Source organism: Pseudomonas hunanensis, from assembly GCF_013393325.1.
Lineage (GTDB): Bacteria > Pseudomonadota > Gammaproteobacteria > Pseudomonadales > Pseudomonadaceae > Aquipseudomonas > Aquipseudomonas putida_P.
The window spans coordinates 225,286-280,483 of the sequence record NZ_QJRC01000094.1; the positions used below are offsets into that span (position 1 = coordinate 225,286).

At 61.7% G+C, this 55,198-nt stretch carries 44 protein-coding genes, 4 tRNA genes, 2 rRNA genes and 3 pseudogenes (1 of these 53 cut by a window edge); 20 read left to right on the forward strand and 33 right to left on the reverse strand.

All coding sequences use genetic code 11. The features are described 5' to 3' along the window. Positions 1 to 199, reverse strand: the 5' portion of a protein-coding gene (locus tag DM807_RS16435; protein WP_003250254.1) for a lipoprotein. It extends 80 nt beyond the left edge of the window; only the first 199 of its 279 coding nucleotides appear in the window; its start codon is at positions 197 to 199; its stop codon lies off the left edge, out of view. Positions 200 to 377: 178 nt separating this feature from the next. On the opposite strand from DM807_RS16435, the gene DM807_RS16440 reads away from it, so the two are divergent. Further along, on the forward strand, positions 378 to 1,418 hold the full coding sequence (locus tag DM807_RS16440; RefSeq protein WP_012271567.1) for a patatin-like phospholipase family protein: 1,041 nt from the start codon (positions 378 to 380) through the stop codon (positions 1,416 to 1,418). 82 nt (positions 1,419 to 1,500) lie between these two features. On the opposite strand, the gene DM807_RS16445 is transcribed toward DM807_RS16440, so the two are convergent. The 11 genes from DM807_RS16445 to DM807_RS16495 all read right to left on the reverse strand — a co-directional run bounded on the left by DM807_RS16445 (position 1,501) and on the right by DM807_RS16495 (position 11,221). Beyond that, the gene (locus DM807_RS16445; RefSeq protein WP_012271566.1) at positions 1,501 to 3,372 is read right to left on the reverse strand and encodes a SurA N-terminal domain-containing protein; all 1,872 of its coding nucleotides are present in this window, start codon (positions 3,370 to 3,372) and stop codon (positions 1,501 to 1,503) included. A 181-nt stretch (positions 3,373 to 3,553) separates the two neighbouring features. Next, positions 3,554 to 3,826 (reverse strand): HU family DNA-binding protein, encoded by a 273-nt coding sequence (locus DM807_RS16450; RefSeq protein ID WP_012271565.1) that lies wholly within the window; start codon positions 3,824 to 3,826, stop codon positions 3,554 to 3,556. 152 nt (positions 3,827 to 3,978) lie between these two features. Next, positions 3,979 to 6,375 carry an endopeptidase La gene (gene lon / locus DM807_RS16455; protein ID WP_012271564.1) on the reverse strand — a complete coding sequence of 799 codons (2,397 nt, stop codon included), beginning with the start codon at positions 6,373 to 6,375 and terminating at the stop codon, positions 3,979 to 3,981. A 164-nt stretch (positions 6,376 to 6,539) separates the two neighbouring features. Further along, positions 6,540 to 7,823, reverse strand: coding sequence for an ATP-dependent Clp protease ATP-binding subunit ClpX (gene clpX, locus DM807_RS16460; protein WP_012271563.1), 1,284 nt, complete (start codon positions 7,821 to 7,823; stop codon positions 6,540 to 6,542). Between the two features lie 108 nt (positions 7,824 to 7,931). Beyond that, positions 7,932 to 8,573 carry an ATP-dependent Clp endopeptidase proteolytic subunit ClpP gene (clpP, locus tag DM807_RS16465; protein WP_012271562.1) on the reverse strand — a complete coding sequence of 214 codons (642 nt, stop codon included), beginning with the start codon at positions 8,571 to 8,573 and terminating at the stop codon, positions 7,932 to 7,934. 91 nt (positions 8,574 to 8,664) lie between these two features. Then, entirely contained in the window at positions 8,665 to 9,978 is a 1,314-nt protein-coding gene (gene tig, locus DM807_RS16470; RefSeq protein ID WP_012271561.1) for a trigger factor, read from the reverse strand. A gap of 248 nt (positions 9,979 to 10,226) precedes the next feature. Next, complete coding sequence (locus tag DM807_RS16475) at positions 10,227 to 10,526, reverse strand: DUF6388 family protein (protein ID WP_012271560.1); 300 nt, start codon at positions 10,524 to 10,526, stop codon at positions 10,227 to 10,229. Between the two features lie 244 nt (positions 10,527 to 10,770). Then, positions 10,771 to 10,846, reverse strand: a tRNA-His gene (locus DM807_RS16480). Positions 10,847 to 10,890: 44 nt separating this feature from the next. Next, a tRNA-Leu gene (locus DM807_RS16485) sits at positions 10,891 to 10,975 on the reverse strand. Positions 10,976 to 11,027: 52 nt separating this feature from the next. After that, positions 11,028 to 11,103 (reverse strand) — tRNA-His (locus tag DM807_RS16490). Positions 11,104 to 11,144: 41 nt separating this feature from the next. Next, positions 11,145 to 11,221 (reverse strand) — tRNA-Arg (locus DM807_RS16495). A gap of 270 nt (positions 11,222 to 11,491) precedes the next feature. Here DM807_RS16495 and folD point away from each other — a divergent pair. Further along, complete coding sequence (folD, locus tag DM807_RS16500; protein ID WP_003250234.1) at positions 11,492 to 12,346, forward strand: bifunctional methylenetetrahydrofolate dehydrogenase/methenyltetrahydrofolate cyclohydrolase FolD; 855 nt, start codon at positions 11,492 to 11,494, stop codon at positions 12,344 to 12,346. Between the two features lie 96 nt (positions 12,347 to 12,442). Here folD and DM807_RS16505 read toward each other — a convergent pair whose 3' ends face one another. From DM807_RS16505 to DM807_RS16530, 6 genes are read right to left on the reverse strand one after another with little or no spacing between them, the layout of a single operon-like run. Next, positions 12,443 to 14,182, reverse strand: a complete 1,740-nt coding sequence (locus tag DM807_RS16505) for an ABC transporter substrate-binding protein (RefSeq protein ID WP_012271558.1) — start codon at positions 14,180 to 14,182, stop codon at positions 12,443 to 12,445. Between the two features lie 39 nt (positions 14,183 to 14,221). Continuing rightward, a complete protein-coding gene (locus tag DM807_RS16510) occupies positions 14,222 to 14,494 on the reverse strand; it encodes a DUF2160 domain-containing protein (RefSeq protein WP_012271557.1) in 273 nt (90 codons plus the stop codon). A gap of 12 nt (positions 14,495 to 14,506) precedes the next feature. Then, positions 14,507 to 15,307, reverse strand: a complete 801-nt coding sequence (locus DM807_RS16515) for a carbohydrate ABC transporter permease (RefSeq protein WP_012271556.1) — start codon at positions 15,305 to 15,307, stop codon at positions 14,507 to 14,509. Between the two features lie 3 nt (positions 15,308 to 15,310). Continuing rightward, complete coding sequence (locus DM807_RS16520) at positions 15,311 to 16,174, reverse strand: carbohydrate ABC transporter permease (protein ID WP_041166682.1); 864 nt, start codon at positions 16,172 to 16,174, stop codon at positions 15,311 to 15,313. Beyond that, positions 16,174 to 17,271 carry an ABC transporter ATP-binding protein gene (locus DM807_RS16525; protein WP_179027564.1) on the reverse strand — a complete coding sequence of 366 codons (1,098 nt, stop codon included), beginning with the start codon at positions 17,269 to 17,271 and terminating at the stop codon, positions 16,174 to 16,176. The genes DM807_RS16520 and DM807_RS16525 overlap by 1 nt, the downstream gene beginning before the upstream one ends. Beyond that, the gene (locus DM807_RS16530) at positions 17,271 to 18,365 is read right to left on the reverse strand and encodes an ABC transporter ATP-binding protein (RefSeq protein WP_060514160.1); all 1,095 of its coding nucleotides are present in this window, start codon (positions 18,363 to 18,365) and stop codon (positions 17,271 to 17,273) included. Before DM807_RS16530 ends, DM807_RS16525 begins: the two co-directional genes overlap by 1 nt. Before the next feature lie 223 nt (positions 18,366 to 18,588). Between DM807_RS16530 and DM807_RS16535 the strand changes: the two genes are divergently transcribed. The 3 genes from DM807_RS16535 (at position 18,589) to DM807_RS16545 (ending at position 22,117) form a co-directional block, all read left to right on the forward strand. Then, the gene (locus DM807_RS16535) at positions 18,589 to 20,337 is read left to right on the forward strand and encodes a sigma-54-dependent Fis family transcriptional regulator (protein ID WP_060493066.1); all 1,749 of its coding nucleotides are present in this window, start codon (positions 18,589 to 18,591) and stop codon (positions 20,335 to 20,337) included. Positions 20,338 to 20,502: 165 nt separating this feature from the next. Beyond that, the gene (locus tag DM807_RS16540) at positions 20,503 to 21,567 is read left to right on the forward strand and encodes an ornithine cyclodeaminase (protein ID WP_179027565.1); all 1,065 of its coding nucleotides are present in this window, start codon (positions 20,503 to 20,505) and stop codon (positions 21,565 to 21,567) included. A 79-nt stretch (positions 21,568 to 21,646) separates the two neighbouring features. Next, a complete protein-coding gene (locus DM807_RS16545) occupies positions 21,647 to 22,117 on the forward strand; it encodes an Lrp/AsnC family transcriptional regulator (protein ID WP_060493067.1) in 471 nt (156 codons plus the stop codon). A 7-nt stretch (positions 22,118 to 22,124) separates the two neighbouring features. On the opposite strand, the gene DM807_RS16550 is transcribed toward DM807_RS16545, so the two are convergent. From DM807_RS16550 to DM807_RS28140, 3 genes and pseudogenes are all read right to left on the reverse strand, one after another. Further along, positions 22,125 to 23,813 carry a putative bifunctional diguanylate cyclase/phosphodiesterase gene (locus DM807_RS16550; protein WP_179027566.1) on the reverse strand — a complete coding sequence of 563 codons (1,689 nt, stop codon included), beginning with the start codon at positions 23,811 to 23,813 and terminating at the stop codon, positions 22,125 to 22,127. A 13-nt stretch (positions 23,814 to 23,826) separates the two neighbouring features. Next, a complete protein-coding gene (locus DM807_RS28135; protein WP_370739333.1) occupies positions 23,827 to 24,702 on the reverse strand; it encodes a methyl-accepting chemotaxis protein in 876 nt (291 codons plus the stop codon). Between the two features lie 408 nt (positions 24,703 to 25,110). Further along, a pseudogene (locus DM807_RS28140) lies at positions 25,111 to 25,392 on the reverse strand (PAS domain-containing protein); the annotation flags it as partial. Between the two features lie 266 nt (positions 25,393 to 25,658). Between DM807_RS28140 and DM807_RS16560 the strand changes: the two are divergent. From DM807_RS16560 to DM807_RS16580, 5 genes are all read left to right on the forward strand, one after another. After that, positions 25,659 to 25,973, forward strand: coding sequence for a helix-turn-helix domain-containing protein (locus tag DM807_RS16560; protein ID WP_012271547.1), 315 nt, complete (start codon positions 25,659 to 25,661; stop codon positions 25,971 to 25,973). Positions 25,974 to 26,200: 227 nt separating this feature from the next. Next, positions 26,201 to 27,514: a C4-dicarboxylate transporter DctA gene (locus DM807_RS16565; protein WP_012271546.1), complete on the forward strand. Its 1,314-nt coding sequence runs from the start codon at positions 26,201 to 26,203 to the stop codon at positions 27,512 to 27,514. 44 nt (positions 27,515 to 27,558) lie between these two features. Beyond that, the gene (locus tag DM807_RS16570) at positions 27,559 to 28,263 is read left to right on the forward strand and encodes an FCD domain-containing protein (protein ID WP_179027567.1); all 705 of its coding nucleotides are present in this window, start codon (positions 27,559 to 27,561) and stop codon (positions 28,261 to 28,263) included. Positions 28,264 to 28,279: 16 nt separating this feature from the next. Next, positions 28,280 to 28,948 carry a GntR family transcriptional regulator gene (locus tag DM807_RS16575; RefSeq protein WP_012271544.1) on the forward strand — a complete coding sequence of 223 codons (669 nt, stop codon included), beginning with the start codon at positions 28,280 to 28,282 and terminating at the stop codon, positions 28,946 to 28,948. A 120-nt stretch (positions 28,949 to 29,068) separates the two neighbouring features. Then, a complete protein-coding gene (locus DM807_RS16580; RefSeq protein ID WP_179027568.1) occupies positions 29,069 to 30,127 on the forward strand; it encodes a hypothetical protein in 1,059 nt (352 codons plus the stop codon). Positions 30,128 to 30,163: 36 nt separating this feature from the next. On the opposite strand, the gene DM807_RS16585 is transcribed toward DM807_RS16580, so the two are convergent. Next, entirely contained in the window at positions 30,164 to 30,592 is a 429-nt protein-coding gene (locus DM807_RS16585; RefSeq protein WP_012271542.1) for a PACE efflux transporter, read from the reverse strand. Positions 30,593 to 30,693: 101 nt separating this feature from the next. On the opposite strand from DM807_RS16585, the gene DM807_RS16590 reads away from it, so the two are divergent. The 3 genes and pseudogenes from DM807_RS16590 to mcpA (DM807_RS28150) form a co-directional block, all read left to right on the forward strand. Next, a complete protein-coding gene (locus DM807_RS16590; RefSeq protein WP_012271541.1) occupies positions 30,694 to 31,572 on the forward strand; it encodes a LysR family transcriptional regulator in 879 nt (292 codons plus the stop codon). A 142-nt stretch (positions 31,573 to 31,714) separates the two neighbouring features. After that, positions 31,715 to 32,746: pseudogene (mcpA, locus tag DM807_RS28145) on the forward strand (methyl-accepting chemotaxis protein McpA); the annotation flags it as partial. A 258-nt stretch (positions 32,747 to 33,004) separates the two neighbouring features. Next, positions 33,005 to 33,601 (forward strand): annotated as a pseudogene (mcpA, locus tag DM807_RS28150) (methyl-accepting chemotaxis protein McpA); the annotation flags it as partial. Between the two features lie 152 nt (positions 33,602 to 33,753). Here the strand turns inward: mcpA (DM807_RS28150) and DM807_RS16600 are convergent. The 3 genes from DM807_RS16600 to DM807_RS16610 form a co-directional block, all read right to left on the reverse strand. Further along, positions 33,754 to 34,827: a YkvI family membrane protein gene (locus DM807_RS16600; RefSeq protein ID WP_012271539.1), complete on the reverse strand. Its 1,074-nt coding sequence runs from the start codon at positions 34,825 to 34,827 to the stop codon at positions 33,754 to 33,756. Positions 34,828 to 34,921: 94 nt separating this feature from the next. Next, positions 34,922 to 35,299: a RidA family protein gene (locus DM807_RS16605; RefSeq protein WP_012271538.1), complete on the reverse strand. Its 378-nt coding sequence runs from the start codon at positions 35,297 to 35,299 to the stop codon at positions 34,922 to 34,924. An 11-nt stretch (positions 35,300 to 35,310) separates the two neighbouring features. Beyond that, positions 35,311 to 36,447: an NAD(P)/FAD-dependent oxidoreductase gene (locus DM807_RS16610; protein ID WP_012271537.1), complete on the reverse strand. Its 1,137-nt coding sequence runs from the start codon at positions 36,445 to 36,447 to the stop codon at positions 35,311 to 35,313. A 115-nt stretch (positions 36,448 to 36,562) separates the two neighbouring features. On the opposite strand from DM807_RS16610, the gene DM807_RS16615 reads away from it, so the two are divergent. Both DM807_RS16615 and DM807_RS16620 read left to right on the forward strand, forming a co-directional pair. Beyond that, entirely contained in the window at positions 36,563 to 37,156 is a 594-nt protein-coding gene (locus tag DM807_RS16615; RefSeq protein WP_012271536.1) for a helix-turn-helix domain-containing protein, read from the forward strand. A gap of 110 nt (positions 37,157 to 37,266) precedes the next feature. Beyond that, positions 37,267 to 38,052 carry a sulfite exporter TauE/SafE family protein gene (locus DM807_RS16620; RefSeq protein WP_012271535.1) on the forward strand — a complete coding sequence of 262 codons (786 nt, stop codon included), beginning with the start codon at positions 37,267 to 37,269 and terminating at the stop codon, positions 38,050 to 38,052. 3 nt (positions 38,053 to 38,055) lie between these two features. Here the strand turns inward: DM807_RS16620 and DM807_RS16625 are convergent, their stop codons facing one another. From DM807_RS16625 to DM807_RS16645, 5 genes are all read right to left on the reverse strand, one after another. After that, on the reverse strand, positions 38,056 to 38,595 hold the full coding sequence (locus DM807_RS16625) for a histidine phosphatase family protein (protein WP_012271534.1): 540 nt from the start codon (positions 38,593 to 38,595) through the stop codon (positions 38,056 to 38,058). A gap of 111 nt (positions 38,596 to 38,706) precedes the next feature. After that, a complete protein-coding gene (locus tag DM807_RS16630; protein WP_041166449.1) occupies positions 38,707 to 39,045 on the reverse strand; it encodes a DUF3325 domain-containing protein in 339 nt (112 codons plus the stop codon). Further along, entirely contained in the window at positions 39,042 to 40,562 is a 1,521-nt protein-coding gene (locus DM807_RS16635; protein ID WP_060514162.1) for a PepSY-associated TM helix domain-containing protein, read from the reverse strand. The genes DM807_RS16630 and DM807_RS16635 overlap by 4 nt, the downstream gene beginning before the upstream one ends. Continuing rightward, positions 40,559 to 40,846 carry a hypothetical protein gene (locus DM807_RS16640; RefSeq protein WP_012271531.1) on the reverse strand — a complete coding sequence of 96 codons (288 nt, stop codon included), beginning with the start codon at positions 40,844 to 40,846 and terminating at the stop codon, positions 40,559 to 40,561. Before DM807_RS16640 ends, DM807_RS16635 begins: the two co-directional genes overlap by 4 nt. 55 nt (positions 40,847 to 40,901) lie before the next feature. Beyond that, positions 40,902 to 43,136, reverse strand: coding sequence for a TonB-dependent siderophore receptor (locus DM807_RS16645; protein WP_012271530.1), 2,235 nt, complete (start codon positions 43,134 to 43,136; stop codon positions 40,902 to 40,904). A gap of 399 nt (positions 43,137 to 43,535) precedes the next feature. Here DM807_RS16645 and DM807_RS16650 point away from each other — a divergent pair, with 399 nt between their 5' ends. From DM807_RS16650 to DM807_RS16670, 5 genes are all read left to right on the forward strand, one after another. Beyond that, positions 43,536 to 45,026: an aldehyde dehydrogenase gene (locus tag DM807_RS16650; protein ID WP_179027569.1), complete on the forward strand. Its 1,491-nt coding sequence runs from the start codon at positions 43,536 to 43,538 to the stop codon at positions 45,024 to 45,026. A gap of 12 nt (positions 45,027 to 45,038) precedes the next feature. Continuing rightward, positions 45,039 to 46,223, forward strand: coding sequence for an iron-containing alcohol dehydrogenase (locus DM807_RS16655; RefSeq protein ID WP_012271528.1), 1,185 nt, complete (start codon positions 45,039 to 45,041; stop codon positions 46,221 to 46,223). 58 nt (positions 46,224 to 46,281) lie between these two features. After that, entirely contained in the window at positions 46,282 to 47,724 is a 1,443-nt protein-coding gene (locus DM807_RS16660; protein ID WP_060493078.1) for a purine-cytosine permease family protein, read from the forward strand. Between the two features lie 111 nt (positions 47,725 to 47,835). After that, positions 47,836 to 48,474 carry a transcriptional regulator BetI gene (gene betI, locus DM807_RS16665; protein ID WP_012271526.1) on the forward strand — a complete coding sequence of 213 codons (639 nt, stop codon included), beginning with the start codon at positions 47,836 to 47,838 and terminating at the stop codon, positions 48,472 to 48,474. A gap of 114 nt (positions 48,475 to 48,588) precedes the next feature. Further along, positions 48,589 to 49,803, forward strand: coding sequence for an MFS transporter (locus tag DM807_RS16670; protein ID WP_069942824.1), 1,215 nt, complete (start codon positions 48,589 to 48,591; stop codon positions 49,801 to 49,803). A 76-nt stretch (positions 49,804 to 49,879) separates the two neighbouring features. Here the strand turns inward: DM807_RS16670 and DM807_RS16675 are convergent, their stop codons facing one another. The 3 genes from DM807_RS16675 to DM807_RS16685 form a co-directional block, all read right to left on the reverse strand. Further along, on the reverse strand, positions 49,880 to 51,688 hold the full coding sequence (locus tag DM807_RS16675) for an ABC transporter ATP-binding protein/permease (protein WP_071984324.1): 1,809 nt from the start codon (positions 51,686 to 51,688) through the stop codon (positions 49,880 to 49,882). A gap of 173 nt (positions 51,689 to 51,861) precedes the next feature. Continuing rightward, positions 51,862 to 51,977, reverse strand: a 5S ribosomal RNA gene (rrf, locus tag DM807_RS16680). Positions 51,978 to 52,113: 136 nt separating this feature from the next. Continuing rightward, positions 52,114 to 55,006: ribosomal RNA gene (locus tag DM807_RS16685) — 23S ribosomal RNA — on the reverse strand. Positions 55,007 to 55,198: the final 192 nt, after the last annotated feature.

A 55,198-nucleotide genomic window follows, 5' to 3' on the forward strand; every position in this document is an offset into this window, starting at 1 on the left:
GCTGCTGGGTCTTGGCCCCGGTGAGCAGCGACAAAGCCTTGGAATAGCTCACGGCACCGGCAAAGCCTTCTGCCTTGGCCAGGTCCAGTTCCTTCCAGGCGGCATCCAGCTGGGTCGCGCAGCTGTCACGGTAGGCCGTCTTGCCCGCACAGCCGGCAAGGGCCAAGGCAATCAGTGGAAGGCAGATCCAGGCTTTCATCAGTAATACCTCAATGGAAAATTCGGTGGCTGTTCGACGCCCCGGCAGCTGAAAAGTGCCCTGCCCGGCCAGCGGGCTCCGGCCGGTTTTAATACAGTAGCTCAGCGCGATCTACATTGAAGCACAGGCAGCGATGGGTGCATTGTAGGACCATGGTGGCAATGGCCGGGGAATGTTCATGAGTAAACGCGTAGCGCTGGTACTGGGATCGGGCGGAGCCCGGGGGTATGCACACATCGGCGTCATCGAGGAAATCGAGCGCCGCGGCTACGACATCGCCTGTATCGCCGGCTGCTCCATGGGCGCGGTGATTGGCGGCATCTACTCCGCCGGCAAATTGGACGACTACCGCAACTGGATCGAAAGCCTGGATTATCTGGATGTATTGCGCCTAGTCGACGTCAGCTTTCGACTGGGTGCCATTCGCGGCGACAAGGTGTTTGGGCAGATCCGCAAGATCGTCGGCGAAATCAACATCGAGCAACTGCGTATTCCTTACACAGCAGTGGCCACCGACCTCACCAACCAGCAGGAAATCTGGTTCCAGGAGGGCTGCCTGCATCAGGCCATGCGCGCCTCGGCAGCCATCCCCAGCCTGTTCACACCGGTGATGCAAGGCAACCGCATGCTGGTCGACGGAGGCATCCTCAACCCCTTGCCAATCGTCCCGGTGGTGTCCAGCCATTGCGACCTGATCATCGCGGTCAACCTCAACGCCACCAACCAGAAGCACTATCAGTTGCCGGTGATCGAACGCCCGGCGGCATTCAAGATGCGTTTTGATGCTTTGTTGAGTTCACTGGGTTCACGCTTGCCGTTTCGGCGCAAGCCGGCCGAGGAGCTGATACGCATCGAGCAGGAGATCGTCGCCGAAGGGCTGGCTCCACCCAGCCCATGGCTGAACGATGCCGCCGACCCGGAAAGCCAGCAACCGGCGGCGGCACCGGAGCGCGAGGGTGCACCGAAGTCGGCTACCGGTTCGTTCATCATCGATAACGTGGGGCCTGCTTCGCTGCTGGACCTGATCAACCAGAGCTTCGAGGTCATGCAGACCTCGTTGGCACAGTACAAAATCGCCGGCTATCCGCCAGACGTGCTGATCAACGTGCCTAAACGGGTCTGCCGGTTTTTCGAGTTCTACAAGGCGCCGGAGCTGATTGCTCTAGGGCGGGAGATTGCGCGGGATACGCTGGATAACTATGAAGGGGTGAAGCGCTAACACGATGACCGTGCATGCCTTCACGTGAACCGAAATGAAACAGGCCGCACGAGGCGGCCTGTTTGTTCATGCAGCGATCACCTTAGTAACGGGTGATATCCGCATTGGCTTCCAGCTGCTTGCGGTAGGCCGCGAAGTCCTGCTGGCCAGCACGCGACGCAAGGTAGCGGCGGATCTGCTGCTTCTCTTCGTCGGTGGCAGTTGCGCCTTCGTTGACGCCCTTGAGCTGCAGTACTACCAGGCTACCGTCGCGCAGCACTACGCTGCCATAAACCGGCTTGTCCTTGGCTTGCGGCTTGCCCAGGCGGAACAGCGCCTGCAGCTCGGCCGGGTCAATGCCGTCCTCACCACGGGTAACTGCTTCATAAGCTTTCCAGCCTTGCCCTTCATGCACGCTACCTGCTGCGATGGAACCATCACGCAGGCCGGCAATCAGCTTGTCCGCCTTGGCCTTGAGCTCGGCAGTCGCCTTCTCTTTGGCCAGGTGTTCGCTGATGTTCTTGGCCACAGCTTCCAGCGGCAATTGCTCTGGCTTGCGGTGCTCCTTGACACGCAGCACTACAGTGGTTTCCGGGTCGAGTTCGATGGCGGTGCTGTTGGCACCCTCATCCAGCACTTCTTCGGAGAACGCGGCCTGCACCACTGAACGGTTGGCCGTGATGCCCTCACCGCCTTCGCGGCCAAACGCTGCAGAGGTGTGCACCTTGAGGTTCAGGTCCTGGGCCGGCTGGGCCAGGTCGGAAGCCTCGTAGGCTGCATCCTGCAGTTGCTTGCTGGCGTCGACATAACGCTGCTCGACCAACGGAATCTTCAGGTCGCGGGTCAGCTTGTCCTTCAGGCTGGCGAAGCTTGGTACTTCTGGCGCCTGCACGCCCAGCAGCTTGATCAGGTGGTAGCCAAACTCGGTACGCACCGGCGTCGATACCTGGCCATCCTGCAGCTTGTAGAGCGCGTCTTCGAAGGCTGGGTCGTATACACCCGGGCCGGCAAAGCCGAGGTCGCCGCCGTTGTTGGCCGAGCCTGGGTCCTGGGAGAACTCCTTGGCCAGCGCGGCGAAGTCTTCACCCTTGGCCAGGCGCTGCTCGATCTCTTCGGCGCGGGCCTTGGCCTGGGCTTCGGTGACCTTGTCGTTGACCTCGATGAGGATGTGCGCCGCATGGCGCTGCTCGGCGAGGTTGGCGATTTCCTTCTCGTACTGGGCCTTGAGTTCTTCGTCGGTGACCTTGACCTGGTCGAAGAACACCGACTTCTTCAGCTCGATGTAGTCGATCACTACTTGGTCAGGCGACATGAACTCCTTGGCGTGCTGGTCGTAGTGCGCCTTCACCTCTTCTTCGCTGACCTTGACCGCGGCCGGGTCGGCCTTGAAGGTCAGGGAGGCGAAGTCGCGCGTCTGCTTCTCGAGGCGAGCAAAGGCGTCAACCTGCTGATCGGTCACGAAGCTGCTGCCAGCCAGGCCGGTGCGCAGCTGGCCGATGAGCATTTCCTCGGCGAGCATCTCGCGGAACTGCATGCGACCGTAGCCCATCTGGCGGATGACCTGGTCGAAACGGTCGGCACTGAACTTGCCGTCCACCTGAAACTCCGGCGTCTGCAGGATCACCTGATCAAGCGCGGCCTCGGAGAAGGCGAACTTGGCATCTTCGGCGCCTTGCAGCAGCAGCTTGCGGCTGATCAAGCCCTTGAGGGCCTCTTCACGCAGCAATTTGTCATCCAGCAGCGCTGGGTCGAAATCCTTGCCCAACTGTTGCATCAGCTGACGGCGCTGCATGTCGGCCGCCTGGCTCAGCTCGTTCTGGCTGATGGTCTGGCCGTTCACCTTGGCGGCGTCCTGGCTATGGGTGGCGGCCTGAAAAATGGCTTCGAAGCCGGTCAACGCCATCAACACGACGATAAGGCCGATGATGGTCTTGGCAATCCAACCTTGTGAATTGTCCCTGATATTTTGCAGCATGCGTCCCCCAGAAACGGCTGTACCACTGCGTCGACAACCGCGGAGCGTGGGTAGAATCCTGATAAAAGAAAGGCGCATCCGAGGATGCGCCTTTTCTTAGCAAACGTGTCAGGCGGGAACGTTTGCGCCCCGCCGTCACCGTGCTCGGACCAGGCCAGGCCGGGTCCGGCTGAAAGACGACTTAGTTGACGGCGTCTTTCAGGCCTTTGCCTGCCTTGAAACCTGGAACCTTGGCGGCTTCGATCTTGATCGCCTTGCCGGTTTGCGGGTTGCGGCCGGTACGCTCGGCGCGATCCTTGACCGAGAAGGTACCGAAGCCAACCAGTACTACATCGTCACCTTGCTTCAGGGCGCCGGTGACGGATTCGATGACTGCATCCAGCGCACGGCCGGCTACAGCTTTCGGGATGTCTGCAGATGCGGCGATAGCGTCAATCAGTTCCGACTTGTTCACTCTAAGTCCCCTTATTTCTCTATTGAGTTTGTTTCTAAGTATGTAATGAAAAGCTTATGAAACGTGCGCTGGGTGGCCTGTTGACAATAGCGTGCCGCTTTATAGCAAGGCCCCGAAAAAACTGTCAAGGAAAGCCCCCCAGCCAAAAACTACTAATGCGTGCTGATTCTTTCCTTAGCATCGCCGTCGCGCTTTTCATCTTTCGCGACAATCTCAGGAGCCACATCTGGCAAGGGCTCCGGGGCGTATTGCAGCGCAATTTGCAGGACTTCGTCAATCCATTTGACCGGTTTGATCTGAAGATCCTGTTTGATATTTTCCGGAATCTCCTTCAGATCGCGAACATTTTCCTCTGGAATGATCACCGTCTTGATCCCGCCACGGTGTGCCGCCAGCAGTTTTTCCTTCAGCCCGCCAATGGCCAACACCTGGCCACGCAGGGTGATTTCGCCGGTCATGGCCACGTCGGCACGTACCGGAATCTGCGTCAGCGCCGACACCAGCGCGGTGCACATGCCGATACCGGCACTTGGGCCGTCCTTCGGCGTGGCGCCTTCAGGCATGTGGATGTGCACGTCGTGCTTCTCGTGGAAGTCGGCTGCAATCCCCAGGCTGCGGGCGCGGCTGCGAACCACGGTCTGCGCGGCGGTGATCGACTCGACCATGACATCGCCCAGCGAGCCGGTCTTGATCAGTTGGCCTTTGCCGGGGATGACCACGGCCTCGATGGTCAGCAGTTCGCCGCCAACCTGAGTCCAGGCCAGGCCGGTCACCTGGCCGATCTGGTCCTGCTGCTCGGCCAGGCCGTAGCGGAACTTGCGCACGCCCAGCAGATGCTCCAGCTGCTCGCTGGCCACCTTGACCTTGACCTGCTTCTGCCCGGTATGTTCCTTGACCACCTTGCGGCAGACCTTGGCGATTTGCCGCTCGAGGCCCCGCACACCGGCTTCGCGGGTGTAGTAGCGGATGATGTCGCGGATCGCCGAGACGTCGACTTCCAGCTCTTCCTTCTTCAAGCCGTTGGCCTTGACCTGCTTGGGTACCAGGTACTTGACCGCGATGTTGATCTTCTCGTCCTCGGTGTAACCCGGCAGGCGGATGACTTCCATCCGGTCGAGCAGCGCCGGCGGGATGTTCATCGAGTTCGAGGTGCACAGGAACATCACGTCCGAAAGGTCGTAGTCGACCTCCAGGTAGTGGTCGTTGAAGTTGTGGTTCTGCTCCGGGTCGAGCACTTCAAGCAGCGCCGAGGCCGGGTCGCCGCGCATGTCGCTGCCCATCTTGTCGATTTCATCGAGCAGGAACAGCGGGTTGCGCACCCCCACCTTGGTCATCTTCTGGATCAGACGGCCCGGCATGGAGCCGATGTAGGTACGGCGGTGGCCGCGAATTTCGGCCTCGTCACGCACACCACCCAGGGCCATACGCACGAACTTGCGGTTGGTGGCGGCAGCGATCGACTCGGCCAACGAGGTCTTGCCGACGCCGGGTGGGCCGACCAGGCACAGCACCGGGCCGCGGATTTTCTTGACGCGTTTCTGTACGGCAAGGTACTCGAGGATACGTTCCTTGACCTCTTCCAGACCATAATGGTCGGCGTCGAGGATTTCCTCGGCCTTGGTCAGGTCCAGGCGCACCTTGCTCTGCGCCTTCCACGGCACCTGCACCAGCCAGTCGAGGTACGAACGTACCACGGTGGCCTCGGCCGACATCGGCGACATCTGCTTGAGCTTGTTCAGCTCTGCCTGGGCCTTGGCCAGGGCATCTTTGGGCAGGCCAGCGGCTTCGATACGCTTTTTCAGCTCTTCGACTTCGTTGTGGCCTTCGTCGCCATCGCCCAGCTCTTTCTGAATGGCCTTCATCTGCTCATTCAGGTAGTACTCGCGCTGGCTGCGCTCCATCTGCTTCTTGACCCGGCCGCGAATGCGCTTTTCGACCTGCAGCAGGTCGATTTCGGCGTCCAACAGCGCAAGCACGTGTTCGACACGGGTAGTCAGGTCGACGATTTCGAGAATTTCCTGCTTCTGCTCGATCTTCAGGGCCATGTGCGCGGCCATGGTGTCGACCAGGCGCCCAGGCTCTTCGATGCTGTTCAGCGAAGACAGCACTTCGGCAGGGACTTTCTTGCCCAACTGAACGTACTGCTCGAACTGCGACAGCAGCGTGCGCACGAACACTTCCGACTCGCGCTCGGCGGCATCGGTTTCGTCGATCAGGGAGACTTCGGCACGGATGTGCCCTTCTACTTCGGTGAAACGCTCGACGGCGCCACGCTGCTCGCCTTCGACCAACACCTTCACGGTGCCATCAGGCAACTTCAGCAGTTGCAGCACGGTGGCAACGGTACCGACGCGGTACAGGGCGTCCTCACCCGGGTCGTCGTCGGCTGGATTCTTCTGGGCCAGCAGGAGGATCTGCTTTTCGCCCGTCATCGCTGCCTCGAGGGCTTCGATGGACTTTTCACGCCCCACGAACAGCGGGATAACCATGTGCGGGTAAACAACGACATCGCGCAATGGCAAAAGAGGCAAGTCGAGGGTGGTCTTCATGATTTCGCCTCTACAGCGGCCTTATGGCCGGAAACCGGTGGAAATGATGCTTGGACCTAATGTGGGGGCACGCCTGGGAAATTACAAGCGCTTGCGCAGGAAAAGCAGAAAGGGGCCCGTAGGCCCCCTTCTTGCTTGCAACCGAGAACCGGCCATTACCTGAATCAGGCGTCTGGCGCGGCCTTGGCTTGCGGCTCGCTGTTCTCGTAGATCATCAGCGGCTGCGAGGTGCCCTCGATGACGCTCTCGTCAATCACCACCTTGCTGACCTCCTTCTTCGAAGGAATCTCGTACATGGTGTCGAGCAGCACGCCTTCGAGGATCGAACGCAGGCCACGGGCGCCGGTTTTACGCTCCAGGGCTTTGCGCGCTACGGCCTTGAGCGCATCACTGCGGAACTCGAGGTCGACGCTTTCCATCTCGAACAACTTGGCATACTGCTTGGTCAGGGCGTTCTTCGGCTCGGTGAGGATCTGCATCAACGCAGCCTCGTCCAGCTCGTCGAGTGTAGCCAATACCGGCAGACGGCCGACAAACTCCGGGATCAGGCCAAACTTGACCAGATCGTCCGGCTCGACCTCACGCAGGGATTCGCCAACCTTCTTGCCCTCTTCCTTGCTACGCACTTCGGCGCCAAAACCGATGCCACCCTTGGTGGAACGGTTCTGGATGACCTTTTCCAGGCCCGAGAACGCACCACCGCAAATGAACAGGATGTTGCGGGTATCAACCTGCAGGAATTCCTGTTGCGGGTGTTTGCGGCCACCTTGCGGCGGAACCGAGGCCACGGTGCCCTCGATCAATTTCAGCAACGCCTGCTGCACACCCTCGCCCGAAACGTCACGGGTGATGGATGGGTTGTCCGACTTACGCGAGATCTTGTCGATTTCGTCGATGTAGACAATGCCCATCTGGGCCTTTTCCACGTCGTAGTCGCACTTCTGCAACAGCTTCTGGATGATGTTCTCGACGTCCTCACCCACATAACCGGCCTCGGTCAGGGTGGTGGCGTCAGCAATGGTGAACGGTACGTTCAACAGGCGTGCCAGGGTTTCGGCGAGCAGGGTCTTGCCCGAGCCAGTCGGCCCGATGAGCAGGATGTTGCTCTTGCCCAGTTCGACTTCGTCACCCTTCTTGTCACGCTGGTTCAGGCGCTTGTAGTGGTTGTACACCGCTACGGCCAGCACCTTCTTCGCGCGCTCCTGACCAATGACGTACTGGTCCAGGATGCCGCTGATTTCTTTCGGCGAAGGCAATTTGTGCGCGCTGCTTTCGGCCTGGGCTTCCTGCACCTCCTCACGGATGATGTCATTGCACAGGTCGACGCACTCGTCGCAGATAAATACCGAGGGCCCGGCAATCAATTTGCGCACTTCGTGCTGGCTTTTGCCGCAGAAGGAGCAATAGAGCAATTTGCCGCTGTCCTCGCCGTTACGGGTGTCAGTCATTCGATCGATCCAATCCGGTAGGCTTGCAACACAAGATGAAGGCAATTGCGGGCTTTTTCAAGTCCGCAGGTAGGCGCTTTCGGCGCCTACCTGCTCTGGCACCCCGGTTCAGGAGGCCAGTTGCCGCTTGTCGTAGACCGAGTCGATCAGGCCGTACTCGGCCGCGCGCGAGGCGCTCATGAAGTTGTCACGCTCAGTATCGCGCTGAATGGTCTCGAGGTCCTGGCCGGTGTGGTAGGCCAGCAGCTCGTTGAGACGCGCCTTGATGCTGAGGATTTCCTGGGCGTGGATCTGGATGTCGGTAGCCTGGCCCTGGAAGCCGCCCAGCGGCTGGTGAATCATCACCCGCGAGTTAGGCAGGCAGTGACGCTTGCCCTTGGCGCCAGCGGTCAACAGGAAGGCACCCATGCTGCAGGCTTGGCCGATGCAGATGGTCGAGACATCCGGCTTGATGAACTGCATGGTGTCGTAGATCGACATGCCAGCCGTCACCGAACCGCCTGGGGAGTTGATGTAAAGATGGATATCCTTGTCCGGGTTTTCCGCCTCAAGGAACAGCATCTGCGCCACTACCAGGTTGGCCATGTAGTCTTCTACAGGGCCCACCAGGAAGATCACTCGCTCCTTCAACAGGCGCGAGTAGATGTCGTAGGCGCGTTCGCCACGGGCGGACTGCTCGATAACCATCGGGACCAGACCGCCTGCGGCCTGGATGTCAGAGCTCTGCTGAATATAAGAATTGCGGGACATGTCCTGCGCTCACTCCCAAATAGTCATGGCTTGAATACGCACAAGCCAGCTCGAAGGCTGGCTTGTGGGGGTTTCCTACGAGAGAAGCCCGTTACTCAGCAGCGGCAGGAGCCTCAGCTGGCTTAACGGCATCTTCGTACGAGACCGACTTGTCGGTCACAGTCGCTTTCTGCAGAACAGTATCTACAACTTGCTCTTCCAGCACAACCGAACGCACTTCGTTCAGTTGCTGATCGTTCTTGTAGTACCAGGCGATGACCTGCTCAGGCTCTTGGTAAGCCGAAGCCATTTCTTCGATCATCTCGCGAACCTTGGCGTCATCTGGCTTCAGCTCGAACTGCTTGACCACTTCGGCCACGATCAGGCCCAGCACTACGCGGCGCTTGGCTTGCTCTTCGAACAGCTCGACTGGCAGCTGCTCAGGCTTGATGTTGCCACCGAACTGCTGAACAGCCTGCACGCGCAGACGATTGACTTCGTTTTCCAGCAGGGCTTTCGGCACTTCGATCGGGTTGGCAGCCAGCAGACCGTCCATGACCTGGTTTTTCACCTTGGTCTTGATCGCCTGACGCAGCTCACGCTCCATGTTCTTGCGAACTTCGGCGCGGAAGCCTTCCAGGGTCGATTCCTTGATGCCGAACTGGGCGAAGAACTCTTCGTTCAGCTCTGGCAGCACAGGTGCCGAAACGCTGTTGACGGTGATGGTGAACTCGGCGGCTTTGCCAGCCAGGTCCAGGTTCTGGTAATCCTCTGGGAAGGTCACGTTCACAACGCGCTCTTCACCCGCCTTGGCGCCAACCAGACCATCTTCGAAGCCTGGGATCATGCGGCCGGAGCCCAGTACCAGCTGGGTGCCCTTGGCCGAACCACCGGCGAATACTTCACCGTCGACCTTGCCGACGAAGTCGATGTTGACCTGGTCGTCGTTCTGCGCAGCGCGCTCGACGGCCTCGAAACGGGTGTTCTGCTTGCGCAGCACTTCCAGCATGTTGTCCAGGTCGGCGTCAGCCACTTCGGCGCTCAGGCGCTCGACGTTGATCGACTCGAGGCCGGAAACAGTGAACTCTGGGAACACTTCGAAGATGGCGACGAATTCCAGGTCCTTGCCCTTTTCGAAGGACTTCGGCTCTACAGCCGGGGCACCAGCCGGGTTCAGCTTCTGCTCGACGATGGCTTCGTAGAAGGAAGCCTGGACCAGGTCACCGAAAGCCTCTTGACGGGCGTCAGCTTCGAAACGCTGACGGATCACGTTCATCGGCACTTTACCAGGACGGAAGCCCGCAATCTTGGCGCGCTTGGCAGTCTGCTGCAGACGCTTGTTGACTTCGTTCTCGACGCGCTCGGCCGGAACGGCGATGGTCATGCGGCGCTCGAGAGCGGAAGTGTTTTCAACAGAAACTTGCATGGATATTCCTCGTTGCACAGACGTTAGCCGGCGTTAGCCCGACTCCAAGAATCAAGGGCAAGCATTCTAGTGAGTCACGCAGCAGAAGTCACCCCACTCGGGACGACGGGAAACAACGCCGGTCGATTAACTTTCAAGGCCCGCACGGCACACCGCCGGGCCTGCTTCAATAAGGGCTGCACGACACCCGAGGCGACGTGCAGCCGAAATACCTTGTCAAACAACTGCCTGTGGCGAATTCGCTTCCTTTATTCAGGATCGATTTCGTTGAACTGGCAGTACTCTTCCCATTCCAGCCCCAGCGCCTCGGCCACCTCACGGTGCGTCTCCAGACGCATGGCGTTCAGCTGCTCCGGGGTTTCGGCAATCAATTGCAGCGCCAGCTCCCAGGGCTGAATACCCTGCTCGTCGGCTGCATCCTCGAACGCCCACTCGATCTGCTGAGCCTGCTCACGCGCGTCCAGCTCACGGATCTCCTCGAGCAACTGCGGATTGGCTTCGGCAAAGCGCTGCAGCGCCAGGGCCTGACGGGCTTCTTTTGCAATCATCGTGGTGTCCTCTGCCAGCCAAACGGGCCGGTGTTTCAACCGGCTGAAATCTAACAGCTTTTATTGGGGTGTCACCAGTGGATTGCAAGGGCGAGGAATGCGATTTGGCGGGAAGGGGCTCGCCACGACATTTTCGGCGCCTCTGAGATCGAGCGCCGACGCACCCAAGGCATACAACCACAGCCACGCAGAACCCAAAACAAAAAGGCGCCCGATCTCACGATCAAGGCGCCTTTCAAGAATATGGGGTGGACGATGGGAATCGAACCCACGACAACTGGAATCACAATCCAGCGCTCTACCAACTGAGCTACGCCCACCATATTGCGGTCTTGCGATGTTGCGGTACAACCTTACAGAAGCATGGTGCGGACGAAGAGACTCGAACTCTTACAGCTTGCGCCGCTGGAACCTAAATCCAGTGTGTCTACCAATTTCACCACGTCCGCGTAACGCTTAAAACAAAGGCGCCAGATGCTATCGAGGCGCCCTTGAAGAATATGGGGTGGACGATGGGAATCGAACCCACGACAACTGGAATCACAATCCAGCGCTCTACCAACTGAGCTACGCCCACCATATTGCATTACTGCCTACTTGCTTGCCAAAGCTGCCTAATGGCGCACCCGGCAGGACTCGAACCTGCGACCATCCGCTTAGAAGGCGGATGCTCTATCCAGCTGAGCTACGGGCGCTTAAGCTTGAAGCCTAACCGAACAAGACGTTAACAAGTAATTGTTAAACCACTCATTCTGCCCGACTTAGCCAACCAGTGCTAGGCTGTGCCCGACAAGTGCGGCGAATCTTATAGGCGACCCCGAAAGTCGTCAACACCTTTTTAAAAAAAATTTAAATTATTTAAGGGGTTAGGGGATTTGCCCGACCACCCGCCTTTGCCCTTGGCCCATGTCGTGCGAGAATGCGCGTTCTTAATTGTTTCCTTCTCGATGGTTAATCACGCGTCTATGACTGCACACCTAATCGATGGCAAGGCGATCGCCGCCAGCCTGCGCCAGCAGATCGCTCAACGTGTCGTGGAGCGTCGCCAGCAAGGCCTGCGTACGCCGGGCCTGGCGGTGATCCTGGTCGGCACCGACCCCGCCTCCCAAGTCTATGTTTCGCACAAGCGCAAGGACTGCGAAGAGGTCGGCTTCATTTCGCAGGCATTCGACCTGCCCAGCGAGACCACGCAACAAGCCCTGACCGAGCTGATCGACCGCCTCAATGATGACCCGGCCGTCGATGGCATCCTGCTGCAGCTGCCACTTCCGGCGCACCTGGACGCCTCGCTGCTGCTCGAGCGCATTCGCCCGGACAAGGATGTGGACGGCTTCCATCCGTACAACATTGGCCGCCTGGCCCAGCGTATTCCGCTGCTGCGCCCGTGCACGCCAAAAGGCATCATGACCCTGCTGGAAAGCACCGGTCAGGACCTGTACGGCATGAACGCCGTGATCGTCGGCGCGTCCAACATCGTTGGCCGCCCGATGGCCATGGAATTGCTGCTGGCCGGCTGCACCGTGACTGTCTGCCACCGCTTCACCAAGGACCTGGCCGGCCATGTAGGCCGTGCCGACCTGGTGGTGGTGGCTGCCGGCAAGCCGGGCCTGGTCAAGGGTGAGTGGGTCAAGGAAGGCGCCATCGTCATCGACGTGGGCATCAACCGCCAGGAAGACGGCAAACTGGTTGGCGACGTGGTCTACGAGACCGCCCTGCCGCGCGCCGGCTGGATCACGCCGGTGCCGGGTGGCGTCGGGCCGATGACCCGGGCGTGCCTACTGGAAAACACGCTGTATGCGGCAGAAGAGCTGCATAAGTAATACCGCGTGATGTGAAAACGGCACCTCTGGCAGGTGCCGTTTTTTTTGCCTGTGATTTTTCGGTGGCTGCACCGCCTCTTCGCGATGTTCAGCCAATCACTTCCTGGCCGCCTCCCACGACTTCAACAGTTCGTTGTAGCTGACCGTCTCGCCTTTGGGCTTTTCGTTGGCCAGCTTGGGCTTCGGTGCACCCGGCTGGTCGAACCAGTACTGTGCGTCCTTCTCTGGGTTCAGCTTCGGTGCACAGGTCGCCTGGGCATTGGAGCGTTGCAAGCGTTCCATCATGCGATCCTGGTCGCGGGCCAGTCCATCCAGCGCCTCCTGCGGGGTCTTCTCGCCACTGGCCACTTCGGCAATATGGCTCCACCACAACTGCGCCAAGCGCGGATAGTCCGGCACGTTGGTGCCGGTTGGCGTCCACTGCACCCGCGCCGGGCTGCGATAGAACTCGACCAGCCCACCGAGCTTGGGCGCCAGCTCGGTCATGGCCTGGGAGTTGATGTCCGACTCACGAATCGGCGTCAGGCCGACGATGGTCTTTTTCAGCGACACGGTCTTGGAGGTGACGAATTGGGCATACAACCATGCCGCCAGCCGTTGCTTCTCGGGGGTGGACTTGAAGAACGTCCACGAGCCGGTGTCCTGGTAGCCCAGTTTCATCCCCTCCTCCCAATACGGCCCCTTCGGCGAGGGCGCCATGCGCCACTTCGGTGTGCCGTCGGCATTCACCACCGGCAAGCCGGGCTTGGTCATGTCGGCGGTGAACGCGGTGTACCAGAAGATCTGCTGGGCGATGTTGCCCTGCGCCGGCACCGGGCCGGCTTCGGAGAAGGTCATGCCCTGGGCTTCCTTGGGCGCGTAGGCGCGCATCCAGTCCACATACTTCTGCGTGGCATAGACGGCGGCCGGCCCATTGGTGTCGCCGCCACGGGTCACGCTGGAGCCCACCGGGTGGCAGTCCTCCACACGAATGCCCCATTCATCCACCGGCAAACCGTTGGGAAGCCCCTTGTCGCCGCCGCCGGCCATGGAGAACCACGCATCGGTAAAGCGCCAGCCCAGCGATGGGTCTTTCTTGCCGTAGTCCATATGGCCATAGACGCGCTTGCCGTCGATCTCCTTGACGTCTTCGGTGAAGAACTTGGCAATGTCCTCGTAGGCCGACCAGTTCACCGGCACACCCAGCTCGTAGCCGTACTTCTCCTTGAACTTGGCTTTCAGCTCAGGCCGTTCGAACCAGTCGGCACGGAACCAGTACAGGTTGGCGAACTGCTGATCGGGCAACTGATAGACCTTGCCATCAGGCGCGGTGGTGAACGAAATACCGATGAAGTCCTTCAGGTCGAGGGTCGGCGAGGTGTAGTCCTTGCCCTCGTTAGCCATCAGGTCGGTGATCGATTCGACCTTGCCGTAGCGAAAGTGCGTACCGATCAGGTCGGAGTCATTGACCCAGCCGTCGTAGATGTTCTTGTCCGACTGCATCTGTGTCTGCAGCTTTTCCACCACGTCGCCTTCCTGCAGCAGGTCGTGGGTCAGCTGGATGCCGGTGATCTCGCTGAAAGCCTTGGCCAGCACCTTGGACTCGTATTCATGGGTGGTGATGGTTTCCGACACCACATTGATCTTCATCCCACGGAACGGCTCGGCGGCCTTGATAAACCACTGCAGTTCAGCCAACTGCTGCTCTGGGGTAAGGGTCGAAGGCTTGAACTCGCTGCCGATCCATTTTTTGGCCGCATCTTCGTACTGGTCGGCCCAGGCTGAGCCTTGCACGCTGGCCAGCACCAGCAATGCGGCCAGGGTCAAATGTCGCCTGTTGTGCTTGTTATCGAACATTGTGATCTCCCGTTTCAGTTATCCCACAGGGCCGCTCGCTCAGCCCCAGCGCAGTACCACCACCAGCCACGCCAGCGACAGCAGCGAGGCCACCCACAATGGCCAGTCGCTGACGCCGACCACCAGCAGGTGCAGGTAGGCGCTGGCCAGCAGGCCGATGAACAAGCGGTCACCACGGCTGGTGACCAGCGGCAAGAAGCCCCGTCGCTCCACGCACGGGCGACGCAGTTCAAGCAGGGTCATGCTCAGCAGCAGCATGCCTATGGCGACGAAAAACAGCGCCGTCGGCAAGGTCCAGGCCATCCACTCCATGCGTCGCCCTCCTCACACCCGGCCCAGGGCAAAGCCCTTGGCCACATGGTTGCGCACGAACCAGATCACCAGCATGCCCGGCAAGATGGTCAGTACCCCCGCCGCCGCCAGCACGCCCCAGTCGATACCTGATGCCGACACGGTGCGGGTCATCACTGCGGCAATCGGCTTGGCATTCACCGACGTCAGGGTGCGCGCCAACAGCAGTTCGACCCAGGAGAACATGAAGCAGAAAAACGCCGTGACGCCGATACCGGAGCCAATCAGCGGAATGAAAATCTTCACGAAAAAGCGCGCAAAGCTGTAGCCGTCGATGTAGGCCGTTTCGTCGATCTCCTTCGGCACCCCCGACATGAACCCCTCCAGAATCCACACCGCCAGCGGTACGTTGAACAGGCAATGGGCCAGGGCCACGGCGATATGGGTATCGAACAGGCCAATTGACGAGTACAGCTGGAAGAACGGCAGCAGGAACACCGCAGGTGGCGCCATGCGGTTGGTCAGCAGCCAGAAGAACAGGTGCCGGTCGCCAAGGAAGCGGTAGCGCGAGAAGGCATAGGCCGCCGGCAACGCCACCAGCAAGGAAATCAGCGTGTTCAGGCACACGTAGTACAGCGAGTTGATGTAGCCGCTGTACCAGCTGGCATCGGTGAAGATCACCCGGTAGTTGTCGAGGGTGAACGCCTGCGGCCACAGGGTCAGGCCACCCAGGATCTCGGTGTTGCTCTTGAACGACATGTTCAGCAGCCAGTAGATCGGCACCAGCAGAAAGAAGAAGTACAGCAGCAGGGCCAGCGATTTGCGCGTGCTCATGGCCTAGTCCTTGTCGGCATGGGTCATGGCTGTGTAGAACAGCCACGACACCAGCAGGATGATCAGGAAGTACACCAGCGAGAACGCCGCTGCCGGGCCCAGGTCGAACTGCCCCACGGCCATGCGTGTGAGGGTCTGGCTGAGGAACGTGGTCGCGTTGCCAGGCCCACCACCGGTCAGCACGAATGGCTCGGTGTAGATCATGAAGCTGTCCATGAAGCGCAGCATCACCGCGATCAGCAGCACGTTCTTCAGCTTGGGCAGTTGGATATGGCGGAACACGGCCCAGCCCGAGGCACGGTCGATGCGCGCGGCCTGGTAGTACACGTCGGGGATGGCACGCAGCCCCGAATAGCACAGCAACGCCACCAACGAGGTCCAGTGCCACACATCCATCACCAGCACGGTGAGCCAGGCGTCGAACGGGTCGCCGGCGTAGTTGTAGCTGACCCCAAGCTTGGCCAGGGTGGCGCCGAGCAGGCCGATGTCGGCACGGCCGAAAATCTGCCAGATAGTGCCAACCACGTTCCACGGAATCAGCAACGGAATAGCCATGATGATCAGGCACACCGAGGCCATACGGCCTTTGGTTGGCATGGTCAGGGCAATGCCGATACCCAGCGGGATCTCGATCAGCAGCACGCAGGCGGAGTAGATGAACTGGCGCAGCAACGCATCGTGCAGCGCCGGGTCGCGCAGCACCTGGCGGTACCAGTCGGCGCCGACGAAGTAGCGGTTGGACTGGTCGAAGATGTCCTGCACCGAATAGTTGACCACCGTCATCATCGGCACCACCGCACTGAATGCCACCAGCAGAAACACCGGCAGCACCAGCCACCACGCCTTGTTGTTCGGCACCTTGTTGATCATGGCCCGGCCTCCAGCAGCACATCGTCGACGTACAGCATCAGCCACTGTGCGGGCAGGCTGACCCAGGCCAGCTCCACGGGCAACGGGCGATCCTCGCTCAGCCGCGCCTTGAGCGCGACACCGCCCAGTTCGAGGGTGACGATGCGGTAGGTACCCAGGTCTTCGACATCCAGCACCCGCGCCGGGTGGGCATCATCGAACGGGCCGTCCCACAGCTGCACGAACTCCGGGCGAATACCCACTTGCAATCGCCCACCCGCCATCGCCGCCAGGCGCTCGCGCAGGCCATCGGGCAGCGCCAGGCGGACATCACCGAACACCACTGCATCTGTCTCGGCGCGCACGTCAATCAGGTTCATCCCGGGGCTGCCGATGAAGTAGCCGACAAACGTATGTCGCGGTCGCTCGAACAGCTCGCGCGGGGTGCCGAACTGGACGATGCGCCCACCGTGCATCACTGCGATCTTGTCGGCGAAGGTAGAGGCCTCCAGCTGGTCATGGGTGACGTAGATCATGGTGATGTTGAACTGCTCATGGATCTGCTTCAGCTTGCGCCGCAGCTTCCATTTCAGGTGCGGGTCGATCACCGTCAGCGGCTCGTCGAACAGGATTGCCGATACGTCATCGCGCACCAGGCCACGCCCCATCGAGACCTTTTGCTTTTCGTCGGCACTGAGGTTGCGTGCCTTCTTGCGCAGCACGCCAGCCAGGTCGAGCACCTCGGCAATTTCTTCCACCCGGGCACGCACACGCGCTTCGTCCAGCCCCTGGTTGCGCAGGGGAAAAGCCAGGTTGTCGAACACCGTCATGGTGTCGTACACCACCGGAAACTGGAACACCTGAGCGATGTTGCGCGCCTGCGGTGACAACTGGTTGACCGGTTTGCCGTCGAACAGCACCTCGCCATGGGACGGTGTCAGCAGCCCGGAAATGATATTGAGCAACGTCGACTTGCCGCAGCCCGATGGCCCGAGCAAGGCATAAGCACCGCCCTGCTCCCACACATGTTCCAGCGCGTGCAGGGCATAGTCTGCCTCGCTGGCGGGCTGGCGACTGTAACTGTGCGCCAGTTGGCGCAGGCGAATTTCGGCCATTACCCTCTCCTTGCCTGGCGCAGCCCCGGGGCCTGCACCAACACCCCGGCGCTGTCGAAGACGAACAGCTTGTGCGTGGGGATGAACACACGGATCGGCGTATCCACCTGGTATTCGTGCACCCCAGGCAGGTGCAGGACCATGCGCCAGAATTCGTTGCGCACATGCAGAAAGGTTTCTGAACCACTGATCTCTGCCAGTTCCACCAGCACCGCCAATTCCAGGTCATCGTCATGGGCCGGCACCAGGGTGATATGGCTGGGGCGCACGCCAAAGCGGTAGTCGCCCTCGGCCAACGGCTGCAAATCGGCATTGCGGGCAAAGTGCACGGCCTGGGCCAGGCTCACCTCGTTGCCACTGATACGGCCGGGCACCAGGTTGATCGGCGGCTCGGAAAACAACTCGGCAGCCAGCACGCTGCACGGGCGCTGGTACACCTCGGCGGTGGGCCCGCTTTGCACGATGCGGCCTTCGTGCACCAGGGTAGTGGTGCCGCCCAGCGCCAGCGCCTCGTTGGGCTCGGTGGTAGCGTACACAGCAATGCAATGGCGGGCCGCGAACAGCTCACGCAGCTCTTGGCGCAGGCCCTCGCGCAACTTGTAGTCGAGGTTGACCAATGGCTCGTCGAACAGGATCAACGAGGCGTCCTTGACCAACGCCCTGGCCATCGCCGTGCGCTGCTGCTGGCCACCGGAAAGCTCAAGCGGCAGGCGCTGCAGGTAGGTTTCGATGCGCAGCATCTCGGCGGTTTCCTGCACCCGGCGGCGGATCTGGTCCTCGGCCATGCGCGCCTGGCGCAGCGGCGAGGCGATGTTCTCGTACACGCTCAAGGTCGGGTAATTGATGAACTGCTGATACACCATCGACACATTGCGCTGGCGCACCGGCACGCCGGTGACGTCCTGGCCGTCCATCAGCACCCGCCCCCGGTCCGGGCGGTCGAGCCCGGCCATCAGGCGCATCAGGCTGGTCTTGCCCGCCAGGGTACGGCCCAACAGCACGTTGAACGAACCGGGCTCGAAACGCAGTGAGGCATCGACGACCCAGGGCTGGTTGTCGACACTGCGGCTGACCTGCTCCAGCACCAGGGACATGGCGTGGCCTTTTTGTGAGGGTTGTCCGCCGAGCACAGCCAGTTTCGTGCCAGTCATTCCCCGGCGCTCTGGTCCGGGGCCTGGATGGCAGAACGGGCAAATCGCGGGTTCACAAGTGAACACAATCACTGAACAACTGAACACTTGCCGGTTTGACAATGAACAGCGGTGAACAACACTGAACAGCGGTCCGCCCATAACAACAACCACCCAGGACAGGCCCATGGCCGCATCCGCGTCGACCCACACCCAACTGATCCAGGCGTCCTGGGCCCGCTGCCGCGATCACGGCCTGCAACCACAGCACGCACCGGACTTCGACTGCCTGACCCGTACCGAGCTAAGCGCCCTGCTGGAGCGGCGCCAGGCGCTGCTACGCCTGACCCGCGAGGAAGTGCTGCCGCAATACGCGCACCTGCTGGGCAATGCCAGCTACCTGGTGATGCTGGCCGATGCCGGTGGCTGCCTGCTCGACAGCTGGGGCTCGCGACGCTTCATCGAACCGCACCAACAGCACGGCTTCAGCGCAGGCGCCCATTGGCACGAGCGTGGCGTGGGCACCAATGCCCTGGGCACCGCACTGATTTGCGCCGAGGCGATTCACGTCGGCCAGGACGAGCACTTCCTGCGGCAGAACCGCTACATGTCCAGCGCCGCCGCCCCCCTGTTCGACGCCGCACGACAACTGGTCGGGGTGCTCGACGTAGCGAGCGACGGCTACTTGCCGGCCAGCCAGACGCTTGGCTTGGTACGCATGATGGGCCAAAGCCTGGAAAACCGCCTGATCCTCGCCGAACATGCCGACCAGCATGCACAGCTGATCTTCAACAGCGCCTCTGACAACCTCGACAGCCCCTGGGCCGGCCTGCTGGTATTCGATGAGCGCGGACAGGTCATGGCTGCCAATCACCGGGCCGACAGCCTGCTCGGCGGCAACCCGCTGCAACAGAACATCGAGCAACTGTTCCAGTTGCCCCTGCAGCAGCTGCTCAGCCATCCCCAGCAACAGCCCTTCGCCCTGCAGGCCACGGGGCGCAACCGCTTCCATTGCCAGTGGCACCCTGCGCGCGAAGCCACACGCCGCCGCGAGGCTGGCAGTGGCGAGGCGCGCCTGGATAAAGCGTTGCAACAGGCCGGCCTGTTGCTGGAAAAGGACATCCCGGTGTTGGTGCAGGGTGAAACCGGCGTAGGCAAGGAAGTGTTCGTCGAAACCTTGCACCGGGCCAGCAGCCGCGCCAATCAGCCGCTGATTGCCGTCAACTGTGCGGCGATCCCAGCCGAACTGGTGGAGTCGGAACTGTTCGGCTACGACAAAGGCGCGTTCACCGGCGCCCACCACAAGGGCAACCTGGGGCTGATCCGCAAAGCCGACCACGGCATCCTGTTTCTCGACGAAATAGGCGACATGCCACTGCCCACTCAAGCCCGCCTGCTGCGTGTGCTGCAGTCACGCACTATCCAGCCACTGGGTAGCGGCGAGCCGGTAGCGGTAGATATCCGCGTGGTGTCGGCGAGCAACCGCGACCTGGCCGAAGAAGTGCGCGCCGGGCGCTTTCGCCAGGACCTGTACTACCGCATCGCCGGGCTGGCCGTGGTATTGCCTGCGCTGCGCGAGCGCAGTGACCGGCGTCAGTTGATTGAGCAGCTACATGCCCGCTACCGCGACCCCGGGCAACCTGCGCGGCTGCCCCCGGCCATTATCGACCTGCTCGATCAACACCCATGGCCAGGCAACCTGCGCGAGCTGGTGAGCGTGCTGCAGGTGGCACTGGCGCTGGCGGGCAACGGACCGGTCGGCATCGAGCACCTGCCTGCGGGCTTTCTGGCCGAGTCGCAGCTACCGGTACGGGTGACGACCGAAGAGACGGACCTGCAGACCCTGGTCGAGCAAGCCAATGGCAACCTGTCGGCGGTGGCGCGGGGGCTGGGTATCAGCCGCACTACGCTGTACAAGCGTTTGCGGGCGCACTGAATCCATTGGCAGGTTTAGGCTCCCCACAGCCGTTTCGGCTGTCAGTGTCTCCAAATCAGCCGTAGCCGCTGCCGCCAGGGCCCATTACAGCCAGCTTTACCTCCCTGCACACCGCACAATGAACCCAGTGCCCACTCTGGAAGCGTCGCCGCAGGGAGACCCCTCATGACCCGCTTTATCGATGTGCAAGACCTGGCCCGCCTGGTCAACCGCAAAGGCCTGCCTACCTGCCTGCTGGAAATGGCCGAATACATCCGCCAGGACTACCTGCGCTGGCCCGCCTTCGAGAAATGCGCCCGGGTTGCCAACCATTGCGCGGACGGGGTGATCGAGCTGATGCCGGTTGCCGATGCCAGTCGCTACGCCTTCAAGTACGTCAACGGCCACCCGAAGAACACCCGCCACGGCCTGCCCACGGTGATGGCCTTCGGCGCACTGGCCAGCATCGATACCGGCGCACCGTTGCTGCTCAGCGAGATGACCCTGATCACGGCCATTCGCACGGCGGCCACCTCGGCCCTGGCCGCCCGCTACCTGGCGCGAGAGGACAGCCGCAGCATGGCGCTGATCGGCAATGGCTCGCAAAGCGAGTTTCAGGCCATCGCCTTCAATACCCTGCTGGGCATTGACGAAATACGCCTGTTCGACATCGACCCCGCCGCCTCGGCCAAGCTGGTCGCCAACCTGGCCAACCGCCCCGGCCTCAAGCTGACCATCGCACGCTCCGTGGCCGATGCGGTGCGCGGTGCCGATATCGTCACCACGGTGACCGCCGACAAAGCCTACGCCACCATCCTCACCCCCGAGATGATCGAGCCGGGCATGCACCTGAACGCCGTGGGCGGTGACTGCCCAGGCAAGACCGAACTGCACCGGGCAATAGTCGAGCGGGCTCGGGTGATTGTCGAGTACGAGCCGCAAAGCCGGGTTGAAGGCGAGATTCAGCAGATGCCGGCGGATTCGCCGGTGACCGAGTTCTGGCGGGTGGTGGCGGGTGAGGCCAAGGGCCGCGAGCACGCCGAGCAGGTGACGCTGTTCGACTCGGTCGGGTTTGCCTTGGAGGATTTTTCGGCGCTGCGTTATGTGCTGGATACGGCGCAGGCGCTGGGTATCGGCAAGGACATCGGGCTGGTGCCGGTGCTGGAGGATCCGAAGGATCTGTATGCGCTTTTACAGCCGCGCAAGGTTGAGTTGCGAGCGGTGCCCAAGGCTGATTCCGTATGCGCCTGACAGACCTTGGGGCTGCTGTGCAGCAGCGCCCTTTACCGCCTAACCTGTCCATGCCCACTTCTGAAAGAAGCCCACGCGCATGGACACCAATGCCCACCCCCTCGACCGCATCGACGAAGCGATCATCGACATCCTGCGCCACGACGGTCGTATCACGTTCGAAAAACTCTCCACCCTCGTCCACCTCACCCCGCGCCCCTGCCTGGAGCGCGTGCGCAAGCTGGAGCGACGTGGCGTGATTCGTGGCTATGGGGCAATCATCGACCAGCACAAGGTGGCGCCCGGGGTGTCACTGCTGGTGCTGGCGGCCCTGTCCAACCAAAGCGGGCGCGCGGCACAGAAGGCCTTCGAAGCCACCTTGCACAACTGCCCGGAGGTGCATGAATGCCAGCTGATCAGTGGCCACTTCGACTACAGCCTGCGCCTGCACTGCCGCGACATGGAACACTACCGACTGCTCAGCGAACGCTGGATGAACGACGACACCTTGCACATCGACAAGCTGGTGGCGCACCCCGTGCTGGCCGAGGTCAAGACCATGGCCCGCTAATGGGCGTTCACGTGGCCCGCCATTGCTCCGGCTGCCGGTAGGCCTGTGCCCAGGCTTGCACCTCATTGACCGGCATCGGCCGAGCAATGCAGTAACCCTGCGCCAGCTCACAGCCCAGGCCCATCAGCACCCGGCCGTGCTCGACACTCTCCAGCCCCTCGGCAATCACCTCGCGGCCAAACGCCCGGGCCAGGCCGATCACCGCCGCCGTCAGCGCCAGGTCATCCTGGTCGTGAAGGATGTCACGCACGAACGACTGGTCGATCTTGATCGTCTGGGTCGGCAAGCGTTTCAGGTAACTCAACGACGAATAACCGGTGCCGAAATCGTCCAGCGAGAAACGCACGCCCAGTGCACGGCAGGCGTCCAGGCAGCGGCTGACGTGCTGCAGGTTGTCGATGGCAACCGACTCGACGATTTCCAGGTCCAGCCGCGCCGGGTCCACCTCCGGGTACGTTGCCAGTAGCTGCTGCAGGCGCTCGGCGAAGTCATTGCGCTGCAAATGCCGTGCGGCGATATTCACACTCAACGACCAGGGCTGCCCTTGGCGCTGCCAGGCCTGCAGCTGGCTCAGCGCCTGGCCGACCACCCACTCGCCGATTTCGACGATCAGGTCGGTCTGCTCTACCCAAGGCAGGAAGTCGCCGGGCGGCACCACGCCACGGCCTGGCCGTTGCCAGCGCAACAACCCTTCGAAGCCCAGCACCTGGCCGCTGCGCAGGTTGACCTTGGGTTGGTAGTAAAGGCACAGCTCACCGTTGTGCAGTGCCCGGCGCACGCGCGCTACAGTCTGGTGAGTGGCCTTGAGCTCCTGCTCCTGCGACACGTCGAACAGGTGATAGCGGTTGCGCCCGCGCTGCTTGGCCACATACATGGCCTGGTCGGCGTGGCGCACCAAGGTGTCGGCATCTTCGTCATCCTGCGGGTACAGGGTCACGCCGATACTGGCGCTGAGCGAAAGCCTGTGTTCACGTACCACACAGGGCGCCGCCAATGCCCGCAACACCCGCCGCAGAGCTGTATGCAACTGCTGCTCATCATCGACATCGCGCAGGATCAGCACGAATTCGTCGCCCGAAAGCCGGGCCACGGCATCGCCACCGCGCAGGATGCTCTTCAAGCGCTGCGCCACTTCCACCAGCAGCAAGTCGCCCACGGCATGCCCATAGCCGTCATTGACCGCCTTGAACCCATCCAGGTCGAGCATGCACACCGCCAGCGGAATGTCTTCGCGGCGCGAGTAGGCCAGGGCCTGATTCAGCAGGTCGGACAGGTAGGCGCGGTTGGGCAGGCCGGTGAGCACATCGTGGCCCACCCGCCACTGCAGGGTATGCAGCAGCTGGCGTTTCTCGGTGACGTCAAAGCGGATCGACACATACTTGCGCACCTGGCCGGTCAGCGGGTCGATCAATGGCACCATGGTGCTGTCGACCCAATACAGCGAACCGTCCTTGGCCCGGTTGCAGATCTCGCCCTTCCATACCCGCCCGGCAGCCAGGGCACGCCACATGCCAACGAAGAACGCCGGCTCGTGCAGGCCCGAGTTGAGGATGCGGTGGTTGGCGCCCAGCAGCTCCTCACGGCTGTAGCCCGAGATGCTGCAGAACTGCTGGTTGACGTAAGTGATGTTCCCACGCAGGTCGGTTTCGGAAAAGATCGCGGCCGCGTCCACGGCCGCGCGATAGTTGTCATCCATAAAGCATCCTGCCTTAGCGGTTGAAGCGCTCCACCAGGGCGCGCAATCCGGCGCACACCTGTTCCAGTTCGGCGCCGCGCGAGGCGGCGGCGTTGGCGCTGTGGGCGCTGTGCTGGGCAATACCGGCTACGCCGTTGATCTGCCGCGAAACGTCCTCGGCCACCGCCGACTGCTGCTGCGAGGCGGTGGCCATCTGTTGGCTCATGTCACTGATGCGCTGCACCGCGTCACGAATGCCGTGCAGCGCCTGCCGGGCTTCCTGTACCTGGGCAACGCCCTGCTCGGCGCCATCGATGCCTTGGCTGGCGATCGCCACGGCCTCCTCGGCGCCACTGCGCAGGGCATCGATGATCGCCTGAATGTGCAGGGTCGACTGGCGAGTCTTGTCGGCCAATGCCCGCACCTCATCGGCGACCACGGCAAAACCGCGGCCCTGCTCGCCTGCACGCGCCGCCTCGATGGCGGCGTTGAGGGCCAGCAGGTTGGTCTGCTCAGCAATGCCGCGAATCATCCCAGCAGCCTCGGCGATGGCACCGGTCTGACCAGCGAGGTGGCTGACCGCCTGGTTGATCTGCGTCACGGTGCTGGCCAGGGTCCGAATGGCCGCGCCGCTGGCATCGGCCACCTGGCTACCCTGCTCGGCCAGCAGGTGTGCGGTGTGTGCCTCGGCGGCGGTCAACTGGACGTGATTGGCCACTTCGCCGATAGAGGCGGCCATCTGATTCATTGCCGTGGCGCTCAGGTCAGTTTCGGCACGCTGCTTGAGCAAGGCCGCCTCGGTGCTGCGCGACAACTGCCCGGCATCGTGGGCGGCTACCGCCATTTGCCCGGCCAGGTCACTTAGCCGCGTCAATGCGGTTTTCAGGCGTGCCTCTTCGCTGATCAGCATCAGTTGCAACTGCCCGGCGGCACCCGGCAGGTCGCTGTAGGTCAAGGCGGCGACCGGGTCGGCAAACGTGCCTTGCGCGCCCTGCACAACCTGCTGAAGCTGTCGCCCAAGGGCGTTGCGCACCCACAAGCCATAGGCCACGAACAGCCCCACCGTCAGCCCCTGCCCCACCAGGCCAGGCCACAGCTGATGGGCGCCAACTGCCAGCACTCCCCCGGCCAGTGGCAAGGCCAGGGCCTGCGCCAGCAAGCTCAACCGGCGCGGCGCCGACAATGCCGCTTGACCGTTACGCAGCCGCGCATACAAAGCCTCGGCACGGGCCACCTGCTCGCGGGTGGGGCACACCCGCACCGACTCGTAGCCCACTACCCGCCCGCCTTCGAGGATGGGCGTGACGTAGGCGTTGACCCAGTAGTAGTCGCCGTTACGGCAGCGGTTCTTGACGATACCCATCCAGCTCTTGCCGGCTTTCAGGTAGCGCCACATCAGCTCGTACACCGCCGGCGGCATGTCCGGGTGGCGCACCAGGTTGTGCGGGCTGCCGATCAGTTCGGCCTCGCTATAGCCGCTGATGGCAGCGAATTCAGGGTTGCAGTAGGTGATCAGGCTGGCGGTATCGGTAGCAGAAATCAGCCGCTGATCTGAGGGGAAACGTTGCTCGACCGGGGTTACCGGCAAGTTGAGGCGCACGATGAGACTCCATTCACTGACGAACCGGTACCCAGCTCATCGACAGCCGCCGGAACCGATCCATGGCGATCCGCTCCAATTGGCAAATGCGCTTCCCGCCGTTGGGGCACGAGGCCGACCGAAGCAAGGAAGTTGACGATGACTGGCCAGTCAAGCCGTGAATTCTACGAAATTCATCACATAAATAAAACAAAGGTGATCAATCATGGCGTTGCGCCATGCCGATAGATATCGTTAAGTTCTTGATTCTAAATGGGAATTAAGTGATGACGAGATCAGCTTTGGGTTTCGCCCTGCGCCGCTACCGCAAGCTGGCGGGCCTGACCCAGGCACAACTGGCCGAACGGACCGGCTTCGACCCCAAGACCATCAGCCGCTTCGAAACCAGCACCTATACCCCCAGCATTGATGCACTGATGGAGTTCGCTCAGGTGCTGGGTGTAAAACCCAAGGACTTCTTCGCCGAACCGGACGACGAAGAGGAGCAGCGCGCCTACCTGTTCGGTGTCATTCACAACGCCCCGCCCAAGGATCTTGGCAAGCTGATTGCAGCAGTGGAGCAGGCACTGGCCAAGCCCTGACCTGTTCACGCGCCCCCCCTCTACGGTACGCACCGAACTAGAGCCTGGCAGGCCGGATTGCCCCATAACTGGTCAGACCGGTAAGGCCAAAAAACCTTGCACTCAGGGTTTTTTCGCGCTTTTATGGCTTCGCGCTGAACAAACCGGTAAGACCACAATAATTAAGTCCTGCGCTCTTTCGCCCCGTGCGGCTACCGAAGCAAGGACACCGATCAGAGACTCCTCCCATGCTCAAATGGTGCTCGCGTTCGATTTTCCTGCAAGTCGTACTCGGCCTTGCCCTCGGCATCGCCTGCGGTCTGAGCTTCCCCGACCTCTCCCTGCAACTCAAACCTCTTGGCGACGGCTTCATCAAGCTGATCAAGATGCTCATCGGCCTGATCGTGTTCTGCGTGGTGGTCAGCGGCATCTCGGGGGCGGGCGACCTGAAAAAGGTCGGGCGCATCGGCCTGAAATCGGTGATCTACTTCGAAGTGCTGACCACCCTGGCGCTGGTGATCGGCCTGGTGTTCGCCTTCAGCAGTGGCATTGGTAGCGGTGCCAACATTCACCTGGACCAGCTGTCCACCGCTGATGCCAACGGCTTGGCCGAGCGCGGCCAGCACATTCACGGCGCCACGGCGTTCTTCATGGACCTGATCCCCACTTCGGTGATCGGCGCCTTCGCCGACAACAACATTCTCCAGGTGCTGTTGTTCTCGGTACTGTTCGGCAGCGCGCTGAACCTGGTGGGTGACTCGGCCGCCGGCATTTCGCGGCTGATCAACGAACTGAGCCATGTAATCTTCCGCATCATGGGCATGATCGTGCGCCTGGCGCCGATCGGCGTGTTCGGCGCCATTGCCTTCACCACCAGCAAATACGGCCTGGAATCGCTGCAGCACCTGGGCGGCCTGGTCGCGCTGTTCTACCTGACCTGCGCCGGCTTCGTACTGATCGTGCTGGGCACCGTCATGCGCCTGTCGGGCCTCAAACTGCTGCCGTTGATCAAGTACCTGCGTGAGGAGCTGACCATCGTTCTCGGCACCGCTTCTTCCGACGCCGTACTGCCACAAATCATGCGCAAGCTGGAGCACCTGGGCATTGGCAGTTCCACGGTCGGCCTGGTGATTCCGACCGGCTACTCGTTCAACCTCGATGGTTTCTCCATCTACCTGACCCTGGCCATCGTGTTCATCGCCAACGCCACCGGCACACCGCTGGAAATGACCGACCTGCTGACCATCCTGCTGGTGTCGCTGGTGACTTCCAAAGGCGCTCACGGCATCCCAGGCTCGGCGTTGGTGATTCTCGCTGCCACCCTGACCGCCGTACCGGCCATTCCGGTGGTCGGGCTGGTATTGGTACTGGCGGTGGACTGGTTCATGGGTATTGGCCGGGCGCTGACCAACCTGATCGGCAACTGCGTGGCTACTGTGGCCATCGCCCGCTGGGAAAAAGACATTGACCTGGAACGCGCGCAGAACGTGCTCGATGGCAAACTTGGTTTTAACCCCACGCAGCGCAAACAGCCCAACACACACCATCAACAGGAATTTTGACCGAAAGTGGCCGGCGAAGACGCCGGCCCTAGCAGGAGCGAACCGTGATCAGCTCATCGACCGTCGTCAACTCAGTGGTGGAAAAACTGCGCCAGGCCCTGGCCCGCGGCCAATGGCGCACCGGCGACATGCTGCCAGGCCAGCGCGAGCTGGCCGAACAACTGGGTATCAGCCGCCCGAGCCTGCGCGAAGCGGTGACCGTGCTGGAAACCCTGGGCCTTGTGCGCTCAATGCCGGGCAAAGGTGTGCTGGTGCTGGATGCCGATGCCATTAGCCATGAAGCAGGCGTGGACACCAGCGCCGCGGCCAGCCTGGCCGACGTGCTGGAACTGCGCTACACCCTCGAACCCTTCATCGTCGGCCTGGTGGCGCAATCGGCCAACAGCCAGGACATTGGCCAACTGCGGCTGACCCTGATGGACATGCGTGAAGCGCTGGAGGCCGATGACAGCGAAGCCGGGGTCAAGGCCTACATCGCCTTCCATGAGGCGCTGTTCGCCCTGACCACCAACCCGATCTTCCAGAGTGTGGTGCAGCAAACCGGCAATGCCCTGAAGCAGAGCGCCGACATGCTGCGCAACTCGCCAGAGCACCTGGCCGCGCGGCTGAAGGAGAACGAAGCGGTGGTACGCGCCATTCGCGAGCGCAGCAGTGCAAAGGCCAGTGCCCAGATGCGTCAGCATATCGTGGCCGAAGGGCTGCGCATGGGTATTGCGCTGAATATCCCGGACGAACATCCGCGTCCATGACTTCAGGAGAGCGACCATGAACGCCGCCCACCACTTGCCTGCCCTGCTCGCGGCCGGTGAAACCCGCCTGTCGGCCGAGCAGATCTACCCGCGCCTGTTCGATGCCATTCTGGAACAGCGCCTGCCACCCGGCAGCCTGCTGCCCGAGGAGGCCCTGGGCCATGCCTTTGGTGTCAGCCGCACGGTGATCCGCCGCGTGCTCGGGCGCCTGTCCGACCAGCAAGTGGTGGTGCAGCGCCCCAGCCACACCGCACACCTGGCCGCGCCCGACCCAGACCAGGCACGCCAGGTACTCAGCGCCCGGCGCCTGGCCGAGACCACGCTGATTACCCTGGCCGCGCAACGCGCCCGGCCGGCGCAGGTTCGCCAGCTGCGGCAACTGGTGGAGCGCGAGCGCCAGCACCATGAAAGTGGCGAACGCTGTTCGGCGATCCGCCTGGGCGGCGAGTTCCACCTGAAACTGGCGCAAGTGGCGGCCAACGCACCACTGGCACGCTTTCTCAATGGGCTGGTGCCGATGACCTCACTGATCATCGCCCGCTACGAGTCGCCGTGCTGTGACCACTGCGCGTGGCAAGAACATGCAGCAATCATCGATGCCGTCGAGCAAGGTGATGCCGAGGCGGCCTTGGGGCTGATGCACAAACACCTCGACCGCCTGGAAGAAAAGCTCGTCCTGAAGTGATTACGCGGGTTCCTTTGGGAGCGCGTTGGGCAGGCGATTGGCGATGGGCTGCACGGCAGCAGCTCGCACCCCACCCTATACTGCGAGAACCACCCCAGCCTCTACCAGGGAGGCGGTCGCGTGAGCTCTCGAATGCTTTTGTTGCTGTGCCTTCTGCTGGCCCTCGGCGGTTGTGCCAGCAAGCGCCCACCTACCCCGCCGCCACCTGCAGTACTCACCCCCGCTGCCTGGCAACGCATCGACCAGGAGTTGATCGATGCCTCGGTGGGCGCCGCCGGCTCGGCTAATGACTATGCCCGGCGCTCCATGCGGGTGTGGAAAGAACAGGTACAGCAACGTACCGAAAGCGACTTCATCCCCTGGTTCACTGGCTACTGGACCCAGCAGTGGCTCACCCTCAAGGTGGCCTGGTACAAGCTCGACAGTGGTGAGGGCCGGGAACCGGCAGAAAAGCGCCTGGCGCTGTACCTGCAGGAGCAGTATCACGCACGGGTGATCGAGCCGGTGGCCGAGCAGATCAACCCCGAGGGCATTCGCGACCGGGCCTGCGAGCTGTACCTGCAACTGCTCGGCCAGCAACTGCCGGCCATCATCAGCCGCTACAACGCGCCGCCCGAGCAGTTCAGCCAGCGCCTGAACCGTATTCCCGTCATCGCCCTGGGGCCACCGGATGCGCGCAATGCCAGCCTTTATCAGCTGCTGCGGGCCAAGTCGCTGGACCAGCAACCGGCATGGCAAGCCATGCGCCAGCACTTGCATCAGCAAGCCAGCAAAGGCCCCGGCAAGACCGATGTCGGGCTGAACTCGGTGGCCACCCAGGCAAGCGAAAAACTCGGCGCCACCCTGGCCCCACGCGGTATTGCCAGTGCCGTGGCATCGGCAGTGGGCAAGGTGGCAGGGGCGATGATTTCGATTGCAGCGGCCGGTTACGGGATGATGACCCATGACCGTGAACAACCACAGATGGTCGAGCAGCTGCGGGTGATCCTCAACGTAGCTTTGAACCAGGAGTGGCAGGAGTTGATGGAGAACCGCCAGAGCGGGGCCATGGCGGGGGTGTACTACCTGTCGGGGCAGGTTGAGGACAGCTTGCTGGCCAGTGCGCCGCGACCGGTGGAACAACCGGTGCAGCAGGTGAAACAACAGCAGGCGCCATTGATCATTCGCCTGCCGCCGTAGCAGCCTTGTGCCGCGTAGAGGCCAGTACCCGCTAGATCAAGCTGTAGCCATGGCCGAGTTGGGCAACCCAAACACCCGATCAAACGCCCAGTTATAGGCAAAGGTGTAGCACGGCACCAGAATGATGAACGCCATGTCCACCAGCAGCGCTTCCAGCAACGTCATGTCCAGCCACCAGGCAATCAGCGGGATCAGGTACACCACCAGGGTCAACTGGAAGCCGATGGCGTGCGCCACCCGCCGCGCCACGCTGCGACCACGCTTGGCCTGGCGGCTCTCCCAATACTCGAACAGGCTGTTGTAGACCAGGTTCCAGAGCATGGCGATGGTGGTGATCATCACCGCCAGCGGCCCGGTGTGCGACGCCTGCGTGTCCGACAGGTAAGCCAGCCCTAGGGTCGACATGCACAGCCCGATGAGTTCATAGAACGTCACGTAGACCAGTTTGCGTTTCAGTCCCTGCACGCGGGATTACCTCCAATGAGAAAAGCGATGGGGGCGATCATGCTTCAATGCACTTGACAGCAAAAGTAAGCAGCTGTCAGATCTACTGACAGGAGGCTGCCATGAATTTTTCCAGCGACAACATCCAGCTGTTTCTTGCCGTGCTCGACCGCGGTTCCTTTTCCGCCGCTGCGCGCGCGCTCAAACGCGTGCCGTCGGCCGTGAGCATGGCCATCGGCAACCTTGAGGCGGAACTTGGCTACAACCTATTCGAACGCGGTCCGCGTGAAGTTCGTCCAACTGCACAAGCTTTGGCCCTGGAGCCACACGCCAGGCTGATTGCCGAGCAATTGGGGCTGCTTCAGGTGCATGCCCTGGAGCTTTCCCAGGGGCTGGAGAGTAGCCTGACGCTGGCGGTGGCACCCGACATCGATCACCGCCCGTTGCTGGCGGCCATCGCCAACCTCGGCGAGCGCCACCCTCTGCTGGACATCGCCCTGCTGAGCGCCCCGCAGGAGGAAGCCCTGCAGTTGCTGGACAGCGGCCGCGCCGACCTCTGCGTGGCCTTTGCCGGCCTGCAGGTCGATGCCCGGCGCGGCTTCCAGCACATCGGCATGGAGACGCTGGTGGCTACGCTGTCACCGGCCCACCCGGCCTTGCGTGAGGGGCGTATCCACTACCTTGAGGACCTGACCCAAGTGCGTCAGATTCTGGTGCGCAGCCGCGACCTGCCACTGGCTGACCCTCGCCCGCTGATCGGCGCCACCCACTGGTTCACCGACAGCTTCGACCTGGCTTTGCAGATGGTGGAAACCGGCCTGGGCTGGGGCGACTTGCCGCTGTCGCGGGTCGCGCCGCTGCTGGCCAGCGGGCGCCTGGTACGCCTGGATTTTCGCAATACCCGCAACGAATTGCAGTTGCCGGTGCATATCCTGTGGCGCAAACAACAGCCGCTGCAGCAGGCCGCACGGCTGCTGATCGAGCAGTTGGCTGAGCAGTGACTGCCGTCTGTCGAAACGACCGTAAGAAATTTCTGTAAGCGCTTCAATCTTTTACCCCTTGAGCCGATATCTCGGTCGATAGGCCCCGCAGTGCGTCATGAGCGCGCTGCGCCCTCCCCTCATTGGCTCAAGGTCTCGAAACATGAACCTGAAATTTCGCCACAAGATCCTGCTCAGCGCCTGCGGCGTCGTGGTCCTGGCATTTGCCCTGTTCACGCTTTACAACGACTACCTGCAACGCAACACCATCCGCCAGAACATCGAAGCCTCGGTACAGCAGTCCGGTGCACTGACTGCCAGCAGCGTGCAGAACTGGATGAGCGGGCGCATCCTGGTGCTGGAAAACCTGGCCCAGGACATCGGCCAGCAAGGCGCCGGCGACACCCTGGCCGGGCTGATCGAGCAGCCGTCCTACACGCGTAATTTCCTGTTCACCTACCTGGGCCAGGCCAACGGCGTATTCACCCAGCGCCCGGATACCCAGATGCCCGCCGGTTACGACCCGCGCCAGCGCCCCTGGTATGGCGCCGCCGCCAGCGCCGGGCAAACCGTGCTGACCGCCCCATACCAGGGTGCGGTCGGTGGCCTGATGGTAACCATCGCCACCCCGGTGAAGAGCAAGAGCAATGGCGAACTGATCGGCGTGGTCGGCGGTGACGTGACCCTCGATACCCTGGTAGAAATCATCAACTCGGTCGACTTCGGTGGCATCGGTCACGCCTTCCTGGCCGACGCCAACGGCCAGGTGATCGTCAGCCCCAACAAAGACCAGGTGATGAAGAACCTCAAGGACATCTACCCAGGCAGCAACCTGCGGGTTGCCGCCGGCATGCAGGATGTCACCCTCAACGGCCAGGACCGCATCATTTCGTTCGCCCCGGTGAACGGCCTGCCGTCGGCGCAGTGGTACATCGGCCTGTCCATCGACAAGGACAAAGCCTACGCCGCGCTCAGCCAGTTCCGCACCTCGGCGATCATTGCCATGCTGATTGCCGTGGCCGCCATTGCCGGCCTGCTCGGCCTGCTGATCCCTGTGCTGATGAGCCCGCTGACCACCATGGGCCGCGCCATGCGTGACATCGCCGAAGGCGAAGGTGACCTTACCCGCCGCCTGGCCGTGCAGAACAAGGATGAGTTCGGCGAACTGGCCACCTCGTTCAACCGCTTTGTCGAGCGTATCCATGCCTCGATCAGCGAAGTGTCCTCGGCCACCCGCCTGGTGCATGACCTGTCGGAGAAAGTGGTCAGTGCGTCCAATGCGTCTATCAGCGGCTCTGAAGAACAGAGCATGCGCACCAACAGTGTGGCTGCGGCCATCAACGAACTGGGCGCAGCCACCCAGGAAATCGCCCGCAATGCCGCCGATGCTTCGCAACATGCCAGCGGTGCCAGCGAACAGGCGCACGGTGGCCGTGAAGTGGTTGAAGAAGCCATCAGCGCCATGACGGCCCTGTCGCAGCGCATCAGCGAGTCGTGCGCGCAGATCGAAACGCTCAACGCCAGCACCGACGAAATCGGCAAGATACTCGACGTGATCAAGGGCATCTCGCAGCAGACCAACCTGCTGGCGCTGAACGCCGCCATCGAAGCGGCCCGTGCCGGTGAAGCCGGCCGTGGTTTTGCCGTGGTGGCCGACGAAGTGCGTAACCTGGCGCACCGGACCCAGGAATCGGCGGAAGAAATCCACCGCATGATCACCAGCCTGCAGGTGGGCTCGCGCGAAGCGGTGCACACCATGAACACCAGCCAGGTTTCCAGCGAGCAGACCGTGCAGGTGGCCAACCAGGCCGGCGAACGCCTGGCCAGCGTGACCCAGCGTATTGGCGAAATCGATGGCATGAACCAGTCGGTGGCCACGGCTACTGAAGAGCAGACCGCCGTGGTCGAGAGCCTTAACCTGGACATTACCCAGATCAACGCCCTGAACCAGCAAGGGGTGGAGAACCTCAACGACACCCTGCGCCATTGCGATCAGCTGGCCCAGCAGGCCGGGCGCTTGAAACAGCTGGTAGGCAGCTTCAGGATCTAAATCGGAACACACCCTGTAGGAGCGGCCTTGTGTCGCGAAAGGGCCGCAGAGCGGCCCCGGCAATTTCTGCGGCTTAGCTGAAAGTCCGGGGCCGCAACGCGCCCCTTTCGCGACACAAGGCTGCTCCTACAGGGGATCGCGTCAGCAGCAAATCATGCGTCAGCAGTGAGCGCCGCTTTAACGGCCCTACCCCGCCGCACCCACGCCAGCAACACCGCTGCCATCAGTACAAAGCCCAAATAACCGAAAAGCGGGTACACCTGGCCCACCAGGCTGATGAACCCCACCAGGCTGCAGCCGAACGCCACCACCCCGGTCACTACCGAGCCCCAACGGAACTTCGCCGTGCCTGCCGGCAACAGCCGCGAGAGGAACGAAAACAGCGTGCCCACTGCAGTGTTGACGATCATGCCGAAGATGATCAGGCACATCACCAGCCCCAGCAGCGGTGACACTTCGTTGGCAATCGACAGCATCGGCATGGGCAGGTCGGCCACACTGTCCAGCCGCGACAACAGCCCGGCACTCATCACCAGCATCAGGCCACCCAGTGCCGCACCACCCAGCAGGCCACCCCATATTGCAGTTTTCTCGCCCTTGGCCGAACCGCCCAGAATGGCCAGGATCGGCGCACCGGCCACGATGTTGTACGACACATACAGGAACGCACCCAGCAGCCAGTGGCGGGTGCCGGCCTGTTGCTGGCTGGCCAGCTGGTCGAGCGCCGCGAAGCTCTGTTCACGGGTGAACACGGCGTACAAGGCAATTGCCGAGGCCACCAGAATCAGCAGCGGGGTAATGGCGCCAATCGCCAGGATCACCTTGCGCACGTCCAGGCACACGATGGCCACCACCACCAGCGTCACCAGTACACTGCCGGTCAGCGCCGGAATACCGAACTGCTGCTCCAGCAACGCACCACCGCCGGCCAGCATGACCACGGTGACCGCGAACATGAAAAAGGTGATCAGCCAGTCGACGAACAGGCCCAGGTGACGGCCACAGATGGCCTGGATTACGTCCTTGTGCGAAGTGGCCTGCTGGCGGTTGCCCAAGCCGGCCAAGGCCATGCCAAGGAAGGTGAACAAGGCGGCGCTGACCAACGCGCCAACCAGCCCCCACACGCCGAAATCGACAAAGAACAACAACAGTTCCCGCCCCGAAGCGAACCCCGCCCCCACGATCACGCCGACAAATGCGCCGGCAATCTTCAGCTGCTCTTGCATGTGAACCTCTGGATTTATTGTTGTTGTGTCATTGGCGCCGCCTATCTCTTGTTGGCGCAGCCTTGCGCTGCGCCTACAAAAGCGCTTTGTTCGGTCACAGGTCGCCGACGAACGCCTGCACTTCAATCTCTACATCCACCCCAAGCGCCAACGCCGAGGCTACGGTAGAACGCACCGGCAGCGCCGCGCCGAAGAACTCCTTGTACACCTCGTTGAAACCGGCGAAATGGCTCATGTCCGACAGCCACACCGTGGCCTTGACCACCTGGTCGAAACGCGCCCCGCAAGCGGCCAGGCTTTCGGCAATGCGCTCGCAGGCTGCGCGGGTCTGGGCCTGGATATCACCGCGTACCACTTCACCGCTGGCGCTCATCGGCACCTGGCCAGAGAGGAACAGAAAGCCACCGGCCTTTACCGCGCGGGAGAAAGGGAACGGCAGGCTGCTGGGGAAACGCTGGATGTCATTGCTCATGGGGTACTCCTTCAAGGGTGTTGGAAACGGGCCGGGGACAGGCGCTCGGGCGCCACGCCCTGGCTGACAAGGCTAGGACACAAGGGCTGGCCAAGCAGCAGGTCGGCGGCCAGGCGCGAAGCGCCCGCTGCCGACTGGATGCCATAGCCACCTTGCGCCGCCAGCCAGAAAAACGCGGGAGCGTGTGCATCGAAACCGATCACCAGGTCGCCATCGGCAACGAACGAGCGCAACCCGGCCCAGGTGTGGCTGGGGCGGCGGATCGCCAAGGTGGTCATGGCTTCGATGTTGTAGATACCCAAGGCCACGTCGAGCTCCTCGGGCGCGGCGTCCTGCGGTTCGACCGGGTCGGCATTGGCAGGCGACCCAAGCAACTGGCCGGCATCAGGCTTGAAGTAGAAGCTTTCGTCGACGCCGATCACCGCTGGCCAGCGGGCGAAGTCCTGGTCCGCAGGGCCTGGGAAGGTAAAGGCGCTACGTCGGCACGGTTGCAGGCCGATGCGCGCCACACCGCACTGCTCGGCCACGCGGTCGGCCCAGGCACCTGCGGCATTGACCAGTTGGCGTGCCTGCACGCGGCTGCCATCAGCCAGTTCCACCTGCCACAGGCCGTCCAGGTACCAGGCCTGGATCAGCTCGGCGTTGCAGCGCAGCTCACCGCCGGCCGCGCGATAACCGCGCAAGAAGCCCTGGTGCAGGGCGTGCACATCCAGGTCCATCGCGCCCGGCTCAAGTACTGCGCCGGCCAGGGTTTCGCCACGCAGGCTGGGCACCAGGGCCAGGGCGGCGTCACGGTCCAGCAGGCTGACTTCGGTGCCATTGGCCAGGTTCTGCGCGTGGGTCTGCTCCAGCAGCGCGTGCTGCTCCAGGCTGGCCACATACAGGCAGCCACGCGGTTCCAGCAGCGGGTGCTCGCAGAAGCCCTGCGGCGGCGCTTCGTAAAAGGCCCGGCTGGCGCGGGTCAACGCCTGTATCTGTGGCGTGCCGTAGGCTTCCATGAACATGGCCGCCGAACGCCCGGTGGAATGGTAGCCAGGCTGCGACTCGCGTTCGAGCAACAGCACATGCTGCTGGCCGGCCAAGCGATAGCCCAGCGAGGCGCCGGCAATGCCGGCACCGATGATCAGGGTGTCGTAGGTCGGGGTCATGCACGCTCCTGTCAGGCAAATTATCATTTATGAGAATTCTAATATATGAGAATTTAGAAATGCGCAAGGGTCCAAGGTAAGATGCCCGACCAACGCCGTATACCGAGAACCCTGAATGCCCGCTGCCCTACCCCTGCTCGACCGCGCCGTAGTCGGCCAGCGCCTGCGCCAGGTGCGCAAGGCGCGCCAGATGACCCTCAAGCAATTGTCCGAAGCCAGTGGCGTGCCGGTATCCACCTTGTCGAAGATGGAACTGGCGCAGGTGTCGGTCAGCTATGAAAAGCTCGCCGCCGCAGCGCGGGCGTTGAATGTCGACATCGCCCAGTTGTTTCGCGCCAGCGGCACGGTCAGCGCCCCGGTGCCGGTGACCGTAGTGGTCGATTCATTGCCGGCGGCGGCGGGCTATTCGACCGGTACCTATGACTATCACCCGATTGCCGGTGACTTCCCCGAACGGCGCATGACACCGGCCTATGCCCGCATCATTGCCCGCGAACGCGGCCAGTTCGACGATTTTATCCGCCACCCAGGGCAAGAGTTCGCCCTGGTACTGAGCGGGCGTGTGCGCATCGAGTTCGAAACCGGAGAAGCGGTGAGCATCGGGCCGCAGGAGACCGCTTATTTTGACAGCCAGGTAGGGCACATCTACCTGTCGGAAAGCGATGACGGGGGTGATGCGCATGTCATGGTGGTGATGACCGATCGGTGATTGGGTGCACCCAGTTATAACCTAATAACGAACAAGTCTATTTGGCTATAAAAAAATCTATATGCTGGCTTGCATCCGATAACGGGCAAAGTTGGGCAGTCGAGTAGCGTATGGATGTAGGTTCTTTCGGTTTCACCATTGCTGGCCTGGTCGTGGGTTTCATCGTCGGTATGACCGGCGTCGGTGGCGGCTCGCTGATGACCCCGATCCTGTTGTGGTTTGGCATCAACCCGGCGACAGCAGTCGGCACCGACCTACTCTATGCGGCCATCACCAAGGCCAGTGGCGTCTGGGTGCATGCGCGCCAAAAGAACATCGACTGGAAGATCACCGGCCTGCTCAGCCTGGGCAGCGTGCCCGCTGCGGCGCTGACCTTGTGGTTCCTCAGCACCCTGCACACCGACACCTCGGCGCTAAATGCGATCATCAAGCAAGGCCTGGCGGTGGTGCTGATCCTCACTGCGCTGGCCATCCTGTTCAAATCGCGCCTGCAGGCCTTCGCCAGCCGCCATGCCGGTGACCACTACCACCTCAGTGACCGCAGCCTCAATATCCTCACTGTGCTGACCGGTGTGGTGCTGGGCGTGATGGTTACCCTCACGTCCATCGGTGCTGGCGCATTGGGCACCGTGGCGCTGTTCCTGCTTTACCCGTTCCTGGTCACCCGCCGGCTGGTCGGCACCGAAATTGCCCACGCCGTACCGTTGACACTGGTAGCAGGCCTGGGCCACGCGGGCATGGGCAACATGGACTGGTCGTTGCTGGGCTACCTGCTGTTGGGCTCGCTGCCGGGTATCTACCTGGGCAGCCACCTCACCGGACGCATCTCCGACCGCGTGCTGCGCCCGTGCCTGGCCGCCATGCTGTTACTGATCGGTTACAAGCTCGCGTTCTGAGCCTTAGCCCAGGCGCAGTCGCCACTGCCCGGTGAAACTCAACACCAGGCGTGACAGTGGCAGCACATCGATACGCTGACCAGCAGTCAACGGGCACCCTAGCAACTGCACCAGTACCGCGCGCATGACCATCGGGTGGGTCACCGCCAACCATTCACCCGGCCTGTCGAAGGCCGCCAGCCAGGCGGCCAGGCGCTGGCACAGCGCAGCGAACGACTCCCCACCATGCACCGCACTGGCCGGGTCGTGCAGCCATTCGGCCAACGCCTGCGGTTGCTCGGCTTGCAACTGTTTCAACGACAACCCTTGCCAGCGCCCCAGGTCGCAATCGGCCAATGCCGGCTCGATTTGCACCTGCCCCGACAACCACGCCGCCGTCTCGCAGGCTCGCCGTTCTGGCGCAGTCAGCACGCGCATGCCGGGCAGAAGAACGTCGGCTTTCTGGGTCAACGGCAAGATGCCATCATCTGCACAGTGCAGGCTTCCGGTTTTCTGAGCCTGGGTCAGGGCATGGCAGATAAAGGTAAGGCGAATGGCTTTCACCGGGGCTCTCTCGCAGCAGGCTGGGGCCAATGGTTTAGCATGCTGCGAGGCTTTTGGCTGCAACAATGTCGTCGACTGAACAAACGCGTACCCCTTGCAGGAGCGTTCAGTTCACAGCGAAGAAACCCCTTGCACCAATCCCCATACCGGCAGCGCCCCCACCAGCCCCACTGCCAGCCGCGGCCAGTACGGCAGTAGCATCACCAGCAACAAGCCCGCCAGCGACAGCACGCCGAACCAGGCCACCGGCCCCATGGCCCAGCCCCAGGCCTGGGCGCACAGCGTCAGGCTAGCCAGCAACGCCAACCAACCTGCACTGCGCAGACCGATACGCAACACGCGTGGGCAGGTGCGATTCCACACCTGCTTGTAGTGCCGCTCCAGCCCTTGGCACAGCCCGAGCATGCCGGCGTAGGCGAACAGCACGCCGCCTATGACCCACATCGTCATGCCTCGGCCTCCATGCGCCGCCCCGCCCTGGCCTTCTGTGGCACCGGTTGCGCCTGCCGCACCCGCCAGGCCGCCAGCCCAAGCATTACCCCCAGCACCAGCGCACATGTCGCAACCCCCTGGCGCATCGAGTCTTCAAAGCCGCCAAACGCACCCAGGCCAATGCACAGCGTTGCCGCCAGCAGTAGTTGCTCGGCCCAGGCCCGGCGTGCCGGCCTGACGCCGGCATGCAACAGCGCCAGTAGCCAGATGCCAAAGAACGCACGCACCTCCCAGCTTTCCCGCTGTATCAGGTCAACCGGCAGCAACCGGCTGGCCCACAGCAGCCCTACGCACGCCAGCAACAGGCCGCTGATGAAGCCGACGTTGCACACCTCGGCCACCCGGTACCATCGTCGCGCCGAAGCATCGGCCGTGGTGCTGGTGTACTTGCGCCCGCGCTTCACGCAGAACAGCACCAGACCACTGGCGATCATCAGGCAGCTGACCAGCCCGCAAACGAAGTACAACCAACGCATCGGGTAACCGCCGAACTGGGCGAAGTGCAGGCCGACCATGACTCGCTGGGTCAAAGGCACCGCGCGCCACTGCGGCACGTCGCTGAGCAACTGCCCGCTGACGCCATCGAAGACCATCGCCTGCCCCTTGGCCAGGGCAATGCGGTTGCCCAACTCGGGGCGGATTTCGATACGCGCTGCCGCAGTGTTGGGGTTACGAATATTCAAGCCAGCAATCGGCCCCAAGCGCGCTTCGGCCTGGGCCAGCAACGGCACCACATCGACCAGCGGCGCTGGCTGCCTTGTCGCGCCACGGGGCTGTTCCAGGCGTGCATTGCCCTGGGCCTGGAAGTAGGCGCGCGTGTCGCCGGCGAACAATGCATCTACCCCGGCAGGGATATAGATGAGCATGAAAATCACCAGGCCGGTGTAGGTGATCATCAAGTGGAACGGCAGCAACAGCACAGCGCTGGCATTGTGAAAGTCCAGCCACGAACGCTGGCCCTTGTTTGGCCGGAAAGTGAAGAACTCCTTGAAGATCTTCTTGTGAATGACAATACCGGTGACCAACGCAGCAAGCATCACCAGCGCCAGCGCACCGACCACGAAGATGCCCCAGTTGCGTGGCAGGTCGAGGGTAAAGTGGAAGCGGAAGAAGAAGTTGCCGCCCACGCTGTCGCGCACCTCGATGGCCTCGCCAGTGCTCGGGTCAAGCTGCACGCCACCGCCGTGGCGCCGCTCACCGGTGGATACGCGCAACCCAGGCGATCGCTCGCTCGGCAGGCTGATACCCCAGTTGCCCGCCTGCGGCTCATGGGCCTGCAGGTAGGTGATGGCGCGCCGGGCGGCGTCGGCCTGGGACACCTGGGTGGCCGGGATTTCCGGCTGCATCCAGTGGTTGAGCTCCTTGTCGAACACCGCCAGGGTGCCGGTGACGAAGATGGCGAACAGCAGCCAGCCGAAGATCAGCCCGGCCCAGGTGTGCAGCCAGGCCATCGATTGGGTGAAGGTGTTCTTCATGCCAGCCACCCCAGCACTTGCGGCCAGAAGCCGATCAGGTTGAGGGGCACTGCCAGCGCCAGCGGCGCCCAGGCGCGCAGGGCATCACGGCAGGCAAACGCCCAGAGGATGGCGGCGGTGTAGAAGATGAAGGCCGGCAGTGTTGCGACGATGACCGCGTCGGTGGCGGACAGCGGCAGGGTACGAGCCAGGCACGCACTGGCGGCGTAGCTGAGGGCATAGCCGCCGAGCAGCGCGGCGCCGCTGCGGGAGAGGATTTGTAGCCAGGCGGGAAATTTAAACATTTGGCTTCCTGGAAAAACGTGTCCGCCGCGAATGGGCCGCAAAGCGGCCCGGGTCTCAGAAATTGATGTTCAGCGCAGCGAACACCGCCCTGCCCGGCTGGTTGTAAGTGTTTGCCCCCGAGCTGCTGGCATTGCCACCCCGCAGGATCTGCTTGTCGAACACGTTGTTCACCCCCACGCGCACGTCGTAGTTGGCGTTGAACTTGTACCCGGCACTCACGTCCACCAGGCCATAGGCCTCGACGTCCTGCTGTGCGGTCTTGTCGTAGTCTTGCTGGGTGCGGTAGTTGTAGGTCGGCGATTTCTGCTTGCCGAAATAGGTACCTGCCACCTGGAACGACAGCTGCTCGGTGGCACGCCAGTCGAGGGTGGTGTTGACGGTGTATTCCGGGATCACCGACAGCGGCTCGCCCGTCTCGCGGTTGTCGTTGTCGAGCATCCAGGTCAGGTTGGTGTTCCAGTCCAGGGTCGGGGTCAGCTCGATGAAGAGGTTGCCTTCGATACCTTCGACCCGCGCCTTGCCGGCGTTGTCCCACTGGGTCACGCGACTGCCGGTACCGATGGTGTAAAGCACATCGGTATCACCGATGATTTTGTTCTTGTAGTCGTTGCGGAAGTAGGTGGCACTGGTGCGCCAGGTACCACGGTCGTACTGCAGGCCGATCTCCTTGTTGACGCTGATCTCGGGCTTGAGGTCGGCGTTGCCCTGCAGGTAGCAGCCACCGTTGTTGGTCTGCTGCACACTACAACCGTTACCGCGGCTGTACAGCAAGTAGTTGGGGTTGGATTGGTACAGGTTCGGAACCTTATAGGCACGGGCAATGCCGCCTTTTACCGACAGCGCTTCGGTCAGCTTGTGGGACAGGTTGAGGCTGGGGCTGAAGTTGTCGCCGAAGGTTTCGTGGTGGTCGAAGCGCAAGCCAGGGGTAATGGTGGTGTCGCCAACAATGATGTTGTCTTCGACGAACAGCGCATAGCTGCGTGCGGTCATCTTCGAGCTGCTGCGATCGAAGCCGACAAGCCCGCCATTGCTGGTGGGGTCGGAACTTTGCGGGCGCAACGAACCCTGGTCGTTGAGGGCTTCATACAGGTACTCGCCGCCCAAAGTGAGCACGTGCTCGGTGCTGCCCATGGCGAACGGCAGGTTAACTTCACTGCTCAGGCGCGTGTTGCGCAAGCGTGACATGGCTCCACCCTCGTCGCTTGGCGCACCTTCGGTGCGGCCTGCCAGGCCCTCGTTGAGCCGCCAGTTGCGCACGTACTCGTAGGCCAGCGTGGTCTTGCTGGTGCCCCAGGTGAAATCACCGAGGTGGGTCAGGTCGTAGGTGCTGCGCTGCATGACGTTGGTTTCGTGGCCGTACAGACTGGAGACGAAATCGACGTCGCCGCCGCCATTGCTGTTCATGGTGTCGCCGGCAAAGATGTTGCCCTGGCGGCTGTAACCGGCGCTGGCTTCGAGGCGATGCTCGTCGTTCAGTTTCCAGCTCAGCAGCCCGTTGATGTCCTTGTTGCGCACCCCTTCACGCCCCGCCACCAGTGCACTGGTGGCATGCCCGGCGTTGATGTCCAGGTCGTCGGCATCCGTCTTGGCCAGGCCGCCATACAGGCGGAAGCCGAGGTTATCGGTAAGCCCACCGCCGAGGTTGAAGTTGGCCCGGCGGCTGGCGCCTTCGGCGCTGTCTTCGGGCAGTTGGGTGTATAGGCTGACGCTGCCTTTCAGCTCGTCAGAAGGGCGCTTGGTGATGATGTTGACCACCCCGCCCATAGCGCCGGAGCCGTATCGTGCGGCGGCCGGGCCCCGCAGGATCTCGATGCGCTCGACCGCTTCGGCCGGCACCCAATTGGTTTCACCCCGGGTATCTCGGTCACCGTTCCAGCCATAGCGCACGGCGTTGCGCGCGCTGGACGGCTTGCCGTCGATGAGGATCAGGGTGTTTTCCGGGCCCATGCCGCGCAGGTCGATCTGGCGGTTGTTGCCGCGTGCGCCACTGGCGCTGTTGCCGGTCAGGTTGACGCCGGGCTCGCGGCGAATAATGTCGGACAGGTCATTGGCCGGCGGGTGGCGCTTGATGTCTTCGGCGGTGATGATCGACGTACCCAGGGCCTGTCGCGCTTCGCGCTCGGCAGTGATCAGGGTGTCCTGGATCACCAACGCATTGTCGGCAACCGGCACTTCCAGCACCTCACCCGCACGCTGCTCCTCGGCTTCTGCCGCGGTGGCCATCATGGCCGGCGACGCCAGCGCGACGAACGCCAGGGCCAGGCTGTTGGGTGAAGTTCTGCACTGCATGGGTACATCTCCTGCGATTCATGAGCAAAAAGGCACATCCCTGTCGGAAACCGGGAGCCCTCGCCCACCGGCCCCGCAAACACAGTTTGGCGGCCAACAGGGGTGGTAAATATAGGGAATCGCAAATGCGAGTAAATCTTATTTACGAACTTTACATGTTTGTAACGGAACTTTGCTGAACCGCGGAATAGAGCGCCGCTTTAGGCTCGCGGCGGACTCGGCAACGCCGAGCTCGCTATTTGTCACCGAGCCCTCTGGTGACCTTGGCGGAAAAAATAGCGCTACCATTTTCGGTCATTACTGAAAAAGTCTTCAATAGCAACCGCCTCACTATTGAATAGATTTTCAGTATGCCATAGGATCTCCGAGCCTAAACAAAAACAACATGAGGAGATGCGCATGCCGCAACTCAGAGATGCCGTCTATTGGCGTGGACGAAGCACCGACCTGGTGGTGGAGGCGCGTGCGTTCATCGCCGGTGCCTATGTGGGGGCCAGCGAAGGCGAGACGTTTGCTGTGTGCAGCCCGATTGATGGCCGCGAGCTGGCGCAGGTTGCGTTGTGCCGTGGGACTGACGTAGAACGCGCCGTGGCTGCCGCCCGCGGGGCATTCGAGCGCGGTGGCTGGGCCGACCTGGTACCACGCCAGCGCAAGGCCGTTCTGCTGCGCTGGGCTGCGTTGATGAGGGAGCACGCCGAGGAGCTGGCGCTGCTGGAAACCCTGGACACTGGCAAACCCATCGCCGATACCACGGCGGTGGATATTCCCAGTTCCATCTACTGCCTGGAATGGTTCGCCGAGCTGGTCGACAAGGTCACCGGCGAGGTGCCCGCCTGCGATCCGCAGTTCCTCGGCACCGTGACCCGCGAGCCGGTCGGCGTGGTGGCGGCAATAGTGCCCTGGAACTACCCGCTGCTGATGGCGACCTGGAAGTTCGCCCCGGCCCTGGCCGCCGGCAACAGCCTAATCCTCAAGCCTTCGGAGAAGAGCCCGCTGAGCGCCTTGCGCATTGCCGGCCTTGCCCGCGAGGCGGGTATTCCCGAGGGCGTTTTCAACGTGGTGCCGGGCGATGGCGAGACCGGTCGCCTGCTCAGCCTGCACCCGCAGATCGACTGCCTGGCCTTCACCGGCTCCGGCGCTGTTGGCCGGCAGATCAGCCGCAATGCGGCGGACGGCAATCTCAAGCGCGTCTGGCTGGAGCTGGGCGGCAAATCGGCGAACATCGTCATGGCCGACTGCCCGGACCTGCACCGTGCGGCTGAGGCTGCCGCGGCTGCGGTGTTCAGCAACATGGGCCAGGTGTGCAGCGCAGGTTCGCGCCTGTTGGTGCAGCGCCCTATCGCCGGGGCCTTCATCGCCGAACTGCTGGAGGCCGCGCGCGCCTACTTGCCCGGCGACCCGTTGGACCCGACCAGCGTCACCGGCAGCCTGATCGATGAAGCCCAGTACCAGCGTGTACGCCAATACATCGAGCTGGGCAAGCGTGAAGCGCGCCTGCTGCTGGGGGGCGAGGACTGCGCGGCGGTCCCCGGCGGCCACTATCTGCAACCGACCATCTTCGCCACTGACGCCACCTCGCGCATCGCCCGCGAAGAGGTCTTCGGGCCGGTGCTGAGCGTCATCGAATTCGATGGGCTGGACGACGCCATCGCTGTCGCCAATGCCAGCGAATACGGCCTGGCGGCGGCCTTCTGGTCGGCCGACCTCGGCGCCATCCGCCGTGCCTCGCGACGCCTGCGTGCCGGCACCGTGTGGGTGAACTGCTACGACGAGCTGCTCGACATGAACTTCCCGTTCGGTGGCTTCAAGGAGTCCGGCAATGGCCGGGACAACTCCGTGCACGCCCTGGACAAGTACAGCGAACTCAAGTCGACCATCATCCGCTGCTGAAGGTGCAATACCGTGATTGACAATCTTTCCCCCCTGTCGCGGCAGAGCTGGAGCCTGCCACTTCCCATCGAGTACGGCCCTGGCGCGCGGACCGCGCTGGTCGAGCTGTGCAAACGGCATGGCATTTCCCGGCCGTTGATCGTGACCGACCAGGGCTCGATGCGCCTGCCCTTCGTGGCCGAGCTGCAGGACTTGCTGAACGATGCGGGCCTGGCATGCGGGCTGTTCGGCGAGGTCGAGCCCAACCCCAGTGATCGCGCCGTGCTCAAAGGCGCCGCGGCGTTTCGCGAGTGGCGCGCCGACGGCATCATCGCCCTCGGTGGCGGTAGTGGCCTGGACGGCGGCAAGGCCGTGGCCCTGGTGGCCCGGCAGACACGTCTGCCGTTGTGGGCGTTCGATTTCGACAAGCCGGTACCCGAAGGCCTGGTCGCCAACGATTTCCCGCCGGTGATCTGCATCCCGACCACCGCCGGCACCGGTGCCGAGACCGAGAGCACGGCGATGCTCACCGACAGCGAGCGCGCTATCAAAGGCTGCGTCTGGCATCCGCTGGCGCGTCCCCAGGCGGTGATCCTCGACCCCGAACTGACCCTCAGCCTGCCGGCGCACCTGACGGCCTGGACCGGCCTGGATGCGGTCATCCATGCCCTGGAAGCCTACTTCGTGCCAACCTTCAATCCGCTCTGCGACGGCGCCGCGCTGCAGGCGCTGGAACTGCTCTGGGGTTCCCTGGAGCAAGCTGTGGAACAGGGCGACGATCTCGAAGCACGCGGACGCATGCTGATCGGTTCGTGCCTGGCGGGCGTGGCCTTCCTCAAAGGGCTTGGCCTGGTCCATGCGCTCAGCCACATGGTCGGTGCCACCTACAACAGCCATCATGGTTTGACCAACGCCATGATTCTGCCCAGGGTGCTGCGCTTCAACCGCGCGGCCATCGAGCCGCGCCTGGGGCCGGTGTGTCGCGCCATGGGGTTGGCGGGCGAAGACTTCGAGAGTTTCCAACGGGCGATCTGTGCGTGCCTGGACCGCCTTGCCATCCCGGTTTCCCTGGCCTCGCTGGGCTTACGCAGCGATGACATTCCAGCCATTGCGCGCAAAGCCATGGGTGATCCGGCGCGGCAGACCAACCCGCGCCCAAGCAGTCTCGAAGACCTGGAAGCGCTGCTGCATCAAGCCCTGGAAGAGAAACGGGCCTAGTCGCGGGAAGCGACGACCTTGCTGTGCTCACAACAATATCAATAAAGGTACGAACCCCATGTCAGCTCCCAAGACTGCCTCCGCCAACGGACGGCTGAATCTGGAAACCCGTTCCATCGACTACGTGCCCCTCGCCGAGCGCCACGGCAAGGCTTGGCACCTGTGGCCAATCTGGTTCTGTGGCGAGGCGCACCTGACCACCCTGGCGGTAGGCATCATCGGCATCGGCCTGGGGGCCAACCTGATGTGGTCCGCCATCGCCATCTTCCTCGGTTGTGCCTTCGGCACCCTGTTCATGGCCGGGCACTCCACCCAGGGGCCACAGATGGGGCTGCCGCAACTGATCCAGTCGCGGCCGCAGTTCGGCTACTTGGGAGCGCTGTTGGTGTACGTGGTGGCCATCGTCACCTACGTTGGCTACAACGCCTTCAACCAACTGCTGGTGGGGCAGACCCTGCACGAGCTGTTCGACGCCCCGCAGGAGCCCTCGGCGATCCTCTTCTCGCTAGTGGCCATCGCCATGGCCATCGCCGGCTACAACACCTTCCACAAGGTGCAGCGCTGGCTGGCGTTCCTGCTGATCGGGGTCATGGCGGTGTTTACCGTCGGCCTGTGCGTCTACGTGAAACTGCCGCAGGAGCACTTGACCCTCAGCGGTTTCAAGGCCACGCCCTTCCTTGCGCAGTTTTTTGTTGCCGCCGCGTACCAGTTGAGCTGGGCGATCTATGTGTCGGACTACTCGCGCTACCTGCCGCCGAATGTCAGTGTCCGCTCATCGTTCTGGTGGACGTACCTGGGCGCGATGATCGGTGGCGTGTGGATGATGCTCCTCGGCGCGTTGGCCGCCGCCTTGAGTCCCGGCCAGAATCTCGCCAAGGGCTTGGTGCTGCTGGGCGACATGGTGTTCCACGGTTTCGGCGAGTTTGTCCTGATTCTCGCCGTGCTGAGCCTGGTGACCAGTGCCGCACAGAACTTCTACGGCGCGTCGATCACGCTCTTGAGCATCGTCGACACGGTGAAGCCCCAGACGTCGACCCTGCTCAAGCGTGTGCTATCGATGCTGGCAGTGGGCGGCGCGGCGATCTATATCGCGATGACCGCCTCCGACAACTTCGTAAAGGACTTCGGTGACTTCCTCGCAATCCTGCTGTACCTGTTCACGCCTTGGACGGCGATCAACCTGGTGGACTTCTACGTAGTGCGTCACGGCAAGTTCTCTATCCGGGAAATTTTCAAGCCCAAAGGCATCTATGGACGCTGGAACTGGCGGGGCATTGGTGCCTACCTGGTGGGCTTCGTGGTCATGCTGCCATTCTCCGCGACTGGGCTGTACACCGGTTACGTGGCGCGGCAACTGGACGGCGCCGACATCAGCATGCCGATCGGCCTTGCAGTATCGGCGCTCGCTTACTGGTGGCTGTGCCGCTCGCAAAACATTAAACAAGAGCTCAGTCAGGTCGGCCGCCTCGATCAGGACCTGGAAAACGGCGCAACAGCTTGAGGTTGAGCTTCGGCACCTGCACGCATCGGTAAATCTTGTTAGATTGGCGTCCCCGCCCGGTGCTCTGCATCGGGCGGGCTTGCCATTCCAGTGAGAGAAACGGATTCAGCCATGAGCGTGGACAGCCAGAACGATAAGCCCCGAAAGCGCAGGACCAGAGTCGATCCAGAGACACGGCGCAAGGCCATCGTCGAAGCGACCATGCGCTGCATCACGCGCTTCGGCCACGCCGGCACTACCATCGAACGCATCTGCGACGAGGCCGAGGTGTCGGTCGGGCTGATCGGTCATCATTTCTCCAGCAAGGACGAACTGATGCTCGCCACCTATCAGGAGCTCACCAACCAGTTGCGCGAGGAGACCCGCCGCTATCTGGAAACCAAGGGCAGTACGCCTGTGGAGCGTCTCACCGCGATCATCCGCTCCTCATTCCGGGGCAGCATTTTCAATGAGTTCATCCTCACCACTTGGCTCGGCTTCTGGAGCGCGGCGGTGTCTTCCGAGCAACTGCGGGAGCTCAATCGCAAACTCTATGCTGACTACCGCAAGGAGCTTGAGGGGGTGTTCAAAGCCATCGCAGCCGAGCGAGACCTGGCGCTAGATGCCAAGGGCAGCGCGCTGATTATCACCGCTTTGATTGATGGCTTCTGGTTGGAGTGGGCACTGGACCATAGGGCTTTCAGCGCCCGCAAGGCAGAAAAGTGCTGTTTGCAGACGGCGCAGCTGTTGATTGGTGCGCAGCCCGTCTAAGAGCTGTGGGGGTTATCTGCCTGAGCATGTACCTGCTTTCACTTGCGACATCCGATTTGCATCCTGCGTAGGGGCTCCTACAGTTTCGAACGTACAACTCTGCCGAGAGCCCAGATGCGCAGCAATGAAGACAGCAGCCCCGCAAGCCCCGCCAGGGGCCTGACGAAAATCCCTCGCAGTGTCTGGGCACTGGGCTTCGTGTCGATGTTCATGGACATCTCCTCGGAAATGATCCACGCCCTGTTGCCCTTGTACATGGTCAGTGTGCTTGGTGCTTCGGTAGTAGCTGTGGGCTTTATCGAAGGCATCGCCGAGGCGACTGCATCGATCACCAAGGTATTTTCCGGTGCTCTCAGCGACCGGCTGGGCAAACGCAAGCTGCTGACGGTACTCGGCTACGGCCTGGGTGCGCTGACCAAACCGGTATTTCCCATGGCCTCGGGGCTTGAGTGGCTGACGGCGGCACGCTTCGTCGACCGGGTCGGAAAAGGCATTCGTGGGGCGCCGCGCGATGCGCTGGTGGCCGATGTTACGCCAGCCGAGTTGCGTGGCGCGGCGTTCGGCCTGCGCCAGGCCCTCGACACCGTGGGCGCCTTCCTCGGACCGTTGTTGGCGATCGTGTTGATGTGGCTGACCGCGAGCCATTTCCAGACCGTATTCTGGGTGGCGGTGATCCCTGCTTTCGTGGCGGTATACATCCTCATCGCCTTCGTTCGCGAACCTGAAACGCCGGCCACGGGGCGGCCGGTACGCTCACCGTTGGCACTGCACGAACTGGGGCGCCTTGGGCCGCCCTATTGGCGCCTGATCGGCCTGGCCACGTTATTCACCCTCGCCCGCTTCAGCGAGGCATTCCTGCTGCTGCGTGCGCAAGACATGGGCCTGGCACCTTTGTGGGCGCCGGCGGTGCTGGTATTGATGGCACTGGCCTACTCACTGTCGGCCTACCCCGCCGGGGTGCTGTCGGACCGGGTGGGGCGCCGTGGCGTGCTGATGGTCGGGCTGGGTTTGCTGATCACTGCCGACCTGCTATTGGCCCTGCTGCCGGGCTGGGCCGGGTTGGCCCTTGGGGTAGCGGCCTGGGGCTTGCACCTGGGCTTCAGCCAAGGCATTTTCGCGGCCATGATCGCCGACAGCGCCCCGGCCAACCTGCGTGGTACCGCCTTCGGCCTGTTCAACCTGCTGACCGGTGTAGCGCTGCTGGTGGCCAGCGTGGTAGCCGGATTGCTGTGGGATGGTGTGGGGTTCCAGGCAACGTTCCTGGTCGGGGCGGGGTTTGCCGGCGCCACCCTGGCGGGACTGACGCTAATGAAGGTGACAGGATCATGATCACTACCACCGCCATGTCCATGACCGCCAGCCTCTGGTGGTGGGGCTGGCGGATACATGCTTGGATCGATCCGGGCTAGGCCATCGCTGCCTGCTGCTCCAGCAACGTCCAGCCGCCCTGCCCGTTCACCTCCAGCCGGTGGGTATGGAACCCTGCCAGCGTGCTGCGGTGGCCGACACTGACCAGCAATGCACCCGGCATTTCTGAGCGCAGCAGCGCATACAGGGCATGCTCGAGCCCCTCATCCATCGCTGAGGTGGACTCGTCGAGGAACACCACCTGCGGCCGGTTGAACAGCACCCTGGCGAACGCCAGGCGCTGCTGCTCACCCACCGAGAGGATGTGTGACCAGTCGCTGCTGACGTCCAGGCGTTCGGCCAGGTGGGCCAGGTTGACCTGGCGCAACGCCTGCTGCATTCGCGCCTCATCCTCGGGCTTGCCGGCTGCCGGGTAGGCAATGACGGTACGCAAATCACCTAGCGGCAGGTACGGGCGCTGCGACAGGAACAACGCCTGGTGACCCGTCGGCCGCCTGACTTCACCTTCGGCATACGGCCACAACCCTGCCAGGGCGCGCAGCAGCGTGGTCTTGCCACTGCCCGATGGCCCTTTGATCAACAACGCCTGACCGGCGTGCAAGCTCAAGTCCAGGTCGGCGATAAGGGCGTGTCCGTCCGGGCGTAGTACCTGCAGCCCCATGATCTGCAGCGCATGCGCCTGGTCTTCGGTAGTCACTCGCGGCAACCCACTTGCCTGCTCGTTAGCATCGAGAAAACCGGTCAGACGGTCGAGCGTAGCGCGATACTGGGCGAACGCATCGTACGACTCTCGGAAGAACGACAAAGAGTCCTGCACCTGGCCAAAGGCCTGGGACGTTTGCATGACGTCGCCCAGCTTTATCGCGCCACTGAAGAAGCGCGGCGCCTGGAGAATGAACGGGAACACCACGGCAACCTGACTGACACCCAGGTTGAAGCCACTGAACTTCAGGTTCCGGAACACCAATGCCCAGGCATTGACGATCAAGGCAGCAAAACGGCCCAGCAACGTGCCCCGCTCCACTTGCGCACCTTGATAGAAGGCAATGTTCTCTGCGTTCTCACGCAGGCGCATCAACGCGTAACGGAAGTTGGCGGTGAGTTTTTCGTTGAGGAAGTTCAGGCGGATCAGCGGGCGCCCGAGGCGGAAGGCGACCCAGGTGGCGACGATGACATACAGGTACACGGCAAACACCATCGCCCGAGGGATCTCCACCCCAGCCACTGTCAACGGTGCTGACAGCCCCCAGAGGATACCGGTGAACGCCACCAGTGAAACCAGCGCACTGACCGCGCCCAGGGCAAGGGTGACCGAGTTGGTGACGAAGGCGTTGACGTCCAGTTCGATACGCTGGTCGGGGTTGTCCACCGGCTCGGCGAGGAACTGGCCACGGTAGTAGGCATCGCCCTGCATCCAGTCGTGGGTCAGGCGCTCGGTCAACCAGACCCGCCACTTGATGCTGAATGCCTGGCTTACATAGAAGGTAAACAACGAGCGCAGCACGTGGATGGTGGCCAGTACCGCGAAGACCCCGAGCAGGTACCAGAAAGCGGCTTGGTCGAGGCCCTGCAGGGCGCTGTAGAAGCCGTTGTACCAGAATGAAAACAGCACATTGAGCCGAACCGAGAACAGCGTCAGTACCAGCAGAAGGGCAAACACCAGCAACGGTCGCCAACTGCGCCTGAAACTGAAATAGGGCCCGGCGAGCTGCCAGAACTGGCTACCCCAGCGCGTGCAACGCACAGCCAGTGCTGCGGCTGCAGTGAAGCAGACAAGGGTGATGAACGAGGCGATCGCCAGCCAGCTCAGGCTCTCTTGCAGGGCCTGGTGCCAGTTCATTTCCATGGTAGGTATCCGTGATGAGTATTTCCGCGAGCGTAGCATTGTCCCGCGATTCGTCAGGCATAGATGACGCACATTTCATGAACTGTAGAAGCGACAATGTGTGGGGCTTGGATTTCAAGCCACAAAGACAAAACCCCTACCTGCATGCGCAGATAGGGGTTTTGCGAAATGAATCTTGACGATGACCTACTCTCACATGGGGAAACCCCACACTACCATCGGCGATGCATCGTTTCACTGCTGAGTTCGGGATGGGATCAGGTGGTTCCAATGCTCTATGGTCGTCAAGAAATTCTGTAGCCAGAATGTCCAGATGGACAGCCCAGCGAATTCGGATATGTGATTGTGTGGTTCGTTGCGAACTTTCGGTTCGTATCATCTTCACCACCGCAATTTGGCTGACGCGCAAATTGCTTGGGTGTTATATGGTCAAGCCTCACGGGCAATTAGTATTGGTTAGCTCAACGCCTCACAGCGCTTACACACCCAACCTATCAACGTCGTAGTCTTCGACGGCCCTTTAGGGGATTCAAGATCCCAGTGAGATCTCATCTTGAGGCAAGTTTCCCGCTTAGATGCTTTCAGCGGTTATCTCTTCCGAACATAGCTACCCGGCAATGCCACTGGCGTGACAACCGGAACACCAGAGGTTCGTCCACTCCGGTCCTCTCGTACTAGGAGCAGCCCCTCTCAAATCTCAAACGTCCACGGCAGATAGGGACCGAACTGTCTCACGACGTTCTAAACCCAGCTCGCGTACCACTTTAAATGGCGAACAGCCATACCCTTGGGACCGGCTTCAGCCCCAGGATGTGATGAGCCGACATCGAGGTGCCAAACACCGCCGTCGATATGAACTCTTGGGCGGTATCAGCCTGTTATCCCCGGAGTACCTTTTATCCGTTGAGCGATGGCCCTTCCATACAGAACCACCGGATCACTAAGACCTACTTTCGTACCTGCTCGACGTGTGTGTCTCGCAGTCAAGCGCGCTTTTGCCTTTATACTCTACGACCGATTTCCGACCGGTCTGAGCGCACCTTCGTACTCCTCCGTTACTCTTTGGGAGGAGACCGCCCCAGTCAAACTACCCACCATACACTGTCCTCGATCCGGATAACGGACCTGAGTTAGAACCTCAAAGTTGCCAGGGTGGTATTTCAAGGATGGCTCCATGAGAACTGGCGTCCCCACTTCAAAGCCTCCCACCTATCCTACACAAGCAAATTCAAAGTCCAGTGCAAAGCTATAGTAAAGGTTCACGGGGTCTTTCCGTCTAGCCGCGGATACACTGCATCTTCACAGCGATTTCAATTTCACTGAGTCTCGGGTGGAGACAGCGCCGCCATCGTTACGCCATTCGTGCAGGTCGGAACTTACCCGACAAGGAATTTCGCTACCTTAGGACCGTTATAGTTACGGCCGCCGTTTACCGGGGCTTCGATCAAGAGCTTCGCTTGCGCTAACCCCATCAATTAACCTTCCGGCACCGGGCAGGCGTCACACCCTATACGTCCACTTTCGTGTTTGCAGAGTGCTGTGTTTTTAATAAACAGTCGCAGCGGCCTGGTATCTTCGACCGGCATGGGCTTACGGAGCAAGTCCTTAACCCTCGCCGGCGCACCTTCTCCCGAAGTTACGGTGCCATTTTGCCTAGTTCCTTCACCCGAGTTCTCTCAAGCGCCTTGGTATTCTCTACCTAACCACCTGTGTCGGTTTGGGGTACGGTTCCCAGTTATCTGAAGCTTAGGAGCTTTTCTTGGAAGCATGGTATCAACCACTTCGTCGCCTAAAGGCAACTCGTCATCAGCTCTCGGCCTTGAAATCCCGGATTTGCCTAAGATTCCAGCCTACCACCTTAAACCTGGACAACCAACGCCAGGCTGGCCTAACCTTCTCCGTCCCTCCATCGCAATAACTGGAAGTACAGGAATATTAACCTGTTTTCCATCGACTACGCTTTTCAGCCTCGCCTTAGGGACCGACTAACCCTGCGTCGATTAACGTTGCGCAGGAAACCTTGGTCTTTCGGCGTGCGAGTTTTTCACTCGCATTGTCGTTACTCATGTCAGCATTCGCACTTCTGATACCTCCAGCAAGCTTCTCAACTCACCTTCACAGGCTTACAGAACGCTCCTCTACCGCATCACCAAAAGGTGATACCCGTAGCTTCGGTGCATGGTTTGAGCCCCGTTACATCTTCCGCGCAGGCCGACTCGACTAGTGAGCTATTACGCTTTCTTTAAAGGGTGGCTGCTTCTAAGCCAACCTCCTAGCTGTCTAAGCCTTCCCACATCGTTTCCCACTTAACCATGACTTTGGGACCTTAGCTGACGGTCTGGGTTGTTTCCCTTTTCACGACGGACGTTAGCACCCGCCGTGTGTCTCCCATGCTCGGCACTTGTAGGTATTCGGAGTTTGCATCGGTTTGGTAAGTCGGGATGACCCCCTAGCCGAAACAGTGCTCTACCCCCTACAGTGATACATGAGGCGCTACCTAAATAGCTTTCGAGGAGAACCAGCTATCTCCGAGCTTGATTAGCCTTTCACTCCGATCCACAGGTCATCCGCTAACTTTTCAACGGTAGTCGGTTCGGTCCTCCAGTCAGTGTTACCTAACCTTCAACCTGCCCATGGATAGATCGCCCGGTTTCGGGTCTATACCCAGCGACTAAACGCCCTATTAAGACTCGCTTTCGCTACGCCTCCCCTATTCGGTTAAGCTCGCCACTGAATATAAGTCGCTGACCCATTATACAAAAGGTACGCAGTCACCTAACAAAGTAGGCTCCCACTGCTTGTACGCATACGGTTTCAGGTTCTATTTCACTCCCCTCTCCGGGGTTCTTTTCGCCTTTCCCTCACGGTACTGGTTCACTATCGGTCAGTCAGTAGTATTTAGCCTTGGAGGATGGTCCCCCCATATTCAGACAAAGTTTCTCGTGCTCCGTCCTACTCGATTTCATTGATAAGAGATTTTCGTGTACGGGGCTATCACCCACTATGGCCGCACTTTCCAGAGCGTTCCACTAATCTCAAACCAACTTAAGGGCTGGTCCCCGTTCGCTCGCCACTACTAAGGGAATCTCGGTTGATTTCTTTTCCTCAGGGTACTTAGATGTTTCAGTTCCCCTGGTTCGCCTCTTGCACCTATGTATTCAGTACAAGATAACCAGCTTATGCTGGCTGGGTTCCCCCATTCAGAGATCTCTGGATCACAGTCTGTTTGCCGACTCCCCAAAGCTTATCGCAGGCTACCACGTCTTTCATCGCCTCTGACTGCCAAGGCATCCACCGTATGCGCTTCTTCACTTGACCATATAACCCCAAGCAATCTGGTTATACTGTGAAGACGACATTCGCCGAAAATTCGCACGTCGCTCTTTCGAGCAGAACTCACAAATTTTACCTTAGCCTGATTAACCAGCAGTGAAACTGGCCATCAGTCTATTTCTATCACATATCCGAATTTTTAAAGAACGATCTGACAAAAGTCAGAAATCAACATTC

Bases quoted from the DNA above. Each gene is read 5' to 3' on its own strand.
- DM807_RS16440 (WP_012271567.1), top strand. From the start codon at position 378: ATGAGTAAACGCGTAGCGCTGGTACTGGGATCGGGCGGAGCCCGGGGG.
- DM807_RS16445 (WP_012271566.1), bottom strand. From the start codon at position 3,372: ATGCTGCAAAATATCAGGGACAATTCACAAGGTTGGATTGCCAAGACC.
- lon (WP_012271564.1), bottom strand. From the start codon at position 6,375: ATGAAGACCACCCTCGACTTGCCTCTTTTGCCATTGCGCGATGTCGTT.
- clpX (WP_012271563.1), bottom strand. From the start codon at position 7,823: ATGACTGACACCCGTAACGGCGAGGACAGCGGCAAATTGCTCTATTGC.
- clpP (WP_012271562.1), bottom strand. From the start codon at position 8,573: ATGTCCCGCAATTCTTATATTCAGCAGAGCTCTGACATCCAGGCCGCA.
- tig (WP_012271561.1), bottom strand. From the start codon at position 9,978: ATGCAAGTTTCTGTTGAAAACACTTCCGCTCTCGAGCGCCGCATGACC.
- DM807_RS16475 (WP_012271560.1), bottom strand. From the start codon at position 10,526: ATGATTGCAAAAGAAGCCCGTCAGGCCCTGGCGCTGCAGCGCTTTGCC.
- folD (WP_003250234.1), top strand. From the start codon at position 11,492: ATGACTGCACACCTAATCGATGGCAAGGCGATCGCCGCCAGCCTGCGC.
- DM807_RS16505 (WP_012271558.1), bottom strand. From the start codon at position 14,182: ATGTTCGATAACAAGCACAACAGGCGACATTTGACCCTGGCCGCATTG.
- DM807_RS16510 (WP_012271557.1), bottom strand. From the start codon at position 14,494: ATGGAGTGGATGGCCTGGACCTTGCCGACGGCGCTGTTTTTCGTCGCC.
- DM807_RS16515 (WP_012271556.1), bottom strand. From the start codon at position 15,307: ATGAGCACGCGCAAATCGCTGGCCCTGCTGCTGTACTTCTTCTTTCTG.
- DM807_RS16525 (WP_179027564.1), bottom strand. From the start codon at position 17,271: ATGGCCGAAATTCGCCTGCGCCAACTGGCGCACAGTTACAGTCGCCAG.
- DM807_RS16530 (WP_060514160.1), bottom strand. From the start codon at position 18,365: ATGTCCCTGGTGCTGGAGCAGGTCAGCCGCAGTGTCGACAACCAGCCC.
- DM807_RS16535 (WP_060493066.1), top strand. From the start codon at position 18,589: ATGGCCGCATCCGCGTCGACCCACACCCAACTGATCCAGGCGTCCTGG.
- DM807_RS16540 (WP_179027565.1), top strand. From the start codon at position 20,503: ATGACCCGCTTTATCGATGTGCAAGACCTGGCCCGCCTGGTCAACCGC.
- DM807_RS16545 (WP_060493067.1), top strand. From the start codon at position 21,647: ATGGACACCAATGCCCACCCCCTCGACCGCATCGACGAAGCGATCATC.
- DM807_RS16550 (WP_179027566.1), bottom strand. From the start codon at position 23,813: ATGGATGACAACTATCGCGCGGCCGTGGACGCGGCCGCGATCTTTTCC.
- DM807_RS28135 (WP_370739333.1), bottom strand. From the start codon at position 24,702: ATGCTGATCAGCGAAGAGGCACGCCTGAAAACCGCATTGACGCGGCTA.
- DM807_RS16560 (WP_012271547.1), top strand. From the start codon at position 25,659: ATGACGAGATCAGCTTTGGGTTTCGCCCTGCGCCGCTACCGCAAGCTG.
- DM807_RS16565 (WP_012271546.1), top strand. From the start codon at position 26,201: ATGCTCAAATGGTGCTCGCGTTCGATTTTCCTGCAAGTCGTACTCGGC.
- DM807_RS16575 (WP_012271544.1), top strand. From the start codon at position 28,280: ATGAACGCCGCCCACCACTTGCCTGCCCTGCTCGCGGCCGGTGAAACC.
- DM807_RS16590 (WP_012271541.1), top strand. From the start codon at position 30,694: ATGAATTTTTCCAGCGACAACATCCAGCTGTTTCTTGCCGTGCTCGAC.
- DM807_RS16600 (WP_012271539.1), bottom strand. From the start codon at position 34,827: ATGCAAGAGCAGCTGAAGATTGCCGGCGCATTTGTCGGCGTGATCGTG.
- DM807_RS16605 (WP_012271538.1), bottom strand. From the start codon at position 35,299: ATGAGCAATGACATCCAGCGTTTCCCCAGCAGCCTGCCGTTCCCTTTC.
- DM807_RS16610 (WP_012271537.1), bottom strand. From the start codon at position 36,447: ATGACCCCGACCTACGACACCCTGATCATCGGTGCCGGCATTGCCGGC.
- DM807_RS16615 (WP_012271536.1), top strand. From the start codon at position 36,563: ATGCCCGCTGCCCTACCCCTGCTCGACCGCGCCGTAGTCGGCCAGCGC.
- DM807_RS16620 (WP_012271535.1), top strand. From the start codon at position 37,267: ATGGATGTAGGTTCTTTCGGTTTCACCATTGCTGGCCTGGTCGTGGGT.
- DM807_RS16630 (WP_041166449.1), bottom strand. From the start codon at position 39,045: ATGACGATGTGGGTCATAGGCGGCGTGCTGTTCGCCTACGCCGGCATG.
- DM807_RS16635 (WP_060514162.1), bottom strand. From the start codon at position 40,562: ATGAAGAACACCTTCACCCAATCGATGGCCTGGCTGCACACCTGGGCC.
- DM807_RS16640 (WP_012271531.1), bottom strand. From the start codon at position 40,846: ATGTTTAAATTTCCCGCCTGGCTACAAATCCTCTCCCGCAGCGGCGCC.
- DM807_RS16645 (WP_012271530.1), bottom strand. From the start codon at position 43,136: ATGCAGTGCAGAACTTCACCCAACAGCCTGGCCCTGGCGTTCGTCGCG.
- DM807_RS16650 (WP_179027569.1), top strand. From the start codon at position 43,536: ATGCCGCAACTCAGAGATGCCGTCTATTGGCGTGGACGAAGCACCGAC.
- DM807_RS16660 (WP_060493078.1), top strand. From the start codon at position 46,282: ATGTCAGCTCCCAAGACTGCCTCCGCCAACGGACGGCTGAATCTGGAA.
- betI (WP_012271526.1), top strand. From the start codon at position 47,836: ATGAGCGTGGACAGCCAGAACGATAAGCCCCGAAAGCGCAGGACCAGA.
- DM807_RS16670 (WP_069942824.1), top strand. From the start codon at position 48,589: ATGCGCAGCAATGAAGACAGCAGCCCCGCAAGCCCCGCCAGGGGCCTG.
- DM807_RS16675 (WP_071984324.1), bottom strand. From the start codon at position 51,688: ATGGAAATGAACTGGCACCAGGCCCTGCAAGAGAGCCTGAGCTGGCTG.